This is a genomic window from Legionella brunensis (assembly GCF_001467025.1).
In the GTDB taxonomy this organism is placed as follows: domain Bacteria; phylum Pseudomonadota; class Gammaproteobacteria; order Legionellales; family Legionellaceae; genus Tatlockia; species Tatlockia brunensis.
In genome coordinates this window covers 57,672-115,342 of the sequence record NZ_LNXV01000036.1, presented here as the reverse complement: position 1 = coordinate 115,342, position 57,671 = coordinate 57,672, and the positions used below count along the sequence as shown (strand labels likewise).

Genomic DNA, 57,671 nt, shown 5'->3' with positions numbered 1-57,671 from the left:
TGTCCATTGATTTCGTCCAGCTTGATTAATATCTGTTTCTGGGTTTTTCACTAATTTAAGAATTTCCTCGTAGTCATCTTGGGTTATTCGCTCGGATAGCTCATGAATAAATTGTGTTGGACCCATGTTAAAGCCTCTGTTAAGTTGACCTATTGCGCTTCATGGTTGCGCAATGGTTTTTAATAGATCAATGTGTTTTTATATTTTACTTTAAAATCCTAGAATGCACAATTAGACTACAGGGGCTGGGAAGGTATGAAGGAATTTAAAGTCGAGAGGCCTGGGAATTAGACTAATTTTATAAGATATCGTGTTTGAATTGATCTAAGGGAGCAACTTGCTCCCTTAGAAGTTTAGAGTGTCATGGAACTTCGCGTTATTGATCTTAATTTTCTGAAAGGGCGTAGTTATCAATTAAACGAATATCACCGATGGTCACGGCAATAAAACGTCTGTTTTGGTAGTCATTGATATATTCGACTTTAATGTTATTTTGACTGAACTCTTGGGCTAACAATTCGCAAGACTTATTTTGGTGAAAAATCCGTGCAAAATTATCGGCCTCTAGCCTTTGTTTGGCTGTGAGTCGATTATTGCGAGAACTAAATGCAAGCCCACTTGTTTCTCGTATTGTAGGACAGGCTTTGATTTCAATGTCCATAAAAAAAGCAGCAACCATTTCCTTAATTAGTAAATATTGTTGATAGTCCTTTTCACCAAAATAAGCGCATCGAGGTTTGGCAAGATTAAGTAGCTTCATAACCACAGTGAGCACACCTGTAAAATGTCCCTGTCTGTATTTTCCTTCCATGAGTTGGCAGAGGTCGGTTTCTTGGATTTGATAGCGGTAACCATCATTATAAATTGCTTCCTCAGTGGGAAGTAAACAATAATCCACTCCCAGCTTATCTAATAAAAGCAAATCTTCGTCCAAGGTACGGGGATAATGAGTAAAATCATCAGGTCGGTTAAATTGAGTGGGATTAATAAAAATACTACCTACAGTTAACTCATTCTCTTGTTTGCTTTGTTTAAATAAAGAAGCATGGCCGGCATGCAAGTTACCCATAGTAGGTACAAATCCTAGTGATACATCGGATGGTAAGGAACGACGGGTAGCTAACCATTCATTCATATTGTGAAAAATTTGCATGGAAGACTCCTAGTGACTAAAACCATTTGTCAAATATTTATAAATCTTGATTCAATGCTATAAATGATACGTCCCGCTATAAAAAACGGGACAAAATAATTGAATTCAGGATATTTAAAATGCATGTTCGCTGGTAGGAAATTGTGCTTGCTGCACTTGCTGGGCATAGGAATTAATAGCCGCCAAAATAACTTCCTTTCCCCGCGCATATTGTTTTAAAAATTTAGGTTTGAATTCCGTTTGTAACCCTAGAAGATCGTGCCAAACCAAAACCTGGCCATCAGTACCTGCTCCTGCGCCTATGCCAATAGTGGGTATTGTCAATTTTTGCGTGATCGTTGTTGCTAATTGTTGAGGAACACACTCAATAACGATGGCAAAACATCCACATGCTTCTAAATCCGCAGCTTGCCGCAATAGTTGGGTTGCTTGTTCTTCATCTTTACCCTGTACTTTATAGCCCCCTAGTTGATGAATTGATTGAGGGGTTAAACCGATATGACCGATAATGGGTATACCGGCTGATACTAAATAAGCAATAGTTTCGCAAGTATCGGCATCAGAGCCTTCAATTTTTATGGCATGAGCACCTGCTTGTATAAGCTGTTTTACATTTTGAATTGTTTCAGCTTTCGAAATGCGATGCCCTAAAAAAGGCAAATCACTGATTAAAAACTGCTGCCCCAAGCCACGAGCAACTGCTTGGGTGTGTAAGACCATCATTTCCATGGTTGCCATAACAGTTGTCTCATATCCATGAACGGCCATCGCTACAGAGTCGCCTACGAGAATGCAATCAACGTGCGATTCGGCGACAATACGTGCAGAAGGGTAATCATAGCAAGTAATCATGCTAATTTTGGATTGTTGCTGTTTTTTGCGTTTGAAATCATGAATTTTCATGCTAGTCCCCTTGCATTTGAGGTAATAGCATGAAGAAAATCAACTGACACGGGTACCTGTCTCATGGATCAAGTCCTCCAATAATTATTATAATTAAAAAAAGTCACCGCAAATTGTCGGTGCCTGATTGATCTTAAAGAACGCGCATGAAATTGCAAGATGCGTTATCATTGTGTTTTAAAATTTTATACAATTTTTATGTTGCTAACAGAAAAACTAGATACTGCAGGTGAACATCCTTTTGTTTTTACAGGTGCACAAGGTGTGTTGGAAGCGATATTAACAGTTCCGCCTCATTTGAATGACAACTACGTCGCCTTTCTAGGCCATCCTCATTCATTGCAGGGTGGAACAATGAATAATAAAGTGGTCACAACTTTGTCTCGTGTTTTTAAAGAACTTGGTATTCCAAGCTTGCGCTTTAATTTTCGGGGTGTTGGACAATCGTCAGGAAGTTATGATAGTGGTCTTGGTGAAAGTGAGGACATGCTCGATTTGGTACGACGTTGGCAGCATGAAAAAGAAAATTCAAAAATGTTTTTTGCTGGATTTTCTTTCGGTTCTTATGTTGCTTATCGTGCTGCTGCCCAATGTCCACACGAAATGTTGATTACGATAGCGCCACCGGTGCATCACTATAATTATCATGAATTTCAACCTGCTCCCTATCCTTGGTTAATTGTCCAGGGGGATGAAGATGAGGTTGTTCCCGCTTCCGTAGTCTTTGATTTTGCAAAAGAATCAGCCAGTACATTACCTGTTATTCGCTTGGCTGATACTGGACATTTTTTTCACGGAAAGTTGCTGGATCTTAAAGCGCAACTTATCGATGCTATTCGCAGACAGGTAACGGTATTATGAGGTTAATACAATGCTATGAGGAGGCCATCGCTCGCGGTGATATTGAAGATGATCCCTTACAGCGCAAAGTCTTAGCCTCCATGCAACGGTTGGCTGAAGATTTGCAATTGCCTCGGCGCTCATGGCTTAATTGGTTGCAAAAGCTACCACAACCGGTTGGACTTTATTTATACGGTCCTGTCGGTGTGGGTAAAACTTACTTAATGGATTTATTTTATCAATATGTCGCAGAGGAGCAAAAAGTACGCATACATTTTCATCATTTCATGCAGCAAGTCGATGGACAATTACGTCGTTTACAAGGGCAAAAAGATCCCCTAAAACGTATTGCTGCAGAGCTTGCAAAGACCATCCGATTATTATGTTTTGATGAGTTTTTAGTTCATGATGTTGCGCATGCTATGATTTTAGCCGAGATGTTACAGGCATTATTTGCCGAAGGCATTGTTCTGGTTGCGACCTCAAATACCCCTCCTGATGAATTATACCTAAATGGTATCCAGCGAGTACGGTTCTTGCCAGCCATTGCGCTTATAAAAACGCATTGTGAAGTCATCTCTTTAGGAGAAAAAAGAGATTATCGTTTGGGACGGGAACCTTTATGTACAGCGTATCTTTATCCATTAAACCTGACAACAGAGAATAGTTTGGCTGAGCAGTTCGCTGCAATTGGCGGTGAAATTGAAGAGGGCGGCAGCTTAGCCGTACAGAATCGTAGTATTCCTTTTGTAAAATGCAGTGAAAGGGCTGTATGGTTTGAGTTTAATGTGATTTGCAATTTACCACGTAGTCAGCTGGATTATTTGGAAATTGCTACGCGCTTTGACACGGTTTTTGTTTCTAATATTCCTGCATTGACGGCAAGCGATACAGTCCATGTTATTTTATTGATTCATTTTATTGATGTGATGTATGACCGAGGAATTCGAGTAGTTATGTCAGCGGCAGTCCCGTTGGAGGCGTTGTATGTCCAGGGGGAAATGAGCCAAGCATTTAAAAGAACACTAAGTCGCCTGCAAGAAATGCAATCTATCGATTATCTAAGACGTCACCCGCGTCGGGTTGCACAAAATATAATGTAGCAGAGTGCAGATGAGGCTTCGCAGAAAGGCCTACCAGAGTCATCTTGGAAATCTGGTAGGTTGAAATCATTAGGGTGCAGGATTGACAATGCTAGCAAAAATTTTGTCTGCATTGTTTGCAGTGTTGGGGTTATTTTCCAGGTTATGTACTATTTGACCCATATTAAGTTTGAAGAAGGCAGATAAGGAGTGTTTCTGGTGCAAGGAATTAAGTTTAATATCGAAGTTTTTGATGGGTACATATTCAGTTTTGCCATCTGTTACTATTTTGTGTGAGAGTATCAGGTGTTTGGTTTTGGCTTCATCAGTATGAATTCCTGCACGAAGGTCTTCAACGTCAATGTCATTTTCTGCAAGGAAACGCTGAAGTGTATAGTAGCTGCCACTGGGTGTTTCGCCTTTGATGGATAAAGCTTCTTCTTGGGTTTGAGCATTAAGAAAATTGGCTATGGCAGAGACCGCTAGGGTTACTGGAGCTGTAATTAGAGTAGCCACAGCACAAACCACAAGCCTGACAATATATAAGGGAATATTCACAATAGCGGCAGGAAGCATTAGCCAGGCAGCAAGTTTATTGTTGTCTTTATTGTCTATGCACCATCTTAGCCACTCGAGTGCTACTGCGGCTATAAACAAAGATGCATAATCAAATAAGCCAACATTTTCTTTGCTGCCATGGAGCACGGCAAAGGCATCTTTAAACTTAGTACCTAAAGAAGTACGCTTTGTGCGGGCGTGTGGAGCATTATTTGTTTCAATGATTCCTAAAAATGGATTGAAAAAACTGACTTTCATGTTAATCTTCTTGGGTTTCAAAAGAGTGCATAATGTAGCACGTTTGCACAAAAAAATAAAAGGATGAAAAGATTATCATAATGATGTTAAAGTCATGGGCGCAAATTTAAGGGAGGAATTGCAATGACAATTAAAACAATCGATGCGGCCACATTAAAAGATTGGCTTGAAAAAAAAGTAGCGGTCCTTATTGATGTTCGCGAACCTGAAGAGCATGCTGCAGAAAATATTTCTGCTGCAATTTCTATACCTCTTGATACTATCTCTGTAAAACGCTTGCCGGATGCAGGGGCAAAAAAATTGGTTTTTCATTGCAAAGCGGGGAAACGCAGTATGAACGCTTGTGAAAAACTGGTAGCTGAAGATTCCTCACTAGAAGTATTTAGTCTTGAAGGAGGTATCGGTGCGTGGGAACAGGCAGGTTATCCCATTAATAAGCGGTAAATAGCATGCTCAGTGATGCCAATTGCCTATACGCGATGTAATATCTCTATGTTTGAGAGAATATTTAGGGGGCATTAAAAATAAAAGGATGACTATTTTTTTTCTAAAATGAGAATGATTCTCGATATCATTTGTGTTACACTTTTACTTTTAGTTGATTAGATTTAACTTCATGCGCATTACTGAGCTTGTAAAAGGCGACCGAGTTCGCTTAGTCGATTTTGGTCAAACAGACTTATTGTATAGAAGACGACTACTATCATTAGGTATTACTCGTGGTGTAGAAATTTCAGTCATTAGAGTGGCTCCTTTAGGTTGTCCCCTGCAAGTTGAAGTGCGCGGCACTTCTTTAACCCTACGTAAAGAAGAGGCGGCAGAATTAATTTGGGAGCGCATATGACGCATATTTTATTGGTAGGCAACCCCAATTGCGGCAAAACCACACTCTTTAATGCGTTAACTGGAGCTAATCAACGCGTTGGCAATTGGCCTGGTGTGACTGTTGAAAAGAAAACAGGTTCTTATTCCTTAAAAGAAACAGTAATCCAGGTAACTGACTTACCAGGTGTTTATTCGTTAAGTTCTTCGACAACCTCTAGCCAGGATGAGCAAATTGCTGCGAGTGCATTAGTAACTTTGGATGCTGACATTATCATCAATGTCATTGATGCTTGTCATTTAGAGCGGCACCTCTATTTAACCAGCCAAATTTTAGAGTTAGGAAAACCTGTTATTCTTGTGTTGAATATGATGGACATTGCTTCACAACGTGGTATTAAAATTGATATTCAAGCATTAGCAAAGCAATTACAGTGTCCGGTTCTTCCTATGCAGGCTCACAAAAAAATTGGGATCGATGTCCTCAATCAGGTTATTTGTGAAAATCCCAAGCCGGCTAATGCGCTTGAGTTGCAGTTTTCTCAGGGAATAAAGGATGTTCTACAAGATTTAGAGCAGCAATTGTCAAAGGTAGGGGTTGTCCGCCAATTGAGAAGCTATTACGCTCGGCGCATTTTAGAAGGAGATAATCATTTACTAAATAGCAATGAAGATATTGCGTGCGTAATGGAAGAAAAGGGGCAAGAATTAGATATTCTCTTAGCGGATGCCCGCTATCAAAAAATTCATGAATTTGTTTTAAACGTTCAAAAAAAAGAAAGCGATACAAGCGAGCATTTTACAGCTAAACTTGATCGCTTGGTTTTGCATCGCTATTTTGCCTTACCCATATTTTTGACCATGATGTACCTCATGTTTTTGTTCGCCATTAATATCGGTGGTGCATTCCAGGATTTCTTTGATATCACCACAGATACCCTCTTTGTTCAGGGAAGCGCCTGGGTTTTACAACAACTTCACATGCCTAATTGGTTGATTGCCTTAGTTGCAAATGGCATTGGTAAAGGTATTAATACCACGCTAACCTTTATTCCAGTAATCGCTGCAATGTTTTTCTTTTTGTCTTTATTGGAAGCTTCTGGCTATATGGCTCGTGCTGCATTTGTAGTTGATAAAATCATGCGTGCTTTAGGTTTGCCAGGAAAATCTTTTGTACCGATGATCGTTGGTTTTGGTTGTAATGTTCCTGCCATCATGGCAGCGCGAACACTCGACTCAGAAAGAGATCGATTACTAACAGTGATGATGAGTCCATTTATGTCTTGTAGTGCTCGCTTAGCAATTTATGCGGTATTTGTTGCTGCTTTTTTTCCAACGGGTGGACAAAATGTGGTTTTTTCTCTTTATTTAATGGGTATCTTGATGGCGGTGTTAACGGGCTTTGTTTTACGTAAAACAACGTTGCGCGGCCAGGCATCTCCTTTAATTTTGGAGTTACCAGCTTATCATAAGCCGGCTTTAAAACGGTTGCTAAAAGAAACCTCATTGCGTTTACGGCATTTTGTGATTCGTGCAGGTCGTTTGATTATTCCTGTTTGTGTCATTTTAGGAGGATTAAATGCATTAACTGTTGAAGGAGGAATCAGCAGCGGTGAAGCAAATACACATTCGGTCTTGTCTTTGCTAGGTCAATGGTTGACGCCTATTTTTGCTCCTATGGGGCTGCATCAGGATAACTGGCCAGCAACAGTAGGATTATTGACAGGCATGCTGGCAAAAGAAGTGGTTGTTGGCTCTTTAAATACGCTGTATGCCCAACTTGGCCACTTAGGCCAAATTTCTGCTGCAAGCTTTGATTTTTGGGGATCATTACAGACAGCATTGTGGTCAATCCCTCAAAATTTAAGTGAGTTGGGACAAGCTCTCTTAAATCCTTTGGTCGCAAGTGCTCCTGATAATGAAGTATCGCAATCCGTTTATGGGATGATGGTTGAACGTTTTGATGGAAAGGCTGGTGCTTATGCCTACTTAGTATTTATTTTGCTCTACATTCCTTGTGTTTCTACTATGGCAGTTATTCGCCAAGAGGCGAGCAGTAAATTAATGTGGTTTTCTATCATATGGTCTTTTGTTGTTGCTTATCTGAGCGCAGTATTAGTTTATCAATTGGCCACGTTCACTTCCCATCCACAACAATCCTTAGCTTGGGTATTAATTATTACCTCAGCTGTTATTATCTCATGGGGCGTTTTACGTCAATTATCTTCCGGAGATGAGTATGTTACTGCAAATACGTGATTTTTTAAGACGAGAGCAGGTAGCTAGTAATCAGCAAATAGCACGTCAATTTCACATAGATATTCATACTTTGCAACCGATGTTAGATATATGGCTTAAGAAAGGGATTATTGAGTGTTGCCAAGAAAAAAGCCCTTGCCAAAGTCGTTGCTTTAAGTGTAAAACGCAGCCTCCTGTATATTATCAATATAACAATACGAAAAAATAACAGTTATTTTACAGTTTCTTGAGTCTTTTAGCGGTGCTTGATAACTTATTTTGGGCTAAGATAGTTATATCAAATGCTACATAGGTGTTGAAATGGTTAACGAAATGTCCTCTGAGGAATATACTGCACTAGCAGAGGAAGGACGAAAACTCTTATCCGAAAATGAGACTGATCCAGTTTTGCTTATTGAGCAAATCTATCAACTCTGGTGGCGTTGGGCTGATTTTGAATTGTTTATCATTACTCCGACCATTCAAATAATCTCTCCTCCACTTGTTGTAGAGCCGGAACCCATAGAGGGCTCTAATGAGCGCGAATTTGTTTATGCAATTCATGATCATGGCTTTAAATTAACGACATCCAAAGGGGCAGATATGTATTCTGCCGGAATGTCAAACTGTAAATTGTATTATACAGTTGAGAAAATGATTCACTTGTTGATAGAACGTCTCAAGAGTGGCGGCATTAGTCAGGAAACAGAAGTTCAAGTGGCTTTTGGTGGTCATGAGCTGGCGCAACGAAAAGCATTCGAATCGGTCATTAATCTAAGTTATAACGTTGTGGTGACCAATTTTGACCCAGGAGCATGGGGAGAACGTTATCTCCAGTCTGTAAAACGCCTTGCAGACCGCGGTTATGGTTATCCCCCTGAAGCTCCACGTGACAATTATCGTCACTCTCACGGTACTCTTCCAGGTTTATCCCGTTAACAAATGCTGTAAAAACTTCAGGCTCATAATGAGCCTGAAGTTTTTTAGTTATAGATAAGATGTTGTCATATCTGAGCCAGGATTAGATGACACGTTACTAACAGATTGTAATTCAATTTCTTGAGCAATAACGACTATCTTGTCGACTTCTTCATTGAGAATATGTTGGATATTCGCCTTATTTGTTAATGTAGCATCGTTGTAGCTAAGTAACTGCGAAACATCAATAGGCGACATTTCTGCAATTGCTGTTGTGATTAAACCACGAGTCTCTTCATTAATAGTGGTGAACGCTTCAAATCGTTTAATTAACTGCTGGGTTTCGTTAAGTTCTTCATCAACTTCCTCTTTGGGAGATTGGATGCTCTCATGAAGCTTTTCCCACTTACTAGAAGGGGGTAGTATAACAACTGTACCCAATGTTTTTTGATGGGTGAGATTAATTGCTTGCTGACACGCTTGAAGTTTCCCTGGTGGGATCTCAATAATTAGTGGTACATTCATTGTGGGTGTTGTTTTTAAACCAAAGGTTTCTTGAATCATTTGCACTTGACTTTCTGTTTTGGCTGTGAGGCGTAAGGATAGTCCAGTGTTGGGACGCCATAAGAACTCAAGAAGGCCTGCTTGCTCGGGAATTTTATCACTAAGCAAGGCATTAAGACGTGGCAAAGTTTCTTTGGTGTAACTGGACTTTAAAGCAGGTAAAGTGATTAAGCGGAAAGTTGGTTCTGTCAATAAATCTTGCCTTTTAACTTCGTACTGTTTATCAACGCTAACCATCAATTTGGCCAATTCTTCTTGTGAAAGATTACAACTTAATCCTTTTTCAGTGACCTTAAACTCAACACCAAAACGCTCATTTAAATCGCTCTGAATAGCCTTATTAGTCGTTGTTAACGTATAGCTGCCATTTTCCAGTTTTGTTAGTTGGAAGGGAATACGTTCGCTTGGTTTTGTAATTTGCATCTGATTGAGGAAAGCCTCTCCATCAGGTGACATGACAGTGGTTGGCGAAACTATTTTTTCCATCTTATCTAGGAAATTGATTTCATCTTTAGTCAACAATAAGCGTTGTGCAAACACATCTAAAATTTGTTGATTACTCACTGTAGCTTTTGCAGCCCATTTATCAATGGTTTTAAGATGATCAACAAGCTCGTCAAAATCCATTCCTGTTTTTTGTGCTTGGGCGATTAAATCCATCTTAATTTCAGCAAAATATAAGTCAAAGGGAGATAATTTGCCGGTGCTCACTTGCATGGATAAATTGTCAATTAAACCTTCTATTGGACTATCCTCAGGACATTCTCTTCTAATTTGCCCGAGACGATTTAATAAGTTTTCTGTAGTCGGTGTGTTTGCTTGGATACGGTATAATTCTTGTCGTAATCCAGGATAACTTTTAAGCACCTCTTCACTGGGGTTCTCACCCGTAATCATTTTCTTAAGGATATGTACGCCTATCATGCGCTCGGATAATGGAGTGTCATAAAAAATACTGTAATTGCGATACATAATATGACGTGCGAAACCAAAGGTTCCTGAGCCTCTCATAAACTCTGGAGCTTTAGCACCGGGATTGGTGAAAGTAAAGTCGTCACGTAGTGAGCCACATACTCCATCGCCCTCATAAGGTTTACCGTAATCAAAGCCATAAAAAGCATTGCCCGCAAACCCTTTATTCTGTCCCTCTTTACCGATGCCATCTCTATCACCGATAGCAATACCAAAAATTAAGTTGCGACCGAGCCCTGGAACGTGTTTTGCCCGTTTAACCGGCGCCTCGAGATCTTCAACTAGAACACCGTTATAATCAGGCTCTCCCCCTCCGTGTAGAAACTCTTTTAATTCTCGCAGGCCATTTTTCCAACCGCAAGCTAATAGGGCATGAGGTCCTGAGGGGCCTCTTATCCAAGTAATTTCTTGTCTTTGGTTTTTGTCACTAAAAATACCGGCTAAGCGAGTGCCGACAAACTCTCGTAGTGCTTCTTTGTTAGCTTTTTTTCGTTCCTTCGCTGCTCCACTTTCAGCGTAGTCAAGCTTGTACATCCATGCACTTAATTTTTCATTGCGAGAAACAGCACCTTTAATTTGTTCACATAACCATGACATAGTAGGAGATAATTCTTTGGGCGCATGTGGATTGGGTGCATAAACATTAACAAAAGTAGCAAAAGCGATTCGTTTATCATTAAGTTTTTGGCTGGGTTCGCCAGATTGCGACTCTATTCTAGCTATGGCTTTTAATAGGGTTTTATAGGCATCTACCTCATCTCCTGTAGCTTCTTCGGGAGGAACTATTTTTAAAAGTTGTTCGAAAAAGGCTTCATCAAGATCAATTGCTCTAAATCCTGGCTCTACCCCACCTGGTTTGCCTCCATAACAGAACTGAGAGTCACCAAACATAGTTCCTATGCGACTTAAATCTTGCTTTTTTAGCAACTTAAGTTGGGATGGGTCGACTGAAGAACCAATCCGGTTGACCGAGGGGCTGATTGTAGGAGACTCTGTCTTAGGCGTTCTTAACTCAGGAGCACTCTTTGATATTTTTGTAGATTCTGAAGAAACGACTTTTGGAGAAGGTAAAACATCTTCCTCTTCTTTTAACGGCAATTTACCCAGTTGCGTCATCATCTGCAATAGTAAGCCATCTTTCTTAAAGTGAAAACTGGGGCCCTTACTAAGAGTGACGCCAAGCTGTTCATCGCAGAATTTGAAGAGGGCTTTGCCTAATTTACTATTAGCCCCACCTGATGATCCTAAAATAGCATTGTATTCAATGGCTATTACGTCAAGAAGAGCAAATATTTTTGCATCCGATGAAAGTGTTATACTGGTAGTTACCTTGGCTATATTCGCCTTTAATTGTTCTACAGTTGATTTGCGGTCTGTTGTAACTTTTATCTTTGAAAGCTCTTCCATGAGAGTTGTATATTCTTTTGCAAAATGCTCTGTTGTAATGGTTGAAACTGAGGGTTTATTGGATAGTAGCTCCATGTAACGTTTTGCAAATTCTTCATCCAGTCCATAATTTTCGCTATCCTCTAGATGCTTAAAGGCCTCTTTATCGAGGTGCATAGCATCAAAAAAATCCTCATCGATTTGTAAATTTTCAAGAAGTAGTTGATAGATAGCATTACGTAATGAAATGGATTCATAGGGCGCATTCACAAAAGTAGACCAGGGTGGAGCATCAGTAGCTATACCTGTCGTGGGGAAGTTAGGATGCCTTAATAAATTATGTAAAGAACGGTAGCCGCAACTCCAGCCATCCTCTTGAGAGTCATCAGAAACAACATTAATTGTCAGGTTTTCATCTGTGACATCGGGGAAAGCGGTATATTGTCGCTCCACATCGTTAACAACCGAGGTAGCATTGTAATGAATTGCATTGTTTAGGATAGTTCTCACTTGAGGGGATACAGGCATTGAATCACGATAATCAACGGTGATTGTACCTGTGGCAGGATTAACGTGAATTAAAGCCTCTGTCCAGTGAGAACCCTGACTACGCAAAGAGCCACTACTCCCGCAATTAATCAGTAGGGGAATAGTATAGGGCTCCTGGCTAGCACCATGTTTTTCACGCTCAAAATGCAAAATCATACCAATGTCTTCTGCATTTAAACGCGTAATGTGGACTCTGTCTCTGACGCCAAGTTTAGTGAGCGCGCGCTCTAAATCAACTTCCCCTAACCATTCTCCTTGACCGAGTTCAGCATTGAGAAATTTTTCTGCTATGCCCAGGTTACTACCTTGCGCGTGTAGGTCTCGAAGGGAGCGTGATTCAAAATGTTGCCTAATTTTGATGCCTTCCAAAATGGCTTCTTTTTCATAAAATCTGGTAGCTGTGGGGGGGATTTCTTCTGAAAAGGCAACGAATTTATCTAACAAGGCTGCTACCTTTGCAAAATGCTCTTTATAGGTAAGGATAGTGCTTTCATTATCACTACCTATCATAGTAAGCGCTAGATTGTCGTCATCTAATTCATAAAAAAAGTCAATGGCTTTTGCGAGATGCTGGTAATTTTCTGGCGTGTCTAACCATGCGTCTTGGTAGGCTTCTTTAAATCTTTCTTGCAGGTATCGTTTAATAATACGGTTTTTCTTATCTACTGCTAGAGTCTTTTTCATTTCGCTTGTAATTTCCATGTCATTTCCTTATTCAGGTGACGAGCAATAGAAAATTTTTGTTGGTATCTCGCCAATTGTTGCTTATAAGATCACTTTAATCCTTTAAAATTAAGCAAAAATTAACCTTTTTGTAAAAAAATAGAAAACTTATCTTTTAATTTATAGTAGCTAATTTGGTTATCGTCCATTGGGCTGATTTTCTTAGTAATAGCGAAGGGAAGAGAAAAAAAAGAATTTTTCTGTATGTTTTTTGTTCAAAACTGCTGTATAATGGGATCCTTTTGACGGAATATAGCTCGTAAGGTATTGCTTCTATGGGAGAAACTGCAAACGTTAATAAAGGACAGCGTGGCACTCTTTTTCCAGTTAAAAAGGACAATGGTGAAACCCTCTACTATTTTAGTGATTTTTCCGAGGACTTAGGGAGTGGAGGAGCTGGAGATGTTTATAAAGGGTACCTTTGCCACATAAAAGTACCTAAGTCAGTCTCTATACCCACGGCAATTAATAAAGACGAACTTATTATCGATGAGCATGCTCCCGTCGCCATAAAACTTTACAAAAACGGACAAACTCCATCCTCACATCGTCAACTCAATGGTTCTGTATTGGTTCATAAAGATGGTAGAGTTATTTTAATCAGAGAATTCATTGATGGATTTCAGATTCAGCCTGATATTGAGGATAATCCTCAAATTAAGGAATTAACTTTTTTTCAAGCTGTTGACATCGCTTGGCAGCTGGTTATTTCATTAAATGAACTGCATTATAACAATACCAAAGGACGCTCAATTGTTCATGGTGATGTTAAGGGCTCAAATGTCATAATAAGGATTGTTAATTTAGTAAAGCTCGCTCATCAAGCTAACGATGCCCCCCAATTAAAGATTGATGTGTTTTACTTAGATGATGATTTTAGTAAGCCGATACTCCGTTCCCGACAAACGTCACAAGGCACACCGGAGCATTTGGCTCTGGAAGTACTAGATGGGTTGTACTCAGAAGAGAGTGATTTCTATGCCTTAGGTCCTCTTCTTTTTTCACTCTTTGGTGCCAAGAACCCATTTAAAGAAATTTTTGAGTTTAGGAAAAGTCACCCCACTATGAAACCAGAAGACCTGGTAAGGCACTACATTGAGATAGGTTTCTGTGCAGAAGGTTTATTCGAGCATTTTGCTAGTAAACCTGATGATCTTATTTTAAATTTGGTAAAAAATTTTTTAAAACAGATTGTTGCTAAGGATAAACACCAACGTCCTTCCCCTGATGCTATCCTGGAGTTTTTTACCGCATTAAGACAATGGTGTTTAGCTTGTCAAGATAAAGAAGCTGTTGCTAATTATCGTTTGCGCCTAATCATTGCTGCGAATGATGCCAGCTGGTTAAAGGATGAAGAACAGCAAAAGTTATTCCTTGCATTGGATAAAAATATACAAACCCGTTTAATTAATTTGATGACTGTAAAAGTGCGAAGTCAATGTTTAAAAATCTGCGAACATCATGATTCCCAAAATAATTATCTGGTACATCATATAGTTAAAACTAGTCTCCAAGACTTGGCACATGAGAGTCAATTGCGTGAGCCTTCTTTCCTAAAATCATTTTTTAAGCATTCAGTAACTCCAAAAGAACTAAAATGGTTGCTCTCTTGTTTCGAGCATCAGGACTATGAAGAGTTTTTTTCACAACAAAAAGCCAATTTACGAAAAGCATTGCTGCAATGTTCGCAAAGCGAGATAAAAGCTCTCGTTTCGGTGATTGTGCCGGGGTTAGAAAATATACGATTGTTAGCTCAGACTCAGGAAGAGCAGATAATATGAAATGCTTTATCGTTCTTCATTATTGATCGCTAAAAAGACTTAAGCTTGGTTTTTGTCCAACGATAAAGTAGCTGTTGCTGGTTTTTGAAACTCAATAGCCCGCCGAGGAGGGCAGGAAAAATTAAAAGTAGACGTCCTATCGCTTGTTGCCAACTAGGCCTCCCTAGATCAGTTTGTAATTGCAAACGCCAGGCGCGCATACCAATAGTTTGTCCCCCATAAACAACAGACAATAGATAATAACCGATAAAAAGGCCAAGCAAAGAAAGCTGATACCAGCGAGTGGCTGGGGGGATAGCAAAGCCATGATTGGCTATAAGACAAAGGGTTGTAAAAGCAAAAAACAGAGCAATAATAATAAAACTATCGTAAATTTGTGCCGCCAGATATTTAAACCACATAAGTCTATTTCCGTTCGCTCATGGCCTTGGTGCCCAGAGAGATTTGCTCTAGACAATCTATATACAATTGACTCAAGTCCAAGCCAAAATATTCTGTTTCTTTAAAATGCTCCCAGTGACCTTCCTCATAGGCAATGACAATGTCAAGAATTTTGCCAAGAGGGCCTTTTCTCGATAACAAAGCAAGTTTAATTTCTGCTGCTAAAGTAATTTTGTCAATCAAATTTTCCAGAGGGGTATCCATTAAACTGTCTAAAACTGACAATAAACCAGCTGTGTAGGCGCTTTGTGCACAAAGGTCGGGTTGTGTTTCAGCAATTTTTTGTGCCATTTGCGCGCGAATTAAGCCTGACTCTACTATCTGCAAAGGTTTGTTCGATACATTGGTCATTGATAAAACCATAACCCAGTTTTTTAAATTAAAAATACCCAGTCGCACAACAGCTTGTTGTATGGATTCAATGTCTTGATACCCTGAAAAAGCCACGGAGTTGGCCACTTTTAACAATTGATAACTAAGCATGGGGTCAGTTTGAATAAGATTGATAATTGCATCCATGTTAGTTTCTTGTTGTTGTAAGGTGGTAATTAACTCCAGGAGATTTAATTTATTGGCAGCAATTTCTGTTTTTTCCGGTGCTTGCGGATGGAAGAGAAAGTCCCCACAATAAAAATCCATTCCCATGGCTTTAGAACGCTCAAAGCTGTTGGGATGGCTAAGATCATAGGCTATGACTTTTCGTTGCTTTGCCTGGCTATAACTAACGACCTTAGTAACATTTGCTGCAGTCATTAAATGCTCGCTTAGCGCAACATAGTCCGCGAAATTTAACCAGGCGAGCTGCTGTGGATTATCAATTAATAAGGCTAAACGATAAGGTAATGATTCCAGTTCTTTTCGCGGACAACTGGTTTCAATATCACCGGCATGCAACTTAAGGACAATCGGTTGCTCTATGGGAGTTTCAGGATGCTCTACCAAAAATTTAAGAGCATAGGGGATAAATAACGGGAGGTGCTTAGCGGTATTGCGTTGGATTGTTGCAAAGTGCTCAAATAATTCGCCATGCTCCTGTGCTTGTTTATTAGCAATGATCTCAATTGCAGCACATTCCAAGCGCTGATTATAGATGGTGCGCTTAATTAGCATGGCTAATTTCCCTATAACCCTTTTATAGAAAGCATAGTACGGGAATAGAAAGATAGCTAAAAAGAAGACTCTAACAAGGTTTGAACTTTGCGCAAAAAATACAGAGTGGTATACTGCCCAGGTTTTTTGCCGGAGCATTGAGCTTGAGGTTTGAACTAAAGACACTTGCTTTAGAATTTAAGACAAGCTTGATAAATTTGGCTATGACTGATAAAGACTGATTATGTTATATTTATCATATTTTTATTTTAAGGAAGATTTTGACAGTGAATCAAAAAAGACCAATAAATCTTGATTTAGGAACCATGAAATTCCCGCCTATGGCTATTGCTTCGATTTTGCATCGAGTCTCTGGCTTAGTTCTCTTTTTATTAATGCCGGCAATGCTTTATTTTTTGAGTATGTCACTTCACAGTAATGAATCTTTTGTGGAGCTTCAGCGTACAATATATAGCAATCCGCTGTATAAGCTTGTCTTGTGGGCGTTTGGTGCGGCGCTTATTTATCATTTACTTGCCGGTATTCGTCATTTAGCGATGGACGTAGGATATGGTGAGCAGGTGAGCTCTGGTCGCCGCAGTGCAATTTTAGTGATCGCTTTGGCAATAATTCTATCTCTCATTCTAGGATTCTGGATATGGTAACCAATATTACAAGCTTAACTGGAAATGGTTTAAAAGATTGGTTAATTCAACGAGTAACCTCCATTTATTTTGCAATATATTCAGTATTTTTATTGGGCTATCTAATAGCTCACCCTCAGCTGAATTACGTAGATTGGTACAATCTGTTTCATCATGTTGGTTTTAAAATAGCAAGCCTCCTTGCCATATTTGCAATGTCATTGCATGCGTGGATTGGAGTTTGGACAGTAACCACCGATTATATGAAATGCACAGCTCTGAGATTGACTGTTCAAATGTTGGTTGTTCTGTGGCTGCTTAGCCAATTCGTCTGGGGCTTAATGATTTTGTGGGGGCAATAAGCATGGCAATTGCACGTGATAAATTTGATGCTGTAATTATTGGTGCAGGTGGAGCGGGCATGCGGGCAGCTCTACAATTAGCTAATTCGGGGTTAAAAGTTGCATTATTATCAAAAGTATTTCCAACGCGTTCACATACAGTGTCCGCACAAGGAGGTATTACTGCTGCCCTCGGGAATGCGGATGAAGATGATTGGCGTTGGCACATGTACGATACGGTGAAGGGAGCTGATTATATCGGTGATCAAGATTGTATCGAGTATCTCTGTAAAACAGGTCCTGAAGCTGTTTATGAACTTGAACATATGGGTTTGCCTTTTTCACGCATGGACAATGGTAAGATTTATCAGCGTCAATTTGGTGGCCAATCTAAGAATTTTGGTGGCGAGCAGGCAGCGCGAACATGTGCTGCAGCGGACAGAACAGGTCATGCTTTATTACATACACTGTATCAACAAAATTTAAAGGCTAAAACACACGTTTTTAGCGAATGGTATGCGCTTGATTTTGTTAAGGATGCTCAAGGGCGTATTGCTGGTGTAACTGCCATGTGCATTGAAACTGGCGAAATTGTCTTTTATCAGACACGTGTTTGTATACTTGCTACCGGTGGTGCGGGGCGTATTTATCAATCAACGACCAATGCCTATATTAATACTGGGGACGGTTTTGGTATGGCTTTGCGTGCCGGTCTTGCTCTTCAGGACATGGAAATGTGGCAATTTCATCCTACCGGAATCGCTGGTGCTGGTGTTCTGGTTACTGAGGGTTGTCGGGGTGAGGGAGGTTACCTAATTAATAAAGATGGTGAGCGCTTTATGGAGCGTTATGCTCCCCGAGTTAAAGATTTAGCTTCGCGTGATGTCGTTGCGCGGTCGATGGCTTTGGAGATTCGTGCAGGCAAAGGCTTTGATCCGAAGGGTGTAGATCACGTCAAATTAAAACTGGATCATCTGGGTGCCGATTTAATTAAGTCAAAACTGCCTGGTATTCGTGAATTGTCATTAAAATTTGCAGGGATCGACCCTATTGTTGAACCTATTCCTGTTGTTCCCACCTGTCATTACAGTATGGGGGGAATTCCCACGAATATGCATGGGCAGGTGCTTACCAAGAAGAATGGAGCAGATCATATTGTTGAAGGTCTCTATGCAGTAGGTGAGTGTGCCTGTGTTTCTGTACACGGCGCTAATCGGTTGGGCGGTAACTCTCTACTTGATTTGGTTGTGTTTGGGCGTGCTGCGGGTCTTCATGTTGAAGAGTTATGGCAATCCAACCAATTGCCCGAAATGCCTTACATTACTAACGATGATATTGATGCTTCATTGACCCGTTATTATCGCTGGGAAAATTCCACTGAGGGCGAAAGTCTCACTGCTATCCATGATGAAATGCAGCGGGTAATGCAAGAAGACTTTGGTGTATTCCGTACAGGTGAAGTGATGGAGAATGGCCTCCATCGACTGCAAGCCTTGCGTGAACGCTTAAATAACGCCATGCTTAGTGATAAAAGCAAAGTCTTTAATACTGAAAGAGTTGCTGCTTTAGAACTTGATAATTTGATGGCGACAGCTTATGCCACCGCTAAATCTGCGTTAACACGTACTGAAAGTCGTGGTGCTCATAGTCGCGAGGATTATCCGGCTCGTGATGATGCTAACTGGATTAAGCACACTCTATATTTTGAAGAAGGTGATAGCATTGATTTTCGCCCTGTAAATACATCACCTAAATATGTCAAGGCATTTGAGCCTAAAGAACGAGTTTACTAGAGAGGATATACCGTGGCTGACATAAGAAATCTGAGCCTGTCTATTTATCGATATAATCCAGAGGCAAATACCGAGCCTTATATGCAGGATTATGAAATAGCAATCCCAGTCAAAAGTGATCCGATGTTGTTGACGTTGCTTGAGCGTCTAAAAGCTGAACAAGATCCAACGTTAGCGTTCAGGCGGTCTTGCCGTGAAGGGGTCTGTGGGTCTGATGGTATGAACATTAATGGTACCAATGGTTTGGCTTGCGTGACGACTCTTTCGCAATTAAAGACGGATAAAATAGTAATTCGTCCTCTGCCAGGATTTCCTATTGTGCGGGATTTGGTCGTGGATATGACACAGTTTTACCAACAGTATGAACGCATAGAGCCTTATTTACAAAATGATGGCGTGGTGCCTGCGCGTGAGCGTTTGCAATCACCCGCTGAACGTGCTCAACTCGATGGTTTGTATGAATGCATTTTATGCGCTTGCTGTACCAGTTCTTGTCCCTCATTCTGGTGGAACCCAGATAAATTTGTTGGTCCGGCAGGACTTTTGCAAGCACGACGCTTTTTGGCAGATAGTAGGGACACAGCTAAGCAACACCGTTTGGATAAATTACAAGATCCTTTCAGTGTATTTCGTTGTCGCTCAATTATGAATTGTGCGAGTGTTTGCCCGAAGGGACTCAATCCGACCCAAGCAATTGCCGATATTCGTAAGCAAATGCTAACTCAGGAAACTTGATAGCGATTTTTTTGTACTCAGGTGCAACCTGAGTGCATCCCTTTGGAGAAAAAATATGAGCAGTAGTGACCTGCAAAATCAATGGGCTTCCTCTTACTTGTCAGGTGGAAGCATGGCGTATGTTGATGGTTTATACGAAGATTATTTAGCCGATCCTAATTCTGTGCCTGCAGATTGGCGTGCTGCCTTCGATGCGCTTCCCAAAGTTGATGGTGCGGCGAAAGATATTTCTCATCGCGATATTCGCGACTATTTTTTACAAAATGTTGACAAAAAACACGCGCCTGTTGTTGTCACAGAAGATAGTAAACAATACCAAGTCGCTCATTTAATTAGTGCCTATCGGGCTCACGGACATCATGCTGCCAAACTTGACCCTTTAGAGATGGCCGAGCGCTTGCACGTACCTAGTCTTGAGTTAAGTTATCATCAGTTATCTGAAGCAGATATGGCTCGACAATTTTTTGCGGGTAAATATTTTAATGGCGCTCAAATACCATTACGTGAAATCTATGATGCTCTACGAAATACTTATTGCGGTAGTATTGGCATTGAATACATGCATATCTCTAACAATGAAGAGACAGAATGGCTACAGCAAAAACTTGAGCCAGTCCGTGGGAAACCTTCTTTTGATGCAGATAAGCAACGTGCGATTCTCCTTGATTTAATTGCTGCTGATGGTCTTGAGCGTTATTTAGGTACGCGCTATGTGGGGCAAAAACGATTTTCTCTCGAAGGTGGTGACTCCCTAATTCCTATGATGAAAGAGCTCATCAGAATGGGAGGCAAAAATGCTGTCAATGAGCTTGTTGTTGGAATGGCTCACCGTGGACGCTTAAATGTTCTCGTGAATGTCTTAGGCAAAGAGCCGCATCAGCTATTCCAAGAGTTTGAAGGAAAAATTAAATCGGAGCGCACAGGCGATGTTAAATATCATATGGGGTATTCATCAGACCTACGCACAGAAAACGGCGCAATCGTCCACGTAGCCTTAGCTTTTAATCCGTCACACTTAGAGATTATTGGTCCTGTTGTCGAGGGTTCAGCGCGTTCTCGTTTGGGCCGACGTGATAACCTGGATAAGAAGGACAAAGTAGTTCCTGTTGTGATTCACGGTGATGCAGCCTTTGCTGGTCAAGGTGTCGTCATGGAAACTTTCAACTTTTCCCAGGCACGGGGTTATTCTACTGGCGGAACTATTCATATTGTTATCAATAACCAAATTGGTTTTACAACAAGCAACCCATTGGATGCGCGTTCTACTCTTTATTGCACAGATGTTGCCAAAATGGTTCAGGCTCCTGTACTTCATGTAAATGGGGATGACCCTGAAGCGGTTGTTTTTGCTACCCAGATTGCATTTGAATTTCGCATGAAATTTAAACGAGACATAGTAATTGATCTCGTTTGTTATCGACGTCATGGCCATAATGAAGCTGACGAGCCCTCAGTGACCCAGCCGGCGATGTATAAAAAAATCAAGTCTATGCGCCCACTGCGTGAGATTTATGGAGAGATTCTGGTTGCGAAAGGTGTTGTCACAGCAAAAGAGCTTGAGCAATGGTCCGAAGATTATCGTGACAAATTGGATAAAGGGCAAGCCGTTGTTGATATAATCCATGGAAATTATGAGGGCAAGATTTCTATCGATTGGACTCCCTATGTAAATGCCAAATGGACCGACAAGGCAGATACGACAATTTCTTTAAAAACACTGCAAGAGTTATCCAAGAAACTCCACCTACTACCCAAAGGATTTGAACTTCATCCAGTGGTTAAACGCCTTCTTGCTGAGCGTGAAAAAATGACTACGGGTGAAATTTCAATGAATTGGGGCTATGCAGAAATAATGGCTTATGCCAGTTTATTGAATGAAGGTTATGGTGTTCGCCTGTCAGGTCAAGATTCTGGTCGTGGTACTTTTGCTCACCGTCATGCCGTTTTGCATGATGTGCAAACAGGCGATACCTACATTCCGTTAGAAAAGACTGTAAGCAATCCGCATAAACCAATGGTTGTTATTGATTCTGTATTATCAGAGGAAGCAGTTTTGGCTTTTGAATATGGCTTTGCTTCTTCAGAGCCTGCTTCCCTGGTATTATGGGAGGCTCAATTTGGTGATTTTGCCAATGGTGCGCAAGTTGTTATTGACCAATTTATTAGTTCTGGTGAGCAAAAATGGGGACGACTATGCGGACTAGTCATGTTACTTCCTCATGGTTATGAGGGTCAGGGCCCCGAGCATTCTTCTGCACGACTAGAGCGTTTTATGCAATTATGTGCGCAACACAATATTCAAGTTTGTACTCCCACAACGCCAGCACAGATGTTCCATATGCTAAGACGCCAGATGTTGCGCAAATTCCGAAAGCCCTTGATTGTCATGACACCAAAGAGTTTGTTGCGCCACAAATTAGCGGTCTCAACTCTCGATGAACTGACAAAAGGCGAGTTCCAAACTGTTATACCGGAAATTGATAATTTGGATGCTAAAAAGGTGACTAAAGTTGTTCTTTGTTGTGGCAAAGTTTATTACGACCTTTTGCAAAAACGGCGAGATGACAAATTAAATCATGTTGCCATCATCAGGATAGAACAGCTGTACCCTTTCCCTAAAAAAGCGCTAATTCAAGAACTTAAGAAGTTTCCACAAGCGAAAAAAGTTGTTTGGTGTCAAGAAGAGCCTCAAAACCAGGGTGTTTGGTTCTCTTCGCAACATAATATAAAAGATTGCCTAAGTGATGAGCAATCTTTAAGCTATGCCGGAAGAGAGTTTGCTGCAGCACCTGCAGTAGGCAGCCCTATATTGCATGCACAGCAGCAACAAGAATTAGTTGAGCAGGCCTTAGTGGATTAATTGATCAAAATAATATAACAGAAGAAGGTATAACCATGTCTATTGAAGTCAAAGTACCTGCCCTGCCTGAATCGGTAGCGGATGCCACCATTGCTGCTTGGCATAAAAAAATTGGTGATATGGTCACTCGTGATGAAAATCTCCTTGATTTAGAAACTGATAAAGTGGTTCTTGAAGTACCAGCACCTGCTGATGGAGTGCTTCGAGAAATTTTCTTCAAGGAGGGTGATACAGTAGAGGCGACCCAAATTCTTGCACGGATTGAAGCTGGTGCCGGTGCAGCCACAAGTCAACCTGCTCCTAAGGAAGAAAAGGTAGTTGCAAAAGAGTCAACTGCTGATGATAGTGAAGAAAAAGCAACTGGCCCTGCGGTAAGACGAATGCTTGCCGAACACAACCTCCAGCCAGGGCAAATTTCAGGCTCTGGGAAAGATGGTAGAATTACCAAAGAAGATGTACTTGCCTACATCGAAACCAATCGGGAAAAAACAGCAAAACTTTCTCCTGAGAAGCAACCACAACCCGCTATGATGGGCGCTCGAGAAGAGCGTCGTGTTCCTATGACTAGATTGCGTGCAAAGATAGCCGAGCGTTTAGTGCAGGCTCAACATAATGCAGCAATGCTGACTACCTTTAACGAGGTAAACTTAAAAGCGGTTATGGATTTGCGCGCCCAATACAAAGATAGTTTTGAGAAAAAACATGGTGTTAAATTAGGTTTTATGTCTTTTTTCACCAAAGCAGTTGTTGAATCATTAAAGCGCTTCCCTGCCGTTAATGCCTCAATTGATGGTCAAGACATTGTCTATCATGGCTACTACGACGTGGGTATTGCTGTATCTACCGAGCGTGGTTTGGTTGTGCCAGTTCTTCGCGATGCTGATCAAATGAGCATGGCGGATATGGAAAAATCGATTGCTGATTCCGCTACTCGTGCCAGACAAGGCAAGTTATCAATGGAGGAAATGCAAGGTGGTACTTTCACAATTACTAATGGTGGTGTCTTTGGTTCGTTGTTAGCAACACCAATCATTAATCCACCACAAACAGGTATTCTTGGTATGCATAAAATCGAAGACAGACCTGTCGTGGAAAAAGGACAAATCGTGATTCGTCCAATGATGTATGTTGCGTTATCATATGACCACCGTTTAATTGATGGCAAAGAGTCTGTACAATTTTTAGTAAGCGTCAAAGAGTTGCTAGAAGATCCTTCTCGCTTACTACTGAATGTTTAATCAATAAATTTTAACCGCAAGGCCCGTATTGACGGGTTTTGCTTTTTAAGGGTGCTACGATGAATTTACATGAATACCAAGCCAAGCAATTATTTGCTAGCTACGGATTGCCAGTCCCAAATGGTCAAGTTGCTTATAGCGTTGAGGATGCGTTGCAAGTTGCTAGCCAATTAGCCACGCCAAAATGGGTTATTAAGGCTCAAGTACATGCTGGAGGACGCGGTAAGGCAGGTGGGGTAAAGTTAGTTTCTAATAAAGATGAATTAGCAACGGTTGCAAAATCATTGTTAGGTACCCGTCTTGTAACTTATCAAACAGATGCGAAAGGTCAGCCTGTTAATGCAGTATTAGTCGAGGAAACTTGTGATATAGGACGCGAATTGTACTTAGGTGCTGTTGTCGACAGAGCTACGCGTCGAGTTGTGATTATGGCCTCCACAGAAGGTGGCGTAGAAATTGAGAAAGTTGCTCACGAAACGCCTGAGAAAATTTTTAAAGTCGCCGTTGACCCGCTTGTTGGTGTGATGCCATTCCAATGCCGTGAAGTTGGCTTTAAGTTAGGTTTAACGGATGAGCAAATCAAGCAGTTTACACAGCTGATGATAGCTCTTGGGAAAATGTTTGTAGAATGCGATTTGAGCCTTTTGGAAATCAATCCCCTTGTTGTGACTAAAAGTGGACAATTGCTTTGTTTAGATGGAAAAATTAATGTTGATGGGAATGCTCTGTATCGACAACCTAAGCTAAAAAGCATGCGTGATGCTTCTCAAGAAGATGAGCGTGAAAATAGAGCAACTGACTGGGAATTGAATTATATTCCGTTGGATGGAACTATTGGCTGTATGGTTAATGGTGCTGGGCTTGCTATGGCAACGATGGATGTCATTAAACTTCATGGCGGTGAGCCTGCAAACTTTCTGGATGTTGGCGGTGGTGCCACTAAAGAACGCGTTAGTGAGGCTTTCAAAATTATTCTGTCTGATAAAAATGTTAAGGGAATTTTAGTCAACATTTTTGGTGGGATCGTACGCTGCGATTTGATCGCTGATGGTATTATTGCTGCTGTTAAAGAGGTTGATGTCAAAGTGCCTGTTGTCGTGCGTCTCGAAGGTAATAATGCTCAATTAGGTGCGGATATTTTAAATAAGAGTGATTTAAACGTAATTGCGGCAAACAGTTTAACAGATGCTGCCAAGAAGATCGTGGCAGCGGTTGCCTAATAATCATGAGGAGGCTTTCTCACTCAATGAGGTGAAGCAATCCTGAACTTAAAAATTTCGAGGCTAACAATGAGTGTATTAGTAAACAAACAAACAAAAGTAATCTGCCAAGGTTTTACTGGCAAGCAAGGTACCTTCCATTCTGAACAAGCAATTGCTTATGGTACACGAATGGTCGGTGGTGTGACTCCTGGTAAAGGAGGGCAGAAACATTTAGGGCTACCAGTCTTTAACACAGTGCGTGATGCTGTTAACGAAACAGGAGCAGATGCAACAGTTATTTATGTACCGGCTCCATTTTGTAAGGACTCTATTCTTGAAGCAGCCGAGGCTGGTATTAAGTTAATCGTTTGCATCACCGAAGGTGTACCTGTTCTTGATATGCTCCAAGTTAAAGTATATTTAGAGAATAATACTGAAGCTCGTCTGATAGGTCCAAATTGCCCGGGTATTATTACTCCTGGTGAATGCAAAATTGGTATTATGCCAGGATCAATTCACTTGCCAGGTAAAGTGGGAATAGTTTCTCGCTCAGGCACGTTAACATACGAAGCAGTAAAGCAAACAACCGATAAGGGGTTTGGTCAAAGTACTTGCATAGGAATAGGGGGAGATCCTATTCCAGGCACTAGTTTCATTGATGCTTTAGCACTTTTTGAAAAAGACCCGCAGACAGAAGCTATCATTATGGTAGGAGAGATTGGAGGATCTGCTGAGGAAGAAGCTGCGGAATTTATAAAAGCTCATGTCAAGAAACCTGTCGTTTCTTACATCGCTGGTGTTACCGCACCTGCAGGTAAGCGAATGGGGCATGCAGGTGCCATCATTTCTGGGGGTAAAGGAACTGCTGCAGAAAAATTTGCTGCTCTTGAAGCTGCGGGAGTTAAAACAGTGCGTTCTCCAGCTGATTTGGGTGATGCAATTGCTGAAATTACTGGTTGGTAAAAATGGTGATAGCCCGTATTATAACACGGGCTATTTGCTTTAAGTGGTACTGATTATCCTTTGTTTAGTTTTTTCTTGATAACTTCATCAAAAAGTGTCTTCTGTTCTTCAGTTAATTCACTTCTCCTTAATGCCATCATTTCTTCAACACTGCCTTGAATACAATCAGGAGATAGACGATCGGTAATCAAAAGGCCATTGAGATGATCGATTTCATGTTGTAAGACTCTCGCATAAAAACCATTTTCTCTTGTTTGATGTATTTTTCCCGTTTCGTCGTAAGAAGTTAAAATAATTTCTTTATAGCGCGGCACCTTACCAGCTTTACTGCTCACGGAATAGCAAGCTTCAAAATCATCAACAAAACCTGATCCCTCTATACCTTGATAAGAGGGGTTAATTAACACATGCATGGGATAAGGTTTTACATTATTTCGTAACAAGGCAGCTTCTTCAGGAATATAGATAGCAACAATTTGTTGATGATGATTGACTTGAGGAGCGGCTAATCCAACACCACCTAATTGAAATAATTTTTCCTTCATTCCTTTTATTAATGTTAAGTTTTTCGCACTTAAAGGAAAGTCCACCGTTTTTGCCGGTGCTTTTAGAATCTTGGTAAATTGTTTCTGCTCAATAGTAACAATTTCCAAGGCATGTGTATGCGAAGCTATCATTAAAAACCCCAAAAAAATTAATTGATACATAGCTTATCGTGTATTAAGTCACCCATGAGATTAGTGGGTTATAGTGTAACAGGAAAGTCCTTATGGGGCTGCATTTGCAGGAGCATCTTCATTATCTAGAGAAACACCTTCGTTATCAGGAACAACTGGCGGAGGCAAGTCATAGGCTCGGACATTAGTAGGATTAAGTGTTTCAAATATACTAAAGCGACGTAAAGCGGCCCTTTGACTCACAGGGGTTGTAACAGCATCCTCCAAACGTTGCATTAGGAGTTTATGTTTGGGGGTGTAAAGATGAAGCGCTGAAAGCAAGGAAATGACGCACTGTGCTAACCAGGCAAAGCTAAAAGTGTCATAATGGTGATAGGCTAGCATGTCAGTTATAAAGGAACCTTTTTTCACCTCTGCTTTAATATCAGCTAATCGTTTCTCAACAGAAAGATTACGGTTTGAGGCTATCTTGCTTAGACCATCAATAATTTGAATTTTTTTGTCTAGAGTTCCCGCGCTTTCAAAGAAGGAGCTACCTCTCTGAATGGCTTGGTTAGTTTTACTAAAATAAGCGTTAAATTGTTCAAGGACACTTCTAACTCCCTCGAATTGAACGTATTTAGGAAAGTTAATACGATCGAACTCTCGCACTCTAGCACCAAGCAAACGCTTAATTTCGGCATCAATATCTTGGGCAGATTTAGATTGCGTCATAATTTCAATGGCTGTTGTTTGCAAATAATCCTTCAATGCTTGATTATACTCATCGCGCATATGGAGCAACCCAATATGTCTAGATGTAGCAAGTCTAAGTTCGCGGGCAAATGCTTTTTGCGTATATTCTTCTATAAATTTTGTACTTAACTCTTCTTGTTTGTCCTTGAGTTCTTCAAGGTAATTAATTCTTTCATCTAGTGTTTCAATCTCAAATTTAATCGAGTTATTGCATCCTTGATAATAAGCTAAAACAGCACTGGCTAATTGCTTTATATTCGCAATTGCAGGTTTTGTGTCTTTTTGAGGGGGAGCCGATGTCTTAGTAGAGTGATCTTTTTTAGGTTCGTCAAGCGATATAAAAGCCGTTATTGGCACAAAGGATGTCTCTTGTTCATCGACGGATTCTGAACTTAGAGGCTCTTTAGTTCCCGAAGCCGTTTCTGTAGCAAACGTCTTCATTTCTATATAACTTTCATCCTCAGTTAACTCAGAAGTTTTGGGCGTGTCTTTTGGTACTTCAACAGAAGCGGCCGGAGGAGGTTTGACATGACTTTGCAGGAAGTTTTCTACCTGACGATAATCCCCCTCAATGTGTCTAAAAGGTAGCAGTAAATGCTTTTTCTCTTCAAGGAGAATGGGAAGTGCAGCAGTATAAAGCTTAAGAAGACGCTGCTCATTTAATTCAACCACTAACGGATTTGCGGGAAGACCGTAGTGAAGGCCAACATAGCCTTTCATTTCCTTAATTAGAGCATTGATGAGAGTATATTTATCGACGAGTGATGCTTTAGATACCGCATATTTGTCTGTAGTTAATTCTTCTAATTTGATCTCAGGAAGAGGTGCTGTATCGTTCAGAAACAGTTTCTTTTCTGCGGTGCGTTTGCGAGTTTTAGCTGATTCAAGCCGTTCACAAATAGGCGCCAAATTACTAACAAGCGCAATATGTTCTTGGGACTTTAAACCAAGTGGCTCTAATAAACCTTGATGGAATTCATCGAGTACGGCTTTCATAGGGTCTGCTAACAAACCTGGCTTTAAGCCCAATTTCTCTTCCCACTGATCCGCCTCTGTTAGAATTCGAACGAATAAATCACCATTAAGTTCTTCTAAGTGAGCAATTGCTGCTTCGTGAGAAAGTTGAGTAAACTCTGTAAGCTTAACTTTTAGTTCTCTATAAAGGCGATACATGGTTGGCGTTTCAAGAAATAACTTAAAGTAGGAGTTCGAACTGTCGATAATACCTTCAATGTTAATTGCTGCCTTTTTGGTGCGCAGATTAACAGCTGCCTTGGTCTCTTCGGAGAGGTTTTTGTTGTTGACAAGAGCCTTAACATGTTCAGGAATAAGCATGAAGGTATGCAGTGTATACCAAAGTCCAGTGTATTTGACTTGTCTATCTTGATATTTCGGGTGCTGCAAATCAACGTCATCGCTTCCTACGGCATAAGTATCTTTTTGTTCCAGAAAAGCGTGATAAACAACAAGAGCTTTGTCTTTTAATTCCGTAGCTAATAGTGAGAAATGAGGATCAGCGATTAAATTTTGGGTATGGTGAACTAATTCATCAATGTGTGATTTTGCTTGAATTAGATGGTAAACATAGGTTGTTTGATAACTTTTTTGATTCAGCTTTTCAAGTTCAAGACAGATTTGCTCAAGGTGATACAAGCTATTAAAGATGCGCTTTATAGCAATACTTTGCTTCGTTTCAGAAAGACTTTGTTCATCATTTTCTATTTCAGGAAAAGGTATTCCCTTAGATGAGGGTTGTAATTTTTGCTTCAATGCTTTATTAAAAATATCCGTTAACTGAAATAATGAATCGCGATAACTAGCAACTGCTTGTGAATAGTTGGTATGTTTGATTAAGAAATTTTCTCTTTGCTCGACAGTCTTATCAGGGGATAAAACTTGAGATTCAATCTTAGTAAGATATTTTTGTTCAGCTAATTGTTTAAACTGTTGTGCTTTATCAGAACAAAATGATCTTGAGCAAATAATATGAGCCATCGCATTAGATGCTTTATCAGGAGTGAAACAGTCAATAGTAACCTTTGCTTTTGTGACTTCTCTTTTTGGAAGGAGGGAATTTTCAGACAAAATATCAATGATGGCTTTATCTTGTTGCAAAGCTTGTTTGTGATTGCTTTGACTCTCTATAAAATAGGGCTGAAATAGACTATACAAGCCTCGTAACTTTTCTTTTAATTTAGCATCCTTAATCTTATGAAGAGGTTTTGGGCTTGGTTCTGCAAGAATTGTCAAGAATTGTTGGAAGGCCTCAAATGCTTCGCCTAGTTGGGACTCTCTTTTTTCATAATGGCGGTATAACATTTGCGTTTGTTCAAATGTCAACGCAGCTTGCTCGCCTACCCAGACATTTTCAGAGTCTTGTTTAAAATGCAGAAATTGTTGTTCTTTTGCTTTGGGGTCAACCCCTAAAACTTTCGCTTCATCATAGTTCTTGAGCTGGGATTTTTCTTGATAAGGAAAAATGCTGGTATTTGATTGGGTATGCACAAACTTGATGATGTCTTCGTTCAATGCAATATGAAATTTCTGGGTAACTTCATCTTTAGTGAGCTCTGATTGCAACTGTGTTTTTAAGGGCTCTAAACTCGTTATTGCTACGGGTCCGGCTGTTCCCGTTAACCAATGCCAGGGTCTCAAAAATTGACGCGAAAGTGTATTTTCTTCAACTAGATCTCTAGTAATTAAATTGGCTAGCTCAGGATTAAATCTTTTTATATAGGGCAATAGTAACTTGTAATTGCTTTTTAAGGACTCTTTGATTTCCTGGGGTAGATTTAAAAGGGAGTACCCAGTATATTCAGGATTGTCAATGATTAGAAAAAAGCTAGTAAATGCTTTCTGTGCTAGCTGCTGTTTTGTCAAATCCCACTTGGCAGCGGCTATGCGCTCTCTAGTGTGCTCAAGACGAGTTTCAATAAAATGAGCATCTTCAATGGCGAGAAGCTCCTCACCTTCTACCGAAAAATCAACAATTTTTGAGGCATATATTCCCAACAACTCATATAAGGGTTTTATGTGGGTTAGCATTGGAGTTGAAAGAGTGCCTGGCGTGAGCAACGCTTGATCTTCTATGCGGTCGGCTAGACTGAACAATGTTGGCAGCAAATCATACTTTAATTTTCTCATATTATGCCGAACAACTTGTTGCGAAGACTCGTTCGCATAGCCTATTTGCTCGAGACTACTCATTGATAAGGTAATGATTTCACGAACAATTCTTATGTAATTAATAGCTTTAAATGAGAGAAAAATGTCGCCGCTTTGCAAATTTTCTATGGACTTTAGTAGTTTGAAAGCTTCTTCTTGTAGATCATCCAGTTTCGCTTTATCTATCGTGGGTTGATAGGTAGAAATTTGTGGGCCGTAATGCTGTAGATAAAGAGTGAGTTGCTGGATATATCCTGGTAAGACAGCTCCAAAATGGGCAAGAAAATCATAGTCATAATTACCGCCATTGGGTTTCATTTGGGCAATGGCAATGCCACTTGCCCAACCTGCACGGTTTCCAATAGGATAATTCTTTAAGGTGGAAGTAAATTCTATAGCACCATCTTTATGCTCATCGGCAAAAGCTTTAATGGGTTCTAGTAATTTAATGGCTTGTTGTATTTCACTTCCTAGAATTTCATTAAAATCAATATCAAGATGGGTAAGCAAGTAACTGGCGGTGTAACCATGTTCTATGGTACTCCAGTACAATCTTTTTAAATCTGCGATTGGTTTATCGCGATCTCTGAAATTAACTGATTGTAAATCTTCAAAGGCTAGTTGTGCATGATAAAGCGCGTTAATAACTTGTTTAATTTGTACAATTTGCTTCGGTTCGGCGGCAAAATTGCTAAAGGGTTCCCCTTCAGTATTAACGATTCTAAAAAATGGTTTAATTTTGTCGCTAAAATGGCGGCTGTCAAGATGTAAAAGAATTTTGCTCTGCAAATCTTTTAAGAATTTTGCGATATCTTGTTCTTTAAAGTTATCAAGTAATCTTAGATAGCGTTCTATCATTCTGTTTCTTAAATAGACATGAAGACGGACTCTATGGTATAGGATTATTATTAAGAAAACATTAAGTATCCAAAAAAATACTTGGAATCTTATTTATTGTTTATGCCTCATGTTTTTGTATACCATTTAATACCTAAAACATTAGCAATGAGTATTAGAATGGGCAACTGGAAAACATTAGCAGATATTCGTCGTGAATATGGTGAGTTATCTTTATCGGAAGGGGAGATATCCAATTGCCCCATAACCCAATTTAAACGTTGGTTTGAAGAAGTTTTGTCAGTGGAAAGGAGTGATCCTACCGCAATGGTTCTTTCTACTGCTGATGAACAGGGCTTTCCTGATTCGAGAGTAGTTTTATTAAAAGGATTGGAGGAAGACGCCTTTATTTTTTACACGAACTACCAAAGTATAAAAGCATTGCAGCTAAACCATACCCCCTATGCCGCATTAAATTTTTATTGGCCAGAAATGGCACGTCAAGTGCGGGTTCGAGGACGTGTGAAACGAACGAGCCAACAGCAATCAGATACTTATTTTGCCTCTAGGCCTTTAGCTAGCCAATTAAGTGCTATCGTTTCAGCTCAAAGCCAACAAATTAGCGATAGAAAATCTCTAGAAGAGGCTTTAAATAAATTAATTGCCGAACACGGCCAAAAAGCGGTAGTGCGACCGGAAAATTGGGGCGGGTATTTAGTAATTCCAGATGGGATTGAATTCTGGCAAGGGCGTAACAATCGTTTGCACGATAGGATTTATTACTACAAAAAAAAGGGTGAATGGGTTTATTGTCGTTTGGCACCATAAATGCATTATCAGTTACAAGGTTATTGCCTTACGATTTTAAGCTGTTATTTGTCAAGAAAGAGTAAAAAAAATACATATGCAGTGATGAGCAGTGAAGTGAGCGTAGAATGGGGATAAAGAAGTGTAAGTTGCTGTTAAGGAAAGCACTTCAATTTTATGAAATCAGAGAGCGAACCAATTTACAAAGACGCTGAAAAAGAGAGGGTACCAATATGAACGATATAACTGCGTTGTTACCACATATCAAATTGCGTTTTGACATCGAACATCCAAACCTTGAAGAATGTTATGCTTATGGTTATGAATGTGCTTTGGCAGAAATAAGTGAAGAAAACAATCCTTATAGGGAAGGTAGCCAAGAGTATGAGCAATGGGCTGAGGGTTGGTGGGCTGGTTTTTACGGTGAAAAACCCTTATTTGAGTTGGCTGAGGAGTTATTGGAGCCTGAGGCCAACAAAAAGGAGGCTGCCAACGATTACTCTTATCATTCTATAACGAATATGGTCAGTGCTAACTTTCTCACAAAGGTACTAAAGATTACTGGTGCCATTGCTGCAACTGCTGTTGTAGGTTATCAAGTCCTTGATTTGGTTGCCTAATCAGAGTAGGTCAATGTGGTAAAGGGGCAGGTTTTACCTGCCCTTTTATTTACTTAAATAATTTTAAGATCATACTTCTCATTCTTGCCAATTCAGCTGGGTTAAATTCTTTGTAAATAGGGCTACCTATGTTCAAACAAACGGTTACTCCTTCGCCTATGCCTTTTAGCAAATCAACACCAGATAGCTTCAGCAAGTGAATATCATTACGAATTTCTGCCGCCCAACCATCAAGGTAATCAGTGCTTGTAAAAACAGGTAGGAAAAATTGTTTATCATGCTCTAAATAGAGCACCTCTGGTTCTTCTGTACTGGAGTTTTTATTAATCGGGATAATAAAATTTGCCTTAATAAATTCAAGATAGGCTTTATTGGCTTCGTTGTTGCCACCTTCTGAATTTAAAGCATTTTTAATGGCTAGTTCGAGCTCATTCATGATGGTACCAAGTTAAAAAATGTGCATTATATCGGAGATAAAAGTTAATTTCTGCAAAAAGGTCAAATCCGAAATAGATATACACCTAGCTATAAAAGTGTTAAGTTCCAGAACGAGCAATGTGTTGAAATAATTGTCGGTAGCAGTATAATGTAGAATTGAATTTTGCTAATTTAATGACCAACCTACTGTTTTTATACGAGTTATTTCAGATTCATTTAGGATGGAAACGGTAATAGAGTGAATTTATGAATATGATAGCAATGTCTCAGAGTGAAAAAGCGGGTCGTATCAATCATCTAGGATTTGCCTGGATTGTATGGGGATTAGCGGCAGCATTTTATTTTTCCGATTACATGGCGCGGGTAGCCCCTGGAGTCATGCATCGAAGTTTGCAAATCGATTTTGGCATTAATGAGGCAGGTTTTGGAATTCTAACCGCATCGTTTTACTTTCCGTATATACTCATGCAGATTCCAGTGGGTCTTACCGTTGACCGCCTAAGTATTCGCGCGATATTAACAGTTATGTCGCTAATAACTGCTCTGGGATGTGGTGTCTTCGGCTTGGCTGATGGCTTGGCTATGGCGTCAGTAGGGCGTATGTTAATTGGTTTTAGTGCAGCATTCGCTTTTGTGAGTTCCCTACGCTTAGCAACATCTTGGTTTCCTCCTGCAATGCTTGGTTTATTATCTGGTTTGACACAAGCCTTAGGCATGTTGGGGGCGGCTGCAGGTGAAGCGCCCGTTTCATTTTTAGTAGCTAATGTGGGTTGGCGGCATAGCATGCTCATCATTGCCTTTTTGTTTATCGCGTTAGCAGGGCTCTTATATCAATTTGTTCAGGATAAGCCAGGTGCTAAGCGACATGAATTAAAGAAAAGTGAACCAAGAATTAGCATTCTTAGCAGTTTGCGGATTGTCTTGTCTCACCGTCAAACCTGGCTTAACGCGCTGTATGCCGGCTTTTTATTTGGTCCTACTGCTGTCATTGGCGAAGCGATTGGCCCTGCATATTTGCAATATGGTCGTGGTTTAACAGCCCACGCTGCCGCTTTTGCAACTGGATTGATTTTTATTGGTTGGGGGATAAGCGGGCCTTTATCAGGTTGGTTATCTGATAAGATGGGACGAAGAAAGCCTTTGATGATTTTTTCTGCACTCTGTGGAATCATATTGACTTCTTTATTTGTGTTTTATCCGCATCTTGATAAAACAACGGCCTATATTATCTTTTTTGTTTTCGGCGTAACTAACACTGGTGTAGCAATTGCTTATGCTGTCTCAACTGAAATTCATGAAAGCAATGTTGTGGGTACTTCTATTGCCTTTACTAACATGATTTCCATTTTTGTTGGCGCATTAATGCAACCTTTAGTTGGGCGTTTAGTGGATTTAGTCTCGGGGCCTCGTGCTTACAATGTTGAAACATTGTTGCTTTCAGATTTCCAGGCTGGATTAAAAATCCTCCCTGTGTGCTCGCTAGTTGCTTTAATTTTAGCTTTTACAGTAAAAGAAACTTACTGCAAACCCATTCGCAAGCTATAACTTTGTATTGACAGTTACTCTTATTGTGGTGGATATCAATAGACCAAAGTAAGTAACTGTCAACTATGAATTTTTTTTGTAATATCTTTTGCTAGTTCGTGAATCTCGTGTTTTAATTATGGCGGTGCCTCTCATCTGTTTGATACTCTCGTCATAGAGGCTGATACTAACACGGAGATAATATGAAAAAATTCATAGGATTAGTGGTTATCTTAGCTGCTCTAGTCCTCGGCTCTTATTATGGAATGGGTTATCTTACCGAGCAAAAGGTTAAGGAAAGTCTTAACTTTATCAATCGCTCGAATGGATTAGCCGCTCAAATTGTGGAATATAAGCGTGGATGGTTTACTTCAAAAGCCATGTTTGATTGGCGCGTTCATATCCCTGAGCAAACTATACAAAACAATGGTCAGACTCAAACAATTCCTGCAAAAGATTTTAAAATGCAGATGCCGGTTACTATCTACCATGGCCCAGTAATATTTTCTAATCAAGGGGTTAAGTTTGGATTGGGATTTGCCCACACTGATTTAGCTATGCCTCCAGAGTATGTAGAACAATTTAATTCACTATTTACCAATGAATCAACGAAGCCAACACTGGCAATCAGTTTTTTTGTAAATTACTTGGGTAATAGTAGTATCGACATGTCTGTACCTGCATTCAAGTTATTTGCAAAAGAAGGCAATGCTACGTTTGAATGGTTAGGAATGTCTACGTCAACTAATGTTTCTTCAGATTTAGACAAGGTTGGTGGTAACATTACTATCGACGGTTTGACTTTCAAGAAAGATCAAGTCAATACAAAGATGTCCACCATCACTAGCGAATATAATCTTCATAAGACCGATAAAGGTTTATTCTTAGGTGATGCTAGCTTGTCTTTCCCATCATTTGTCGTGATGGATAGCGACAAGAAGTTATTTGAACTGGGGCAATTTGATATCCATTCTGACTCTGATATAGAAGATGGTTTGTTCAGCTCTCACTTCAAAACTTCCGTAGAAAAAATCATAACAAATGATAAAACCTATGGCCCAGGTAATCTCGAAGTTGCAATTCGTAATCTTGACGCGGATGCTCTTGCTAGACTGAATACTCAAGCACAGCAAGTACAACAAGGTACTGATGCTGAGCGTCAACGTGCGATGCTGGCTATGTTGCCAGAGTTACCTAAGTTGTTTAGCAAAGGTGCTGAATTTGAAATTACTGAGATGAATTTTGTGATGCCTCAAGGTACGATCGAAGGTAGCTTAATGGTTTCTCTGCCCAAAGGTGATATGGGTAATCCATTTGAGTTAATACAAAAAATTCAAGGCAATGGTAAATTAAGGGTTCCTGCGGTTGTTGTTAAGCAATTGGTGACAGAGTCTATCAAGCAAAAAATGATGTCACCGCAAACTCAACAAAATGACCAACAACAAGAAATTACGCAAAAAATACAACCACAAAGCAATCCAGATGCTAGTGCTCAGGCAGCCGCTAATTCTAGTGATGTCTCGCAGCAAGCAGTAACGCTCGCTGACAAACAATTGGCAACATTAGTTCAGAATGGTGTCTTGGCTCAACAAGGTACTGATTATGTGGTTGAGGTCAGTCTCAATCAAGGGCAATTTACAATTAATGGTAAACCATATAGCCCTGAGATGATGAAGTTTTAATGGGAAGCAACGGAAATATCGGATGAGCCTAGTCTAACTAGGCTCACTGTCTGATTCCTGATTTTAAACTAAATTTACAAACTCTATACTTGTCAGGAATTGGCCGATTCGGTAATATGCTCGTTTTTAAAGGAGGAGTTAAAAAGAATGACAACAATCAGTAATGAAGCTGGGGATGCAACTATGTCACTGGCAGAGAGTGTCACTCAATCAGTGCAGAAATATTTCGCCGAGCTCAAGGGAACTGATCCTGTTGATCTGTACCAATTTGTTCTTGAAGAGATTGAAACACCATTGTTCCGCGCTGTTATGGAGCATTGTAAATATAACCAATCACGCGCGGCAATCATGCTTGGAATCAGCAGAGGAACGCTAAGAACCAAGCTACGTCGTTATTTTGATGACAAATATGTTGGTACCAGAGATTAACTTTCGCGTATTGCGAAGTATCAAGGGAAGAGTTATCTTCCCTTTTTTTTGCCCAGACGTTCCGTCATAATTATGAGTAATTAAATTAAACGTTGCAGTGCAAAAATTACAAGTTAATATAAGAGCGGCGTTAAGTATTTCTTGGCTTTTCTATCCACAATGGTAAGCGCGTGTAAAATAGAACTTAAGAGCGCAGGCATAAAAAAAACACATCATGCTGCGTTCCTAATATTATTCTGCGAACATCGAACTTACTGATTCTTCAACATTTACGCGTTTGATGGCTTGTGCAAGCATATCTGCAAGACTGACTACTCTAATTTTTTTACACTGCTTTGCGGCCTCTGAAAGTGGAATTGTGTCCGTCACTACAACTTCATCTAATGAGGAATTAACAATATTGTTGACTGCAGGACCGGATAAAACTGGATGAGTGATGTAGGCACGTACGCTGGTTGCCCCATTCTGTTTTAATTGAAAAGCTGCTGAGCAAAGTGTACCGGCAGTGTCAACGATATCATCAATAATAATGCAATGTCTGCCAGCAGGTTCCCCAATAATGTGCATAACTTCTGATTTATTAGGGCCACTGCGACGTTTATCAATAATGGATAGGTCCGCATCATTGAGTTGTTTTGCCATGGCTCGTGCACGAACAACCCCTCCTACATCAGGAGAAACTACCATGAGGTTAGAGAGATTTTGTTGCTTAATATCTTCCAGCAAGATTGGTGTTGAATACACGTTATCAACTGGCATATAGAAAAAGCCCTGAATTTGATCGGCATGTAAATCAACGGTAAGGACACGGCAAATACCCACGGAGGCCATCATATCAGCGACTACTTTGGCCGTAATTGGAACACGCGCAGAACGAACCCGGCGATCTTGGCGAGCATAGCCAAAATAGGGAACTACAGCGGTAATTCGACCTGCTGACGAACGCCTTAATGCGTCAGCCATAATGAGTAATTCCATCAAATTATCATTCGATGGCGAGCACGTAGATTGAATAATGAACACGTCGCGACCGCGTACATTTTCAAGAATTTCAACCATGGTTTCCCCATCGCTGAAAGTACCTACCGAAGCTTGACCAATAGGAATTTGTAAATGAGAAGCTATTTTAAGAGCCAGCTCTGGATTAGCATTGCCGGTAAAGATCATCATTGTCGACATGTGCAAAAAACCTTTGATTGAGTTTAATCAGGTAACTTAAACACATAGCAGAAGACAGCCAGAAAGATATAATTATTATTTTAGCGATCCGGTGAACGCATCCTTCCCGGGTATCTTCTGCCGTCTGTTTACTTGAATCAACAAGATTGTGGCTGGGGTGCTAGGATTCGAACCTAGGTATGCAGGGATCAAAACCCTGTGCCTTACCGCTTGGCGACACCCCAATAAGTTGTTAGATTCTTCTATCATTCATCCGTGAACATATGCATTTCTGCAAACGTGCGTATTTTGCAAAGTATTTGAGGTCTTGTCAAACAATTTTTGCTTAAGTAGATAATGGCTGATTTATCGATACTATTAATAATCAAGTTTTGATAATGGTCGTATTAAAATCGAGATATAGGTCAGACTTTGGGATTAAGCCTGACCTAATAATGGCATTAACACTAGATCCGCCAGCGCTTAATAACAAGTTTTATAAAAACTCCGTTACCTTGTAACTTGATAACACTGGGAAGAACCGTCTTACCAACACTTGTATATTGGCCATAATCGATGATATATCCACTTTGTTTTAAAACGAGTAGACGGTGAGCGTCATCACGTTTTTCTCCTTGAACATGACCAGGAGCGGGTAGACCTCTGACCCAATAATAAAGGCTATTAACAGGGAGTCGGATGCCGGTTTGTTGTTTCAATAACTCTTCGGCATTAGATGAAGAGGCTGTTTTGGGGCCATCACGAAAAGTAATTACACCTCCTGTTTTATTAATAAGAACGGTGCCGCTTCCTAGTGGTCCAAATAAGCGAATTTGATAATGCCCCATTCCGCGTTGGAGCCAATTAATAGAGACATTCCAACCCTTCTTTTTGCTGCGTGCAGCCATTGCCCCTGAAATTTCCCAGGAAGAGACAGCGCTTGCTGAAGATGTCGCAGCTATTTTTGTTGTTTTTATTGTTTCTATTGCGGCGTTATTCGCTTGTGCCTTGGTTGTTAGTGATTTATCAGTGGTTTTTTCTATGTTTGTAGCTGTTGTCTGCTCTGCCATCGGCGCAGTTTCAGTTGTTGTTGCTTTTGAAGAACCATAAGTAGACGGCGCCTCCATTGTTGGACGAGGGGTGCAGGCTGTTAACAAAAGAAAGGAACCAAATAAAGTTGATTTAATAGCAGTCATTGCATCTCCTAATTCCATTTACGTGGTGTCACATCTTATAATAGCCTGCAAGTTCAAAATTTTCCTTGTTAAGTATCAGAGGCTCTTTCCAGAGTCATAGTTTTTCTAGGCACAATACGTTAGACTGCCAAAAGTTGCAATTGATACATGAAGCTATGAAACATAAAGTCATTTATCCAGGAACTTTTGATCCAATTACTAATGGTCACGTAGATATCATCACGCGGGCTTCAAAAATATTTCCCGAGTTGATCGTTGCTGTAGCAAGTAATGCTGCTAAGCATCCTTATTTTTCTTTAGAAACACGCATTGAACTAATCAAAGAGGCCTTAGGGAATTTGCCTGGCGTTGATGTAATGGGTTTCGATTGCTTGCTAATTGATTTTGTTCGTGAACAAAAAGCGGGCATTATTTTGCGGGGTTTGCGAGCTGTCAATGATTTTGAATATGAATTTCAATTAGCTGGGATGAATCGCAAGCTTGCAAAAGAGATTGAGACTTTGTTTTTGACTCCCTCAGAAGAGGTCTTATTTATTTCATCCACGCTAGTTCGCGAAATTGCGCAACTTGGGGGCGATATATCTCGATTTGTACCAGCCTCTGTTGAACGGGCTTTTGCTCAGAAGAGAAATCCATGAATAGGCTTAAATTCTTTTTTATCTTAGCAATAATCACTGCAGGAACGACGAATGCGGCCAATGATGCTGTAACACCGCCTGCCTATGCGATTGCTAGCGCCCATCCTCTTGCGACTAATGCAGGTTTGGAAATTCTTGCTGCCGGAGGAAATGCCTTTGATGCCGCGGTAGCTGTTGGCGCCACCCTAGCTGTAGTTGCGCCTTACCATTCGGGTTTGGGTGGCGGGGGATTTTGGTTATTACATCAAGAAAAAGACAAAAAAAATATTTTTATAGATAGTCGTGAAAAAGCTCCTTTGGCTGCTCATAAAGATATGTTTCTTGGGGCCGATGGCAAACCTGTTCCGGGATTATCATTAAATGGAGGCTTGGCCGCTGCTATACCCGGAGAACCTGCAGCACTTGTATATATTGCTAAACATTATGGCCGGTTACCGTTGTCCCAATCTCTGGCTCCTGCTATTCGTCTTGCAGAAGTAGGTTTTGTTGTTGATCACCAATTTAACTCTTTTTCGACCATGGACGACCGATTGCAAATGCTGCGGCGTTTTCCTGATACTGCAGCTGTTTTTCTCCATGAAGGCCAACCCTACCAGATAGGGGAGCGTTTAAAGCAACCGGATTTGGCTAAAACGTTAAAGTTATTGGCAGAGCAGGGACATGATGGTTTTTATCGTGGAAGAGTTGCTGAGCAGTTAGTAAAAGGAGTTCGGGCTGCTGGAGGAATTTGGTCTTTAGAAGATCTTGCACGCTATGAAATCAAAATTCGTGAGCCTCTGCAAAGTGCTTATCATAATATGTTAATTATTACAGCACCACCACCTTCTGCAGGAGGTGTCGCATTAATTACCATGTTAAATATTCTTGCAGATTACCCGCTACAGAGGTGTTCTAAAGTGCAATGGGTCCATTACCTGACGGAGGCAATGAGGTTGGCTTTTTGGCAGCGCGAACAGTTTTTAGCAGATCCTGATTTTATCAAAATACCCATTGACAAGCTTTTATCCGCAGAAAATGCAAAACAGCTTAGATCATTAATTTTTAAAGATAAGGCAACACCAAGTAGATTTTTTCAAGGTAGAACTCAGCCTGAAAAGGAGAATACTACTCATTTTTCGGTAATGGATAGAGAAGGAAATCGTGTTGCAGCAACGCTAACAGTTAATTTTATTTTTGGTTCTAGCGTGGTTGCCGGGGGCACTGGCGTATTACTCAATGATGAAATGGATGATTTTTCAGTTAAGCCTGGGACGCGAAATGTTTTTGGGATCGTAGGAAGTGAAAAAAATAGCATTGCTCCTGGTAAAAGGCCTGTCTCTAGTATGGCTCCCACCTTTCTTGAAATGCCAGGTCGAGTGGCTATTGTCGGCACTCCTGGGGGAAGTCGGATCCCAACGATGATTCTATTAGCCTCTCTTGTTTTTAGTAATTATCATGGAGCTATTTCTATGGTTTCCGCCATGCGGTTTCACCATCAATATCTACCTGATTGGTTGCAGTTTGAGCCTGAGACTTTTTCTCCTGCTTTGCAGGAAGAATTAAAAAAGATGGGGTATAAGTTAATGGCTTTGAAGCAATATTATGGGGATATGCAGGTAATTACTTGGGATAAAGAAAATAATGTCTTAACAGCCTCTTCCGATCCCAGACATATAGGATTAGCAGCAGTTATTACCGCAGCGCCTCAAGGTTATGGTTTTACGCATTAGCAGTTCTTGAGATTTAGTCTGGTCAATCTCAAGAGCCTTGCTCCCCAACAAGCTTCTCCATAGACTGATGAACGCGCTTTACTAATTCCTCTTTATTTTCTGGACTGTATTGAGAGGCATCAATAGGTTGGCCGATATGTATTTCAGCAGTTTGATTAATATTAATTTGTGTCGTTCGTGCAGGTAAAATATGGTAAGCTCCTCTTATGCCAATGGGGATAATAGTCGCTTTTGCTTCAATTGCTGTGATAAAGGCTCCCTTTTTAAATGCGGCAAGCTTGCCATCTTTGGAACGAGTCCCTTCAGGTGCTATCCACATTACAATACCGCTTTCCAGTAATTTATGCATGGCCTCTAGATCCTTAATCGCTTGATGCCTATGTTTGCGATCAATGAAAGGGAATTCCGCAGCCATCATGCCTTTGCCCATGATAGGAATTTTCGATAATTCTTTTTTGGCTAGCATACGAATAGAGTGATTCGGGAAGGCTTTAAAACTAATGGGGATATCGTATAAGCTGCTGTGATTACACATAATGATGGTCGCTTCGCCTGTTTTAGGCTCAACGCCATATGGATTAATTACCTTGCACTTTACACCAACAAGATTAAGTAAATGATTGGCCCAGTTATGAATGGTTTTATCCACCCAAGTTCTTGTTGTTTTACCGGTAAAGCGTTTTAGTATAGAGCGCATGCAGGCATCAGCTGTATAAAAAAATGATAAAAATATTATCCATTGGGTGCGCAGCTTGCTTATTTTCATAGGTTTAATAACTTAGAGAGAGTTGCCAGATGATACTTCATGTTTACAGGGTTTCACAGTATAAAGTAGACTAGTAGCGAAATGATGTAACTAGTTTGCACGATATCTTTGAGAAAAAGACACTACTTAATCAAGTCGCTCCACGAAGTGCCTGCATGCTGTTTTGAGAACTATTCATTGCGGATTCATTGACTATCTAATTGATATTATTTCTAGAGGGATAAAAATGTATTCATCTTTATTCAAGCGTTTATTATTACTGGCTACCGTCACAGTCTCTTTAGTGGCGGTTAGTATGTCTTCTTTGGCAGGCATACAAGCAGAGTTGACTTCCTTACAGGGAAAGCTAGCTGAGTTAGAAGCTTCTTCCGGAGGGCGAATTGGTATCTCTGCAATAAATACCGCTAATGACATGCGTCTTCAATACCGTGCAGAAGAGCGTTTTCCTTTCTGCAGTACGTTTAAGATGATGGGCGTGGCAGCTGTTTTAAAAAAGAGTATGATGGTTAGTGGGCTTTTGCAACAAAGAATCAATTATAAAAAAGAAGATTTAATTGTTTATTCTCCTGTCACTGAAAAACATCTTAGAGATGGCATGACAATCGCTGAGCTATGCATTGCCGCAATTCAGCAGAGCGATAATACTGCAATCGATCTTTTAATAAAAAAACTCGGAGGACGTAAAGCCATTAACGTATTTGCTCATTCTATTGGTGATCTCTCATTCAGACTAGATCGCTTGGAGCCTGAGTTGAATTCGGCTATTCCTGGTGACGTGCGCGACACGTCTACACCTGCCGCGATGGAAAAAAGTTTACAACGCTTAGGGTTGGGTAATGGCTTGGCATTACCGCAGCGCGAATTATTGCAAACTTGGTTGAAAGGCAATACCACAGGGGGGGCTCGTATTCGCGCTAGCGTGCCCAAAGGGTGGATTGTCGGGGATAAAACGGGAACTGGTGATTATGGGACGACAAATGATATAGCAATAATTTGGCCACCGAAATGTCCTCCCATTGTTGTAGCCATTTATTTCACCCAAACTAAGAAAGATGCCGCTCCTAATAATGAGGTTATTGCTTCAGCTACACGCCTATTGCTTAACACCTTTGCACGTACCGATGAGTGCATTAAAAAATCTTCTTAATTCCAGGGAACGTAGTCCCTATATAATTATGGCCTTAGAGGTTGGCAATAGGGGCAAAATGCGGAGCTTCGCCCACCAATGACAACGACTTCAATTGAGTGGTTGCATTGAAAGCAAGGCAGATTTTTTCTGCCATAGACTTGAAGTTGCTGGGCGAAATAGCCGGGTTTTCCATCGATAGCATAAAAATCCCGCAAAGTAGTGCCTCCAGCTTGGATTGCTTGTTCCAATACTTGCTTAATATAAGCGACAAGCTTGGCCATCTGGGCTTGTTTTACACTACTAGCTGCGCTTAAAGGATTAATCCCTGCTAAGAATAGGCTTTCTGTTGCATAGATATTACCAACGCCTACTACAATGTCATTACGCATAATAAAAGATTTAATATTTTGCCGCTTTTTATGTGCTCGTTTACTTAAATACTCGACATTGAACATGTCAGATAAAGGTTCTGGCCCTAAATGTGATAAAAGAGGATGTTCTTGAGGATTATCCGAAAGATACAGCCAAAGACCAAAACGACGCGGATCATTGTAGCGAAGTGTATGCTCTCCATCGAGGAGCATATCAATATGGTCATGTTTGTCGTGATATACGCTAGGTTGTACAATTCGTAAATGCCCTGACATGCCTAAATGAATAAGTAGGTAGCCTTTTGTTAGATGCAACAATAAATATTTTGCTCGACGGGTTATTGCCAAAACCTTCTGTCCAGAACAAAGCTCATTTAACGGGGGAACTTTCATCCGTAAATTAGGCTGTCTGACAAAAACAGCCTGTATGGTTTTATCGAGCAAGAATGGACTGATACCAAGTCTTGTAGTTTCAACTTCGGGTAATTCAGGCATTAATCTTTGTCATTATGTTCGATGACTCGTCCTTTAGTCGTTTCACTTTTCTGGCCTGGAAATAGGAGGCTTTTTACAAAGTAAACTAGCCAAAGAACCCCACCTATTACTAAGCCCCATATCAGCACGTATGAAAACATGATAAACAAGCCAATTACTAATGCAATGGCAATACCAGCAATTAAGAAAGGCACAAGCTGCTGTATTAGACGTTCGAATTTCTCGTTCATGTATAGTCCCTGTTTAGACGGAAAAGAAGGTCAATTACCCCTTACCTATCTAAAATTATCGTTCACAAGTTCTTTCGATGCAATGCGAATTGTGCAATTTGTGGTATTATATGAAGAGTACTGTTGTGAGTTTCTCACCTTAGTACCACATAATGATTCATTTTAGTGGAGTAACCATATGATTTATGGCGTTCTAAACTTATCGTTTTGGGGTTATGTGTTGGCTACGATTGTTTTAACACAGATTACTATCGCCGCTGTTACCATTTATTTACATCGCTACCAAACTCATCGTGCTTTAACCTTACATCCCATAATAAGTCATTTTTTTCGTTTTTGGCTATGGCTAACTACCGGCATGGTTACTGCTCAGTGGGTCGCTATTCATCGTAAGCACCATGCGACTACTGACATCGAAGGAGATCCTCACAGCCCTAAGGTGCTAGGTTTAAAGAAAGTATTTTGGCAAGGTGCAGAATTATATAAAGAAGCTTCTAAAGATAAGGAAATGATAGCTAAATATTCTCATGGCACACCCAACGATTGGGTTGAGCGTCAATTGTACTCACGTTTCTCCTCCAAAGGGATTTTGCTGATGTTTTTGATGGATCTTTTACTTTTTGGTTTGCCTGGGATTACGATATGGGCAATCCAAATGATGTGGATTCCACTTCACGCGGCCGGTGTGGTAAACGGTATAGGTCATCATTGGGGATATAGAAATTTTGAGTGCCCTGATGCGGCAACAAATATTTTCCCTTGGGGATTTTGGATAGGTGGTGAGGAATTACATAATAATCACCATACATTTGCTTCATCTGCAAAATTTTCTGTCAAGTGGTGGGAATTTGATATTGGCTGGATGTATATTCGTTGTTTGTGCTTTTTAAGGCTTGCCAAGGTTAAAAAATTACCACCAAAATTGGCACAAGAAGAAGGCAAGCTTCATGTTGATCTTGAAACGGTAAAGGCAGTTGTTAGTAACCGTTTTCAAGTAATGTCCCAGTATTATAAACGAGTTGTTCGCCCTATTCTTAAAGATGAAAAACGTACAGCATTAGCGAATGATAAACATTTGTTGCAACGGGCAGGGCGGTTGTTGCGGTTACAGGATAGTTTGCTATCGCCGCGAGCGAAGGTGCGTTTGCAAGCATTATTAGCAAGTCGCGATCAACTCCGGTTGGTTTATACTTTCCGCCAATCTCTCCAAAATATTTGGTTAAAGACTGCAAGTTCTCAAAAGGAATTGGTTGAAGCTTTACAACAATGGTGTAAGCAAGCTGAAGAGTCTGGTTTAGAAGTCTTGCGCCAATTTGCACAACAAATTAAAGGTTATGTGCCTCATCCAGTAAAAATCTAGTATAAAGCGGGTTAATCCCGCTTTTTTTTATCTCTTTTTTTAGGTTATTGCTACAGCTTCAAATTATTTTTGTGTTTTCTTGTGTACAGGTGCGCGCTATTAAAGTGACTATTGGGTGCTAAAATTAAATTAGATTTCTTTTGAAATAATTAATTTTGCAAGAAGCTTATTAGAACAAAGGTAAGTTGTTGACATTCATTTACTTTTGCTTTGAAGTAATAGATTCCAATCACATTATTTTATGGAGATATTATTTATGGAAAAAATGACGGCCGTAGTCACAGGGGGAACAGGTGGGATTGGTACAGCCATTTGTCAGCGGTTAGCAGCTGATTACCAAGTAATTGCTTGTTATTTTAAAGATGGAAACCATGAGCAGGCCAAGCGTTGGCAAGCAGAACAAAGAGCTGCTGGCTATGAGATAGACATTGTCTATGCAAATATTGCCAATTTTGCTGACTGCGAAAAACTTGCTGCTCTCGTTTTAGAAAAATATAGCCACATTGATGTCCTGATAAATAATGCTGGGATTACCGTGGATACTAGTTTAAAAAAGATGAGTGCTGAACAATGGCAACAAGTCATCGATGCTAATTTAACAAGTGTTTTTAATATTACACGTAATATTCTACCTGCAATGCTTGAAAAAAATTATGGTCGCATTATTACCATATCATCAATCAATGGTCGCAAAGGGCAATTCGGTCAATGTAATTATGCAGCCTCTAAGGCGGCGCTTTTTGGATTTACCAAGAGTTTAGCACTGGAGGTTGCTGCTAAAGGTATCACAGTGAATACTATTTCTCCTGGCTATATTGAAACTCCTATGCTGACGGCAATGAAAGAGGAAGTATTAGCAAGCATTGTTGCAAATATTCCTGTTGGACGCCTAGGAACACCACAAGAGGTTGCTGATGCAGTTGCATTTTTAGCAGAACCAACGTCTGGATTCATTACCGGCGCTAATTTGGATATTAACGGTGGTCAATATATGTAGGTTTAGAGTTAGTATCACTCTAAAGGCGACACTCTAAATAACTTCTTAGAGAGTGGCGTTAGTTTTGATTAAGGAAAAGAATGCAAAAAGAAACAGTAGTATTAATTACTGGTGGTACCGGTGATATAGGTACTGCCATTGTTAAACAATTAAGTTCTCTTTACGGGAATATCATTGCTCTTGATATTATTTCAAAAGAAAATGCCGCTTTATGGTTAGAAGAATTAAGGCAGGAGAGTTATCAAAATATCCATTATCGCCAAATGGATGTCGGTAATTTTGAGCAATGTGGTTTGGTGATTAAAGACTTGATTTCAGAGTTTGGTCGTGTGGATGTTTTAATTAACAATGCAGGGATTACTAGGGATTCAGTATTCTCCAAAATGACAAAACAGCAATGGGATGAGGTTCTAAGAGTCAATCTGGATAGCATGTTCAATGTCACTCATCCGGTAGTTGAACAAATGCGCAGTCAAGAAAGTGGTAGGATTATCAATATTTCATCGGTAAATGCACAAAAAGGACAGTTTTCGCAAACCAATTATGCTGCATCCAAGGCGGGCATTTATGGGTTTACTAAAAGTCTTTCCCAAGAACTGATGTCTAAGAACATTACGGTGAATAGTATTTCGCCAGGTTATGTGAATACGCGGCTCATGAAAGGCATCAGACCTGATATCTTGCAATCTATCATTGAGTTGATTCCTGCGAAACGTTTGGCTGAGCCAGAAGAGGTAGCCTGGGTGGTAGAGTTTTTAGCCCATGAAAGGAGTCGTTATATTACAGGTGCAAATTTAAGTGTTAATGGTGGTTTGCATATGTACTAACTGCTAGGGTTGAGAAGGTATTTCTCAACCTGTTGTAAGTAAGTGTTGCTATTGAGAGAGATATGGCAAGATTAATAAAAAAATATAAAAACCGCAGACTGTATGATACCGAGAAGAGCCAATATATTACTGTCGAAGAATTGCAACGCTATGTGGTTGAGGGAGTACCATTTAAAGTGGAGGATTCGACAACTGGTAAAGACATTACCAATGCTACGTTATTACAAATATTTGTTGAAATGGAAAGTGGTGCTACGCAGTTTTTATCTCCCGAAATATTAAGACAGCTGATTACTTTTGCAAATCATCCGATGAGCCAATCGTTTAAAACAATGTTGGAACAGATGTTTGCCAACATGCAAAAATTATTGCAAACCAACCCTTATTTGAATGATTACAAAAAAGCGACTAGTTTTTGGGATCAGCAAGTGCAACAATTACTTAAGCAATGGCAAGGATTTTTTGACCGTTAAACCTTAGCCAGTATTGGTTTTGCTTACCACTATAAAGTAGGTTGTCATTAAAATTTATGTTGCACTGCAAAATAAATTTTAATAACTCCTTGACAAGTAGGTAAGAATAGTACTAATCTAGAATTGTGCAGTGCAACATAGCGAGGAGAGTATCATGACACAAGCTTATTTTGAAAAATGGAGTGAAATGGCAAAAAAAATGCAAGAGCCTTTTCAAGCCATTGCTGAACTTAATGTAAAAACTCTACAAGGCATGAGCTATTTAAAGCCCGATGAATTGGCTAATACCAAGAAACCTGAAGAATTATTGGAAAAACAAATTCATTTGGCAATTGAAAACGGCCATAAGGCATTGGATTATCTACAAAAATCTTTTCAGATTATGGAAACAACAATGCTTTCTCTTGTACAAGAAGTAAAAAATAAAACCGATGTTAAGAAATAAATACTTCTATCATAACAAAAAGGCTATTACAAAATTAATAGCCTTTTTTATTATGACGAAAAAGTTTAAATAGCAAAAAAACAAATAATTTTTAAGCGATCTTTTCCTCCTGAGCGGGCAATTCGTGTATGGATAATTGTTCGAGCCCGTTTTTACTTTGGTCTGGCTCTTTTGCTTTAGTGGCTTTATAAGTGACATGCACATAGCTTCCAGGCGCATCCATAATCGGTTTGAATGGGAGTAACTGAAAATCTGGAGCACTTACCCAGTGTCCAGACTCTTTGTTAAGCCAATTTAGCCATTCTGGCCACCAAGAGCCAGGATGATGTTTAGCATTAGCTAACCACTCTTCAGCAGTTTGATGGGTACTGTGATTGCGATAAAAGCCATATTTTTCACTATTGGCGGGATTAACAATTCCCGCAATATGCCCTGAGCCACCCAGTAGAAAACGTTTTTTGCCCTTCATTAGTTGAAAACCCAAATAAGTTGTTTGCCAGGGAGCAATGTGATCTTTTTGGGTAGAGAAGAAAAAGGTTGGGATAGTAATTTGAGTCACATCTAGAGGGACATAGTTTAGATGAATTTTCCCGGGCTTGACCAAATTATTATGCAAATACATCCAACGCAAATACTGCGAATGCATTTTTGCTGGCATGTTAGTCGCGTCAGCATTCCAATATAAAATATCAAAAGGCACGGGATCTTTGCCTTGTAGATAATTTTTAATAAAAAAAGACCAAACTAGGTCATTCGCTCTTAAGGAGTTAAAAGTGCTAGCCATGAAACGGCCATCGAGGAATCCTTTAGCATGCATTTCTTCTTCAATGCGAAGGATTTGCTGTTCATCAATAAAAACAGCGATATCGCCTGGATCGCTAAAGTCAATCATAGATGCAAGGAAGGTCGCGCTGCGAATAGGATTTTCATTTTTTGCTTTTAAATAGGCCAGCATGCATGCATTTAAAGTGCCGCCAATACAAAAACCTAATACATTAACTTGCTCGACTTTGAGTTGTTTTTGAATGGTTTTTACGGCGGTTAGAGGACCTTCGCTAAGATAATTGTATAAACCCTTATCAGCATAACTGGCATCCGGATTCACCCATGAAATGACAAAAACGGTGATGCCTTGCTGCACAAGCCAACCGATAAAAGAGTTATGTTTGCTAAGATCAAGAATGTAATATTTGTTAATCCACGGTGGAACTATTAAAAGCGGAATTGCTCGAACCTTTTCGGTTTGAGGACTAAATTGAATGAGTTCCATCATTTCGTTGCGATAAATTACTTTACCTGGAGTAGTCGCAATGTTTTCGCCTACCTTAAACGCATCTGTGTCTGTCATTTTAATAATTAAGCGAGACGAACCCGTTTCTAAATCAGTCAGTAAATTTTGTAAGCCTCGTAATAAATTTTTACCGTGGCTCTGAATAGTTTCAGCCATTAATTGTGGATTAGTATGTAAAAAATTTGCAGGAGATAAGGCATCAAGATATTGCCTTGTAAAAAACTGGACTCTTTTGGCAAGTTGTTTATCTCCATAATCAAGATGCTCAAAAAGTGAATTTAAATGTTCGCTGGCTAACAAATAATGCTGGCTTAGCAGATTGAAGAACGGATTATTTACCCATTCCTCGCTGTTAAAGCGCCTATCTTCAATCGGCATAGGTTTACCCTCAAGCCAATGGTTAAATTGCTCCTGGACTAAACCCATCGCATCTTGCCAATAGGCTAACTGCATTTGCCAGAGTTGCTCGGGGTTTTTTAAAATTATCGTCAGTAGAGCCTGAAAATCAGCCGTTAAGTCTATAAACTGCTTGATTAATGAGGGAACTTGCGCGGGTTGTTTTTTCATGCCATCTAACAACTGGAGGCTTTTCATGGCAACGGAGTGCATAAGATCACTAAGTTCTGTATCGTGGGTCATCCGAGCTCCTACAAATAGTTAATCTAATGATAATATCTTATTTAGCTTAGCAAAACTTATTAAAAAATAGCTAATCTTACTAAGATAGCCGAAAAAATTATGAAGTGTTAATCCTTAAAAAGTACTAATTTATTTTTTGATATTTGGCTTTTCCGAAAGAAAATAAAAAAAGATATCGATTTTATCTTTTTTTGCGCATTTTAAATGCAAAAAGAATTAAAAATTTTACAACAAAATTGAGTTAAAAGTACCACTTTTTAGAGCCAGTATTCATTGAAAAATTTATTATTATCTTCTAAAATGAAAAAACATTTGTCAAAATGGTCTTTTGGTGGTCTAGGTGAAAGCTATAGATATAGTCGGTATAGCGTCTGTCGTGCCTGAGCAAACAGTTCTTAGCAGTGAAATTCTTGACGAAGGCAACCGTTAGTTTAAATAATTTGCTCAATAGTTATTTATTTGGGGATGGGGTAGTTTCTCTCTTACTACAAAGTAATGAAAATGAAAACGAATTTGAGTGTTTCCATCTTACTAATTATTCCTGTAGATACTGGAATCCTACATATGGATGAAGGGGGGAGTTATAAACCTCTTTATCACGGGTTTCCACAACACTATTTGAGTAAGGTCAGATAAAAAAACAGGCAATTTTTTATTAATTTCTTTTGGCGTTGGTTTTAGTGGCAGCATCGCTAAATGGCATCTTTAAGAAGGCTTGGATGTAAGTGGGTATTCATGAGAGCTATGCCTGTAACTAGTCGCAAAAGAGAGCTTTCTTAAGGTAACCACTATTTTCGCATAGCCTGAAAAGGAGTTGAGTGATGGGTGTGATTAAAGTTTTGTCATGTGGGGGATATCTTCCAAAAAGGATTATTGCCAATAAAGAGCTTGAATTAGAACTAGATACGTCCGATGCTTGGATAACGCAAATGACAGGCATCAAACAACGCCACATTCTTGCAGACGACGAAGATTTTATTGATTGTAGTTATCAAGCGGCACTAACTGCGATTACTCATGCCAATATTTCTCCTCAACAGATTAATCTTATTGTCATGGCAACGACGACTCCCTATCAAGTGATGCCTAGTAGTGCGGTAATGTTACAGCAGCGACTTAACATTCACCACTGTATCGCATTTGACATGCAGGCTGCATGTGCAGGCTTTCTTTATGGACTAGCAAATGCCTATTATTTGATGCAGGCTAATCCAGAGCTTGAATATGCTTTGGTTTTGGGGTGCGATGCTTTTTCCAAAATTATCAATCACCGCGATAGAGCAACGGGTATTCTATTTGGCGATGGTTTTGGTGCATTTTTATTGAAGCGAACAACAAACAATGAAAAAGGGATTTTTTATTGTAAGTTGGGTGCTGATGGCGCGGGAGTACAAGATTTGTACATTCCATGGGGGGTAGGCCAAGGAGCGCAGACAATTTCAAAAAATGAACCTTATGTCAAAATGAATGGTAAACAAGTTTTTAAAAATGCTGTTACTCGTTTTAATAATGAAATTAAACGAGCTTTAGAATGCACGCAGCTGACTATTGCAGATATTCAGCATATTATCCCACATCAAGCCAATATCCGCATTTTACAGACAGTAGCTTCGGCTGTAGAAATGCCAATAGAAAAGTTTATTATTTCTCTGGATAAACATGGGAATACCTCTGCTGCTTCTATTCCATTGGCATTTAATAAAGCTTATCAAGAAGGAAAAATTAAACGAGGAGATATAATTTTACTTTGTGGGTTTGGTGCAGGCTATACTTGGGGGACTGCTATCTTTGAGTTTTAAAGGTTTTAAACGTACTTTTTATTCACACGCAAATCTTATCTATTTAAGAGCAAGATCGAAATTTTGCTAACAATCCTAAGCAATCTAGTCACAATTCTTCTCCTCTAGACTATTTGTAGGTTACAATCTTGCCAATTTATTTTTTTTGCGTCCCTAATGCAGCTTAAAGAGTTAAAACTGGCGGGATTTAAATCCTTTGTTGATCCCACCATAATCCCTTTCCCAAGCCAATTGGTGGCCGTTGTCGGCCCTAATGGATGTGGTAAGTCAAACGTGATTGATGCAGTGCGTTGGGTAATGGGGGAAAGCTCAGCGAAGAATCTGCGTGGCGAATCAATGGCTGATGTCATTTTTAATGGCTCAACTCACCGTAAAGGGGTAGGACAAGCCTCTGTTGAGCTTGTTTTTGATAATAGTCTCGGACGATTGGCTGGACAATACGGCAGTTATCAAGAAATTTCTGTAAAGCGAGTAGTTAATCGTGATGGTGATTCCTTTTACTACTTAAACGGCAGTCGTTGTCGCCGGCGCGATATTACGGATATCTTTTTAGGAACTGGGGCAGGTGCACGAGGTTATTCTATCATTGGCCAAGGTACGATTTCTCGTATAGTAGAAGCTCGTCCTGAAGAGTTAAGAGCCTATCTTGAAGAAGCGGCGGGTGTGTCGAAGTATAAGGAGCGACGCCGGGAAACTTTGGTGCGTATTAATCATACTCGCGAAAATTTAGCGCGTGTCGCTGATATTCGTGACGAATTAGACAAGCAATTACTAAGGCTTGAGCGACAGGCCAAAGCAGCTGAACGCTATAAAATTTTGAAAGCAGAAGAGCGCCTATATAAGTCCGAAATTTTGGCTCTCAAATGGCAAGCACTTACGAGTGAGCAAGTAACTAAACAAGCTGTAATAAAACAACTCATGACGGAGTATGAAAATCATCAAGCCAATGCTGCGGAAGCGTTTAAACAAAGTACTTTATTTCGTGAAAAACTCCATGATGACAATGAAGTTTTTCAGCAAGTACAAACTAATTTTTATCAATTGGCTACCGATATTGCTCGCTTGGAGGAAACTATCCAACAAAGCCAACGCGAGAGGCAGCGTTTACAGATTGATCAGCAACAAATACAAATAGATTGGCAAGCGGCGACTAGTCAAATACAGCAAGACACGGAAATACTGCAAAGCAGCGAAGAGTCTGTGGGGGTTTTGCACGGCAATTGGCAAAATTTACAGGAGGAATTTGCCAATCAAGAGCAGTTATTACAAGATATACAACAGCAACAACTCATCTGGAATACTAAAACGCAAGCTACTCAGGATGAGCTTAATAAAGCTTTGCGTGAAACCCAAGTAGAGCAACTTCGTCTACACCATATTGCCCAACAACGTCAGCAGTTGTTGACAAGATTGGAAAAAATCGCAGAAGAGCAACGATTGGTTGAAGTGGAGGCGCTTGCAGAAACACTTCGAATACAGCAAGAATCCCTATTGTTGCTGACAACTCAAATGCAGGAGCAAGAGACAACTGAACAGCAAATTGCCGCAGAAGTGGCACAATATCGGGATCAATTATTAGAAACGGAAAAGCTAATTCTTAATTCACAGGATAATATTCATCATTTAACTACAAAACAGGCTGGATTATTTGCTGCACAGCAGGCTGCTTTGGGTCGCACAAAAGAGCTAATGAATTTAGAGTGTTGGGAAGAAAAATTACGCCTGGTTGAAAAGTTAACTGTTAGCAAAGAGTGGCAATATGCTTGTGAACTAATCCTCGGTGAAGGATTACAGGCTATTGTTTTAGATTCCTTGGATGAGTTGTTGATAAAAATCAATGAGATGCCAATTGATTCAGCATTATTTATTACTCAAGGAGAAGCGTCCCCCAAAGGGAATTACCCGCGATTAATTGATAAGATTACCGGTCTAAATCCAAGCTGGTTATATCCCCTCGAGAATATCTATGCGGCTGCTAACATAGAAGAGGCACTTTCTTGGTTACCAAATTTAAATGATATGGAGTCAGTTATTACTCCTGATGGCTATTGGTTGGCTAAGAAATGGGCGAAAATTGCCAAGCCTGAGAGTCAAGAGCAAACTGGGTTATTAGTGCGCCAAGAAGAGTTAGGGAAACTCACTGAAACATTGAGCGAGGCTCAAGATGATTTGTCTGGTTTAAAAAATAGGCGCGATCAACTACACCAGAAGCTTAAAGAGTCTGAACAACGTCTGGAAACTGCAAAACAGACGTTAATGAACTCTCGTGAAGACTACAAAGCCTATGAAATTGACATTCACAATAAAGAACGCGCTCTTTTACAAGCGGAAACCCGAAGAAATCTTTTAATGACTGAAAGTGAAGAACTTTCATTAACGTTAGAAGAGCTTGCGAGTGAACAAGATAGAGCAGAGTGTTCTTTATCTGCAGCGGTAAAAGCAACCAAGCAATATGAAGATGCGCAACAAGAATTAACAACTGGCAAAGCAAGTTGGGAGGAAATGCTACTGCAGCACCGTACTGCAGTAGATGAAGCAAGAACAGCCTTGCATCAAAGCCAGTTAGTCTATGACCGGGAAAAAATCAAAATTCAGCAGCTCACTGAAAATGTGAAACGTGAGCAATTGCGCTTGGAAACTTTAAATGAGCGAATGGAAATTTTGGCGACTCGCTTGGTTGCTTTGGAGACACCTGAAGCCGAGTTACAGGATAATTTGCAGACTAAAGTCTTGCAACATAGTGAACTAGAAACGCAATTAAGTCTTTGTCGGGAAAATTTAAATGCGTTGACGAAACAATTAGAGTCATTCGAGGCGCTCGGGCGCACGGAAGAAAAAAATGCCCGGATGATTCAGGAAAAAATGCAGCAAGAACAGATGCAAGAGCAAGCACTTGCCGTACGGGCCAGTGGTGTTGTTGAATCTTTGGCAGAATTGGATGTGAGATTGAAAGACCTCTTGGAAAATATTCCTGCCGATGTTTCCCAAGAATCACGCGAACAAGCCTTAGAGGAAGTTATTGATAAGATTAAACGATTAGGTGCTATTAATTTGGCAGCTATTGAGGAATATGACAGTGAGTTGCAGCGTAAGCTGCATTTGGATGAGCAATATCAGGATCTTACTGACGCATTGGCGACTCTTGATGCGGCTATCGAAAAGATGGATAAGGAAACTCATCAACGACTTAAAAATACTTTTGACGAAGTCAATACTGCATTTCAGGCGCTCTTTCCTCGCCTTTTTGGTGGGGGGCGTGCAATGTTAGAGTTAACTTGCGATAATCTGCTCGAAGCTGGTATTTTAGTGATGGCTCAACCTCCAGGCAAACGGAATAGTACAATCCATTTGCTCTCAGGTGGCGAGAAAGCAATGACTGCTGTGGCTTTAGTATTTGCCATTTTTCAATTAAATCCGTCACCCTTTTGTATGTTGGATGAAGTTGATGCGCCACTGGACGATGTGAATGTAGGACGATTTTGTGCTTTGGTAAAAGAGATGTCACAATTCGTACAATTCCTGTTTATCACCCATAACAAAGTAACCATGGAATTGGCAAATCATTTAATTGGGGTAACAATGCGTGAACCTGGAGTTTCGCGCATTGTTGCAGTAGATGTAGAACAGGCTTTGTCTATGAGCTCGTCTTAGAGTTCTTTATATAGGGGAGTAAAAAATGCAGGCGAATTGGAGTCTAATCCTTAATGTTCTGTTACTCATTGGAGTTGTGATTGCTATAGGGCGCATGATGAAAGCAAGACGTCAAAGCTTAAATCCTGTTAGTTATCAGCCATCATTAGGCCAAGGAGAAAATAAGTCTCTTGCTGATAATAAGCATTTTGATGACATTATTGCTGTACGCAAAGTAAAACATGACCTTCATGATGAAGAAGTGCAAAATAATGCCTTTGAGCAAACCATTTCGGCAAAGATGCCCACCATGGGGGAGTTAGAGGAAAAAAGTATAACGATGAATGAACCTGGCAAATCACTGATGATGTTTCTATTGGCCAAGGAAAATCGTCAGTTGGCTGGTTATGAATTACTACAGACAGTGTTGGCTGCCGGATTGCGTTTTGGCGAGGGTAATCTCTTTCATAGACATCAGCATGCGAATGGTCAAGGCCCAGTTCTTTGCAGTCTTGCTGCAGCGACGGCAAGTGGTGTATTTGATTTACAAAATATTGGTGCTTTTAGCGTGAGAGGTCTTTGCCTTTTTATGCAATCCTCAGGTAATTCAACCATCGATGCTGAACGCCTTGCTATCATGTATGAAACTGCAAAACAACTTCGTGATGGATTAGATACTCACTTGTTAGATGATCAACGTCAACCATTAACTGAAGCAAGTATTGCTCGTTATTATCGCATTCTCAATATTAGTGAGCCTTATGAGTTGCCCGCTATGGCTTAAATGTAATGCTGAGCAACTTACGTTAACTCTTAAAGTTAAACCTGGTGCTAAGCAAAATAAAATAGCTCTGGATGCCACGGGGGGCTTGCAGATTAGCCTGCAGGCTGTGGCAGAGGATGGCAAGGCTAATAAATTACTAATTCAATATTTGGCAAAAATATTAGGTATCCCACAGAAACAAATTTCTATCCTGCGTGGGACAACCTCCCGTAATAAAGTACTGCAGATAAAAGCTGCTGCGATTTCTCAAGAAGAGTTGCTAAAATGCCTTATGCAACTTACAATTAATAGGTAGAAAACTAATCGTAAACAATACCATCAGGCAGGTTGTCCAAATCAGTAATCCAATTACGGAATTTATAGCCATTCTATAGTTAATTACTTTGTCAATTAAATGCATTCCCATTAAAAAATTAGGGAGCTTTTATATGCGAACCTCACTCATTCGCTATTTCATGCTTCATGACCTCTGCAAGCGATGGGTAAATTTAACAGCTGATTTATTTTTCAACATAAAAATCAATGAATGTTCAATTTTTACCTGGTTTCAGGATGCGGGTATATTAAGGGAAAAGTGCTCTTCTCAGCAGATGATGGCAATTGGATATTTATTAGACGTATCAAACTACTGCGTTCCATCTGGGTAATAGTTGATGTACGCAGTAGTTTAATGTATTTTTTATACGGTAATTATAATATCTATATTGTTATTGAAGCCCTACATTCTCATTTGAGCTGGATTACTATGCTCTTCTATAAAGTCTGCC

Annotated in this window: 50 protein-coding genes and 1 tRNA gene (2 of these 51 cut by a window edge); 33 read left to right on the top strand and 18 right to left on the bottom strand. The window is 40.0% G+C overall.

Features of this window, described 5'->3' with window-relative positions; all coding sequences use genetic code 11:
- From Lbru_RS14825 to panB, 3 genes are all read right to left on the bottom strand, one after another.
- Window positions 1-126, bottom strand: the start of a protein-coding gene (locus Lbru_RS14825; protein WP_058442908.1) for an ankyrin repeat domain-containing protein. Its footprint begins 1,017 nt before the window's first position; only the first 126 of its 1,143 coding nucleotides appear in the window; the start codon lies at window positions 124-126; its stop codon lies off the left edge, out of view.
- A 259-nt stretch (window positions 127-385) separates the two neighbouring features.
- A complete protein-coding gene (gene panC, locus Lbru_RS14820; RefSeq protein ID WP_058442907.1) occupies window positions 386-1,153 on the bottom strand; it encodes a pantoate--beta-alanine ligase in 768 nt (255 codons plus the stop codon).
- A 114-nt stretch (window positions 1,154-1,267) separates the two neighbouring features.
- Window positions 1,268-2,056, bottom strand: coding sequence for a 3-methyl-2-oxobutanoate hydroxymethyltransferase (panB, locus tag Lbru_RS14815; RefSeq protein ID WP_058442906.1), 789 nt, complete (start codon window positions 2,054-2,056; stop codon window positions 1,268-1,270).
- A 198-nt stretch (window positions 2,057-2,254) separates the two neighbouring features.
- Here panB and Lbru_RS14810 point away from each other — a divergent pair, with 198 nt between their 5' ends.
- Window positions 2,255-2,917 (top strand): alpha/beta hydrolase, encoded by a 663-nt coding sequence (locus Lbru_RS14810; protein WP_058443173.1) that lies wholly within the window; start codon window positions 2,255-2,257, stop codon window positions 2,915-2,917.
- Window positions 2,914-3,999 carry a cell division protein ZapE gene (gene zapE / locus Lbru_RS14805; RefSeq protein ID WP_058442905.1) on the top strand — a complete coding sequence of 362 codons (1,086 nt, stop codon included), beginning with the start codon at window positions 2,914-2,916 and terminating at the stop codon, window positions 3,997-3,999. The genes Lbru_RS14810 and zapE overlap by 4 nt, the downstream gene beginning before the upstream one ends.
- A gap of 69 nt (window positions 4,000-4,068) precedes the next feature.
- Here zapE and Lbru_RS14800 read toward each other — a convergent pair whose 3' ends face one another.
- Window positions 4,069-4,794, bottom strand: a complete 726-nt coding sequence (locus Lbru_RS14800; RefSeq protein ID WP_058442904.1) for a hypothetical protein — start codon at window positions 4,792-4,794, stop codon at window positions 4,069-4,071.
- Between the two features lie 123 nt (window positions 4,795-4,917).
- Here Lbru_RS14800 and Lbru_RS14795 point away from each other — a divergent pair, with 123 nt between their 5' ends.
- From Lbru_RS14795 to Lbru_RS14775, 5 genes are all read left to right on the top strand, one after another.
- Window positions 4,918-5,238, top strand: a complete 321-nt coding sequence (locus tag Lbru_RS14795; protein WP_058442903.1) for a rhodanese-like domain-containing protein — start codon at window positions 4,918-4,920, stop codon at window positions 5,236-5,238.
- 172 nt (window positions 5,239-5,410) lie between these two features.
- The gene (locus Lbru_RS14790) at window positions 5,411-5,638 is read left to right on the top strand and encodes a FeoA family protein (RefSeq protein WP_058442902.1); all 228 of its coding nucleotides are present in this window, start codon (window positions 5,411-5,413) and stop codon (window positions 5,636-5,638) included.
- Window positions 5,635-7,875 carry a Fe(2+) transporter permease subunit FeoB gene (gene feoB / locus Lbru_RS14785; RefSeq protein ID WP_058442901.1) on the top strand — a complete coding sequence of 747 codons (2,241 nt, stop codon included), beginning with the start codon at window positions 5,635-5,637 and terminating at the stop codon, window positions 7,873-7,875. The genes Lbru_RS14790 and feoB overlap by 4 nt, the downstream gene beginning before the upstream one ends.
- Window positions 7,856-8,083 carry a FeoC-like transcriptional regulator gene (locus tag Lbru_RS14780; RefSeq protein ID WP_058442900.1) on the top strand — a complete coding sequence of 76 codons (228 nt, stop codon included), beginning with the start codon at window positions 7,856-7,858 and terminating at the stop codon, window positions 8,081-8,083. The genes feoB and Lbru_RS14780 overlap by 20 nt, the downstream gene beginning before the upstream one ends.
- A gap of 92 nt (window positions 8,084-8,175) precedes the next feature.
- Window positions 8,176-8,793 carry a hypothetical protein gene (locus tag Lbru_RS14775; protein ID WP_058442899.1) on the top strand — a complete coding sequence of 206 codons (618 nt, stop codon included), beginning with the start codon at window positions 8,176-8,178 and terminating at the stop codon, window positions 8,791-8,793.
- A 48-nt stretch (window positions 8,794-8,841) separates the two neighbouring features.
- Here the strand turns inward: Lbru_RS14775 and Lbru_RS14770 are convergent, their stop codons facing one another.
- The gene (locus Lbru_RS14770) at window positions 8,842-12,945 is read right to left on the bottom strand and encodes a hypothetical protein (protein ID WP_058442898.1); all 4,104 of its coding nucleotides are present in this window, start codon (window positions 12,943-12,945) and stop codon (window positions 8,842-8,844) included.
- A 296-nt stretch (window positions 12,946-13,241) separates the two neighbouring features.
- Between Lbru_RS14770 and Lbru_RS14765 the strand changes: the two genes are divergently transcribed.
- Window positions 13,242-14,747, top strand: a complete 1,506-nt coding sequence (locus Lbru_RS14765; RefSeq protein ID WP_058442897.1) for a protein kinase domain-containing protein — start codon at window positions 13,242-13,244, stop codon at window positions 14,745-14,747.
- Between the two features lie 29 nt (window positions 14,748-14,776).
- On the opposite strand, the gene Lbru_RS14760 is transcribed toward Lbru_RS14765, so the two are convergent.
- Together Lbru_RS14760 and Lbru_RS14755 are read right to left on the bottom strand one after the other, a co-directional pair.
- The gene (locus tag Lbru_RS14760; protein ID WP_058442896.1) at window positions 14,777-15,148 is read right to left on the bottom strand and encodes an RDD family protein; all 372 of its coding nucleotides are present in this window, start codon (window positions 15,146-15,148) and stop codon (window positions 14,777-14,779) included.
- Window positions 15,149-15,152: 4 nt separating this feature from the next.
- Window positions 15,153-16,298 carry an EAL and HDOD domain-containing protein gene (locus Lbru_RS14755; protein ID WP_058442895.1) on the bottom strand — a complete coding sequence of 382 codons (1,146 nt, stop codon included), beginning with the start codon at window positions 16,296-16,298 and terminating at the stop codon, window positions 15,153-15,155.
- Window positions 16,299-16,564: 266 nt separating this feature from the next.
- On the opposite strand from Lbru_RS14755, the gene sdhC reads away from it, so the two are divergent.
- The 8 genes from sdhC to sucD all read left to right on the top strand — a co-directional run bounded on the left by sdhC (window position 16,565) and on the right by sucD (window position 26,053).
- Window positions 16,565-16,942: a succinate dehydrogenase, cytochrome b556 subunit gene (gene sdhC, locus Lbru_RS14750; RefSeq protein ID WP_058442894.1), complete on the top strand. Its 378-nt coding sequence runs from the start codon at window positions 16,565-16,567 to the stop codon at window positions 16,940-16,942.
- A complete protein-coding gene (gene sdhD / locus Lbru_RS14745) occupies window positions 16,936-17,283 on the top strand; it encodes a succinate dehydrogenase, hydrophobic membrane anchor protein (RefSeq protein ID WP_058442893.1) in 348 nt (115 codons plus the stop codon). Before sdhC ends, sdhD begins: the two co-directional genes overlap by 7 nt.
- 2 nt (window positions 17,284-17,285) lie before the next feature.
- Complete coding sequence (gene sdhA, locus Lbru_RS14740; RefSeq protein ID WP_058442892.1) at window positions 17,286-19,055, top strand: succinate dehydrogenase flavoprotein subunit; 1,770 nt, start codon at window positions 17,286-17,288, stop codon at window positions 19,053-19,055.
- 12 nt (window positions 19,056-19,067) lie between these two features.
- A complete protein-coding gene (locus Lbru_RS14735; RefSeq protein WP_058442891.1) occupies window positions 19,068-19,790 on the top strand; it encodes a succinate dehydrogenase iron-sulfur subunit in 723 nt (240 codons plus the stop codon).
- Window positions 19,791-19,845: 55 nt separating this feature from the next.
- Window positions 19,846-22,650: a 2-oxoglutarate dehydrogenase E1 component gene (locus Lbru_RS14730; RefSeq protein ID WP_058442890.1), complete on the top strand. Its 2,805-nt coding sequence runs from the start codon at window positions 19,846-19,848 to the stop codon at window positions 22,648-22,650.
- Window positions 22,651-22,685: 35 nt separating this feature from the next.
- Window positions 22,686-23,888 carry a 2-oxoglutarate dehydrogenase complex dihydrolipoyllysine-residue succinyltransferase gene (gene odhB, locus Lbru_RS14725; protein ID WP_058442889.1) on the top strand — a complete coding sequence of 401 codons (1,203 nt, stop codon included), beginning with the start codon at window positions 22,686-22,688 and terminating at the stop codon, window positions 23,886-23,888.
- Between the two features lie 59 nt (window positions 23,889-23,947).
- Complete coding sequence (gene sucC, locus Lbru_RS14720; RefSeq protein ID WP_058442888.1) at window positions 23,948-25,108, top strand: ADP-forming succinate--CoA ligase subunit beta; 1,161 nt, start codon at window positions 23,948-23,950, stop codon at window positions 25,106-25,108.
- 69 nt (window positions 25,109-25,177) lie between these two features.
- Window positions 25,178-26,053 carry a succinate--CoA ligase subunit alpha gene (sucD, locus tag Lbru_RS14715; RefSeq protein ID WP_058442887.1) on the top strand — a complete coding sequence of 292 codons (876 nt, stop codon included), beginning with the start codon at window positions 25,178-25,180 and terminating at the stop codon, window positions 26,051-26,053.
- Between the two features lie 53 nt (window positions 26,054-26,106).
- Here sucD and Lbru_RS14710 read toward each other — a convergent pair whose 3' ends face one another.
- Both Lbru_RS14710 and Lbru_RS14705 read right to left on the bottom strand, forming a co-directional pair.
- Complete coding sequence (locus Lbru_RS14710; RefSeq protein WP_083500937.1) at window positions 26,107-26,730, bottom strand: peptide deformylase; 624 nt, start codon at window positions 26,728-26,730, stop codon at window positions 26,107-26,109.
- Between the two features lie 90 nt (window positions 26,731-26,820).
- Complete coding sequence (locus Lbru_RS14705; protein ID WP_058442885.1) at window positions 26,821-31,488, bottom strand: hypothetical protein; 4,668 nt, start codon at window positions 31,486-31,488, stop codon at window positions 26,821-26,823.
- Window positions 31,489-31,647: 159 nt separating this feature from the next.
- Between Lbru_RS14705 and pdxH the strand changes: the two genes are divergently transcribed.
- Window positions 31,648-32,295, top strand: a complete 648-nt coding sequence (gene pdxH, locus Lbru_RS14700; RefSeq protein ID WP_058442884.1) for a pyridoxamine 5'-phosphate oxidase — start codon at window positions 31,648-31,650, stop codon at window positions 32,293-32,295.
- Window positions 32,296-32,507: 212 nt separating this feature from the next.
- The gene (locus Lbru_RS14695) at window positions 32,508-32,894 is read left to right on the top strand and encodes a hypothetical protein (protein WP_058442883.1); all 387 of its coding nucleotides are present in this window, start codon (window positions 32,508-32,510) and stop codon (window positions 32,892-32,894) included.
- Between the two features lie 49 nt (window positions 32,895-32,943).
- Here the strand turns inward: Lbru_RS14695 and Lbru_RS14690 are convergent, their stop codons facing one another.
- The gene (locus Lbru_RS14690; RefSeq protein ID WP_058442882.1) at window positions 32,944-33,330 is read right to left on the bottom strand and encodes an SseB family protein; all 387 of its coding nucleotides are present in this window, start codon (window positions 33,328-33,330) and stop codon (window positions 32,944-32,946) included.
- Window positions 33,331-33,578: 248 nt separating this feature from the next.
- Here Lbru_RS14690 and Lbru_RS14685 point away from each other — a divergent pair, with 248 nt between their 5' ends.
- The 3 genes from Lbru_RS14685 to Lbru_RS14675 all read left to right on the top strand — a co-directional run bounded on the left by Lbru_RS14685 (window position 33,579) and on the right by Lbru_RS14675 (window position 36,967).
- Window positions 33,579-34,877, top strand: a complete 1,299-nt coding sequence (locus Lbru_RS14685; protein WP_058442881.1) for an MFS transporter — start codon at window positions 33,579-33,581, stop codon at window positions 34,875-34,877.
- A gap of 182 nt (window positions 34,878-35,059) precedes the next feature.
- On the top strand, window positions 35,060-36,538 hold the full coding sequence (locus tag Lbru_RS14680) for a YdgA family protein (RefSeq protein ID WP_058442880.1): 1,479 nt from the start codon (window positions 35,060-35,062) through the stop codon (window positions 36,536-36,538).
- A 147-nt stretch (window positions 36,539-36,685) separates the two neighbouring features.
- Window positions 36,686-36,967, top strand: a complete 282-nt coding sequence (locus Lbru_RS14675) for a helix-turn-helix domain-containing protein (RefSeq protein WP_045107020.1) — start codon at window positions 36,686-36,688, stop codon at window positions 36,965-36,967.
- A 231-nt stretch (window positions 36,968-37,198) separates the two neighbouring features.
- On the opposite strand, the gene Lbru_RS14670 is transcribed toward Lbru_RS14675, so the two are convergent.
- The 3 genes from Lbru_RS14670 to lolB all read right to left on the bottom strand — a co-directional run bounded on the left by Lbru_RS14670 (window position 37,199) and on the right by lolB (window position 39,321).
- Window positions 37,199-38,146, bottom strand: a complete 948-nt coding sequence (locus tag Lbru_RS14670) for a ribose-phosphate pyrophosphokinase (RefSeq protein ID WP_058442879.1) — start codon at window positions 38,144-38,146, stop codon at window positions 37,199-37,201.
- A 149-nt stretch (window positions 38,147-38,295) separates the two neighbouring features.
- A tRNA-Gln gene (locus Lbru_RS14665) sits at window positions 38,296-38,370 on the bottom strand.
- A 222-nt stretch (window positions 38,371-38,592) separates the two neighbouring features.
- Window positions 38,593-39,321, bottom strand: coding sequence for a lipoprotein insertase outer membrane protein LolB (lolB, locus tag Lbru_RS17000; protein WP_238583900.1), 729 nt, complete (start codon window positions 39,319-39,321; stop codon window positions 38,593-38,595).
- A 155-nt stretch (window positions 39,322-39,476) separates the two neighbouring features.
- Between lolB and coaD the strand changes: the two genes are divergently transcribed.
- Both coaD and ggt read left to right on the top strand, forming a co-directional pair.
- Window positions 39,477-39,959 (top strand): pantetheine-phosphate adenylyltransferase, encoded by a 483-nt coding sequence (coaD, locus tag Lbru_RS14655; protein ID WP_131793549.1) that lies wholly within the window; start codon window positions 39,477-39,479, stop codon window positions 39,957-39,959.
- Window positions 39,956-41,668: a gamma-glutamyltransferase gene (gene ggt, locus Lbru_RS14650; RefSeq protein ID WP_083500936.1), complete on the top strand. Its 1,713-nt coding sequence runs from the start codon at window positions 39,956-39,958 to the stop codon at window positions 41,666-41,668. Before coaD ends, ggt begins: the two co-directional genes overlap by 4 nt.
- 28 nt (window positions 41,669-41,696) lie before the next feature.
- Here ggt and Lbru_RS14645 read toward each other — a convergent pair whose 3' ends face one another.
- Window positions 41,697-42,434 (bottom strand): lysophospholipid acyltransferase family protein, encoded by a 738-nt coding sequence (locus tag Lbru_RS14645; protein ID WP_058442877.1) that lies wholly within the window; start codon window positions 42,432-42,434, stop codon window positions 41,697-41,699.
- Window positions 42,435-42,660: 226 nt separating this feature from the next.
- Between Lbru_RS14645 and bla the strand changes: the two genes are divergently transcribed.
- Window positions 42,661-43,581, top strand: coding sequence for a class A beta-lactamase (gene bla / locus Lbru_RS14640; protein ID WP_058442876.1), 921 nt, complete (start codon window positions 42,661-42,663; stop codon window positions 43,579-43,581).
- Window positions 43,582-43,607: 26 nt separating this feature from the next.
- Here the strand turns inward: bla and mutM are convergent, their stop codons facing one another.
- Together mutM and Lbru_RS14630 are read right to left on the bottom strand one after the other, a co-directional pair.
- Window positions 43,608-44,429: a bifunctional DNA-formamidopyrimidine glycosylase/DNA-(apurinic or apyrimidinic site) lyase gene (mutM, locus tag Lbru_RS14635; RefSeq protein ID WP_058442875.1), complete on the bottom strand. Its 822-nt coding sequence runs from the start codon at window positions 44,427-44,429 to the stop codon at window positions 43,608-43,610.
- Window positions 44,429-44,659: a hypothetical protein gene (locus Lbru_RS14630; protein ID WP_058442874.1), complete on the bottom strand. Its 231-nt coding sequence runs from the start codon at window positions 44,657-44,659 to the stop codon at window positions 44,429-44,431. The genes mutM and Lbru_RS14630 overlap by 1 nt, the downstream gene beginning before the upstream one ends.
- Before the next feature lie 178 nt (window positions 44,660-44,837).
- Between Lbru_RS14630 and Lbru_RS14625 the strand changes: the two genes are divergently transcribed.
- The 5 genes from Lbru_RS14625 (at window position 44,838) to Lbru_RS14605 (ending at window position 48,761) form a co-directional block, all read left to right on the top strand.
- On the top strand, window positions 44,838-46,019 hold the full coding sequence (locus Lbru_RS14625; RefSeq protein ID WP_058442873.1) for a DesA family fatty acid desaturase: 1,182 nt from the start codon (window positions 44,838-44,840) through the stop codon (window positions 46,017-46,019).
- A gap of 256 nt (window positions 46,020-46,275) precedes the next feature.
- Window positions 46,276-47,016, top strand: coding sequence for an acetoacetyl-CoA reductase (gene phbB, locus Lbru_RS14620; protein WP_058442872.1), 741 nt, complete (start codon window positions 46,276-46,278; stop codon window positions 47,014-47,016).
- Between the two features lie 80 nt (window positions 47,017-47,096).
- Window positions 47,097-47,843 carry an acetoacetyl-CoA reductase gene (gene phbB / locus Lbru_RS14615; RefSeq protein ID WP_058442871.1) on the top strand — a complete coding sequence of 249 codons (747 nt, stop codon included), beginning with the start codon at window positions 47,097-47,099 and terminating at the stop codon, window positions 47,841-47,843.
- 62 nt (window positions 47,844-47,905) lie between these two features.
- Window positions 47,906-48,316, top strand: a complete 411-nt coding sequence (locus Lbru_RS14610) for a polyhydroxyalkanoate synthesis regulator DNA-binding domain-containing protein (protein ID WP_058442870.1) — start codon at window positions 47,906-47,908, stop codon at window positions 48,314-48,316.
- Between the two features lie 154 nt (window positions 48,317-48,470).
- Complete coding sequence (locus Lbru_RS14605; protein WP_058442869.1) at window positions 48,471-48,761, top strand: phasin family protein; 291 nt, start codon at window positions 48,471-48,473, stop codon at window positions 48,759-48,761.
- Between the two features lie 91 nt (window positions 48,762-48,852).
- Here Lbru_RS14605 and Lbru_RS14600 read toward each other — a convergent pair whose 3' ends face one another.
- A complete protein-coding gene (locus Lbru_RS14600; RefSeq protein ID WP_083500935.1) occupies window positions 48,853-50,691 on the bottom strand; it encodes a PHA/PHB synthase family protein in 1,839 nt (612 codons plus the stop codon).
- Window positions 50,692-51,512: 821 nt separating this feature from the next.
- Here Lbru_RS14600 and Lbru_RS14595 point away from each other — a divergent pair.
- The 4 genes from Lbru_RS14595 (at window position 51,513) to Lbru_RS14580 (ending at window position 57,199) form a co-directional block, all read left to right on the top strand.
- Entirely contained in the window at window positions 51,513-52,490 is a 978-nt protein-coding gene (locus Lbru_RS14595) for a beta-ketoacyl-ACP synthase III (RefSeq protein WP_058442868.1), read from the top strand.
- A 156-nt stretch (window positions 52,491-52,646) separates the two neighbouring features.
- Window positions 52,647-56,141, top strand: coding sequence for a chromosome segregation protein SMC (smc, locus tag Lbru_RS14590; protein WP_058442867.1), 3,495 nt, complete (start codon window positions 52,647-52,649; stop codon window positions 56,139-56,141).
- Window positions 56,142-56,166: 25 nt separating this feature from the next.
- Entirely contained in the window at window positions 56,167-56,904 is a 738-nt protein-coding gene (locus Lbru_RS14585; protein ID WP_058442866.1) for a cell division protein ZipA C-terminal FtsZ-binding domain-containing protein, read from the top strand.
- Window positions 56,882-57,199 carry a DUF167 domain-containing protein gene (locus Lbru_RS14580; protein WP_058442865.1) on the top strand — a complete coding sequence of 106 codons (318 nt, stop codon included), beginning with the start codon at window positions 56,882-56,884 and terminating at the stop codon, window positions 57,197-57,199. Before Lbru_RS14585 ends, Lbru_RS14580 begins: the two co-directional genes overlap by 23 nt.
- 423 nt (window positions 57,200-57,622) lie before the next feature.
- Here the strand turns inward: Lbru_RS14580 and Lbru_RS14575 are convergent, their stop codons facing one another.
- A protein-coding gene (locus Lbru_RS14575; protein ID WP_058442864.1) for an ankyrin repeat domain-containing protein crosses the window boundary here: on the bottom strand, window positions 57,623-57,671 show its final stretch. 275 nt of this gene lie beyond the right edge of the window; only the last 49 of its 324 coding nucleotides appear in the window; the start codon falls outside the window, past its right edge; its stop codon occupies window positions 57,623-57,625.

What these genes read in the sequence shown, in the direction of transcription:
- panC (WP_058442907.1), bottom strand. Translation starts at nt 1,153, where the DNA reads ATGCAAATTTTTCACAATATGAATGAATGGTTAGCTACCCGTCGTTCC.
- panB (WP_058442906.1), bottom strand. Translation starts at nt 2,056, where the DNA reads ATGAAAATTCATGATTTCAAACGCAAAAAACAGCAACAATCCAAAATT.
- Lbru_RS14810 (WP_058443173.1), top strand. Translation starts at nt 2,255, where the DNA reads ATGTTGCTAACAGAAAAACTAGATACTGCAGGTGAACATCCTTTTGTT.
- zapE (WP_058442905.1), top strand. Translation starts at nt 2,914, where the DNA reads ATGAGGTTAATACAATGCTATGAGGAGGCCATCGCTCGCGGTGATATT.
- Lbru_RS14800 (WP_058442904.1), bottom strand. Translation starts at nt 4,794, where the DNA reads ATGAAAGTCAGTTTTTTCAATCCATTTTTAGGAATCATTGAAACAAAT.
- Lbru_RS14795 (WP_058442903.1), top strand. Translation starts at nt 4,918, where the DNA reads ATGACAATTAAAACAATCGATGCGGCCACATTAAAAGATTGGCTTGAA.
- Lbru_RS14790 (WP_058442902.1), top strand. Translation starts at nt 5,411, where the DNA reads ATGCGCATTACTGAGCTTGTAAAAGGCGACCGAGTTCGCTTAGTCGAT.
- feoB (WP_058442901.1), top strand. Translation starts at nt 5,635, where the DNA reads ATGACGCATATTTTATTGGTAGGCAACCCCAATTGCGGCAAAACCACA.
- Lbru_RS14780 (WP_058442900.1), top strand. Translation starts at nt 7,856, where the DNA reads ATGTTACTGCAAATACGTGATTTTTTAAGACGAGAGCAGGTAGCTAGT.
- Lbru_RS14775 (WP_058442899.1), top strand. Translation starts at nt 8,176, where the DNA reads ATGGTTAACGAAATGTCCTCTGAGGAATATACTGCACTAGCAGAGGAA.
- Lbru_RS14770 (WP_058442898.1), bottom strand. Translation starts at nt 12,945, where the DNA reads ATGGAAATTACAAGCGAAATGAAAAAGACTCTAGCAGTAGATAAGAAA.
- Lbru_RS14765 (WP_058442897.1), top strand. Translation starts at nt 13,242, where the DNA reads ATGGGAGAAACTGCAAACGTTAATAAAGGACAGCGTGGCACTCTTTTT.
- Lbru_RS14760 (WP_058442896.1), bottom strand. Translation starts at nt 15,148, where the DNA reads ATGTGGTTTAAATATCTGGCGGCACAAATTTACGATAGTTTTATTATT.
- Lbru_RS14755 (WP_058442895.1), bottom strand. Translation starts at nt 16,298, where the DNA reads ATGCTAATTAAGCGCACCATCTATAATCAGCGCTTGGAATGTGCTGCA.
- sdhD (WP_058442893.1), top strand. Translation starts at nt 16,936, where the DNA reads ATGGTAACCAATATTACAAGCTTAACTGGAAATGGTTTAAAAGATTGG.
- sdhA (WP_058442892.1), top strand. Translation starts at nt 17,286, where the DNA reads ATGGCAATTGCACGTGATAAATTTGATGCTGTAATTATTGGTGCAGGT.
- Lbru_RS14730 (WP_058442890.1), top strand. Translation starts at nt 19,846, where the DNA reads ATGAGCAGTAGTGACCTGCAAAATCAATGGGCTTCCTCTTACTTGTCA.
- odhB (WP_058442889.1), top strand. Translation starts at nt 22,686, where the DNA reads ATGTCTATTGAAGTCAAAGTACCTGCCCTGCCTGAATCGGTAGCGGAT.
- sucC (WP_058442888.1), top strand. Translation starts at nt 23,948, where the DNA reads ATGAATTTACATGAATACCAAGCCAAGCAATTATTTGCTAGCTACGGA.
- sucD (WP_058442887.1), top strand. Translation starts at nt 25,178, where the DNA reads ATGAGTGTATTAGTAAACAAACAAACAAAAGTAATCTGCCAAGGTTTT.
- Lbru_RS14710 (WP_083500937.1), bottom strand. Translation starts at nt 26,730, where the DNA reads ATGATAGCTTCGCATACACATGCCTTGGAAATTGTTACTATTGAGCAG.
- Lbru_RS14705 (WP_058442885.1), bottom strand. Translation starts at nt 31,488, where the DNA reads ATGATAGAACGCTATCTAAGATTACTTGATAACTTTAAAGAACAAGAT.
- pdxH (WP_058442884.1), top strand. Translation starts at nt 31,648, where the DNA reads ATGGGCAACTGGAAAACATTAGCAGATATTCGTCGTGAATATGGTGAG.
- Lbru_RS14695 (WP_058442883.1), top strand. Translation starts at nt 32,508, where the DNA reads ATGAACGATATAACTGCGTTGTTACCACATATCAAATTGCGTTTTGAC.
- Lbru_RS14690 (WP_058442882.1), bottom strand. Translation starts at nt 33,330, where the DNA reads ATGAATGAGCTCGAACTAGCCATTAAAAATGCTTTAAATTCAGAAGGT.
- Lbru_RS14685 (WP_058442881.1), top strand. Translation starts at nt 33,579, where the DNA reads ATGAATATGATAGCAATGTCTCAGAGTGAAAAAGCGGGTCGTATCAAT.
- Lbru_RS14680 (WP_058442880.1), top strand. Translation starts at nt 35,060, where the DNA reads ATGAAAAAATTCATAGGATTAGTGGTTATCTTAGCTGCTCTAGTCCTC.
- Lbru_RS14675 (WP_045107020.1), top strand. Translation starts at nt 36,686, where the DNA reads ATGACAACAATCAGTAATGAAGCTGGGGATGCAACTATGTCACTGGCA.
- Lbru_RS14670 (WP_058442879.1), bottom strand. Translation starts at nt 38,146, where the DNA reads ATGTCGACAATGATGATCTTTACCGGCAATGCTAATCCAGAGCTGGCT.
- lolB (WP_238583900.1), bottom strand. Translation starts at nt 39,321, where the DNA reads ATGACTGCTATTAAATCAACTTTATTTGGTTCCTTTCTTTTGTTAACA.
- coaD (WP_131793549.1), top strand. Translation starts at nt 39,477, where the DNA reads ATGAAACATAAAGTCATTTATCCAGGAACTTTTGATCCAATTACTAAT.
- ggt (WP_083500936.1), top strand. Translation starts at nt 39,956, where the DNA reads ATGAATAGGCTTAAATTCTTTTTTATCTTAGCAATAATCACTGCAGGA.
- Lbru_RS14645 (WP_058442877.1), bottom strand. Translation starts at nt 42,434, where the DNA reads ATGAAAATAAGCAAGCTGCGCACCCAATGGATAATATTTTTATCATTT.
- bla (WP_058442876.1), top strand. Translation starts at nt 42,661, where the DNA reads ATGTATTCATCTTTATTCAAGCGTTTATTATTACTGGCTACCGTCACA.
- mutM (WP_058442875.1), bottom strand. Translation starts at nt 44,429, where the DNA reads ATGCCTGAATTACCCGAAGTTGAAACTACAAGACTTGGTATCAGTCCA.
- Lbru_RS14630 (WP_058442874.1), bottom strand. Translation starts at nt 44,659, where the DNA reads ATGAACGAGAAATTCGAACGTCTAATACAGCAGCTTGTGCCTTTCTTA.
- Lbru_RS14625 (WP_058442873.1), top strand. Translation starts at nt 44,838, where the DNA reads ATGATTTATGGCGTTCTAAACTTATCGTTTTGGGGTTATGTGTTGGCT.
- phbB (WP_058442872.1), top strand. Translation starts at nt 46,276, where the DNA reads ATGGAAAAAATGACGGCCGTAGTCACAGGGGGAACAGGTGGGATTGGT.
- phbB (WP_058442871.1), top strand. Translation starts at nt 47,097, where the DNA reads ATGCAAAAAGAAACAGTAGTATTAATTACTGGTGGTACCGGTGATATA.
- Lbru_RS14610 (WP_058442870.1), top strand. Translation starts at nt 47,906, where the DNA reads ATGGCAAGATTAATAAAAAAATATAAAAACCGCAGACTGTATGATACC.
- Lbru_RS14605 (WP_058442869.1), top strand. Translation starts at nt 48,471, where the DNA reads ATGACACAAGCTTATTTTGAAAAATGGAGTGAAATGGCAAAAAAAATG.
- Lbru_RS14600 (WP_083500935.1), bottom strand. Translation starts at nt 50,691, where the DNA reads ATGACCCACGATACAGAACTTAGTGATCTTATGCACTCCGTTGCCATG.
- Lbru_RS14595 (WP_058442868.1), top strand. Translation starts at nt 51,513, where the DNA reads ATGGGTGTGATTAAAGTTTTGTCATGTGGGGGATATCTTCCAAAAAGG.
- smc (WP_058442867.1), top strand. Translation starts at nt 52,647, where the DNA reads ATGCAGCTTAAAGAGTTAAAACTGGCGGGATTTAAATCCTTTGTTGAT.
- Lbru_RS14585 (WP_058442866.1), top strand. Translation starts at nt 56,167, where the DNA reads ATGCAGGCGAATTGGAGTCTAATCCTTAATGTTCTGTTACTCATTGGA.
- Lbru_RS14580 (WP_058442865.1), top strand. Translation starts at nt 56,882, where the DNA reads ATGAGTTGCCCGCTATGGCTTAAATGTAATGCTGAGCAACTTACGTTA.